The sequence below is a fragment of the Neobacillus vireti genome (genome assembly GCF_036962465.1).
Classification (GTDB): domain Bacteria; phylum Bacillota; class Bacilli; order Bacillales; family Cytobacillaceae; genus Neobacillus; species Neobacillus vireti_B.
On sequence record NZ_JBALNF010000071.1, the window covers coordinates 1 to 49,645 of the forward strand.

General features: G+C 35.6%; 47 protein-coding genes and 4 pseudogenes. 20 read left to right on the plus strand and 31 right to left on the minus strand.

What is annotated here, in order from left to right:
* Together V7077_RS24840 and V7077_RS24845 are read left to right on the plus strand one after the other, a co-directional pair.
* Complete coding sequence (locus tag V7077_RS24840) at window positions 1–438, plus strand: hypothetical protein (protein ID WP_335506931.1); 438 nt, start codon at window positions 1–3, stop codon at window positions 436–438.
* 55 nt (window positions 439–493) lie between these two features.
* Window positions 494–613, plus strand: a pseudogene (locus V7077_RS24845) (VOC family protein); the annotation flags it as partial.
* A gap of 162 nt (window positions 614–775) precedes the next feature.
* Here the strand turns inward: V7077_RS24845 and V7077_RS24850 are convergent.
* Window positions 776–1,411, minus strand: a complete 636-nt coding sequence (locus V7077_RS24850) for a chloramphenicol phosphotransferase CPT family protein (RefSeq protein ID WP_335506933.1) — start codon at window positions 1,409–1,411, stop codon at window positions 776–778.
* Window positions 1,412–1,576: 165 nt separating this feature from the next.
* On the opposite strand from V7077_RS24850, the gene V7077_RS24855 reads away from it, so the two are divergent.
* Entirely contained in the window at window positions 1,577–2,047 is a 471-nt protein-coding gene (locus V7077_RS24855; protein ID WP_335506935.1) for a DinB family protein, read from the plus strand.
* Window positions 2,048–2,349: 302 nt separating this feature from the next.
* On the opposite strand, the gene V7077_RS24860 is transcribed toward V7077_RS24855, so the two are convergent.
* From V7077_RS24860 to V7077_RS24875, 4 genes are all read right to left on the minus strand, one after another.
* Window positions 2,350–2,775, minus strand: a complete 426-nt coding sequence (locus V7077_RS24860; protein WP_335506937.1) for a MaoC family dehydratase — start codon at window positions 2,773–2,775, stop codon at window positions 2,350–2,352.
* 211 nt (window positions 2,776–2,986) lie between these two features.
* Complete coding sequence (fosM, locus tag V7077_RS24865; RefSeq protein WP_335506939.1) at window positions 2,987–3,406, minus strand: FosM family fosfomycin resistance protein; 420 nt, start codon at window positions 3,404–3,406, stop codon at window positions 2,987–2,989.
* 200 nt (window positions 3,407–3,606) lie between these two features.
* Window positions 3,607–4,605, minus strand: a complete 999-nt coding sequence (locus V7077_RS24870; protein WP_335506940.1) for an NADP-dependent oxidoreductase — start codon at window positions 4,603–4,605, stop codon at window positions 3,607–3,609.
* 41 nt (window positions 4,606–4,646) lie between these two features.
* The gene (locus V7077_RS24875) at window positions 4,647–4,982 is read right to left on the minus strand and encodes an ArsR/SmtB family transcription factor (protein ID WP_335506943.1); all 336 of its coding nucleotides are present in this window, start codon (window positions 4,980–4,982) and stop codon (window positions 4,647–4,649) included.
* Between the two features lie 539 nt (window positions 4,983–5,521).
* Here V7077_RS24875 and V7077_RS24880 point away from each other — a divergent pair.
* Window positions 5,522–5,713, plus strand: a pseudogene (locus tag V7077_RS24880) (AraC family transcriptional regulator); the annotation flags it as partial.
* Between the two features lie 428 nt (window positions 5,714–6,141).
* Here the strand turns inward: V7077_RS24880 and V7077_RS24885 are convergent.
* Complete coding sequence (locus tag V7077_RS24885) at window positions 6,142–6,882, minus strand: reverse transcriptase domain-containing protein (protein ID WP_335506945.1); 741 nt, start codon at window positions 6,880–6,882, stop codon at window positions 6,142–6,144.
* A 1,162-nt stretch (window positions 6,883–8,044) separates the two neighbouring features.
* On the opposite strand from V7077_RS24885, the pseudogene V7077_RS24890 reads away from it, so the two are divergent.
* Window positions 8,045–9,271, plus strand: a pseudogene (locus V7077_RS24890) (IS110 family transposase).
* A gap of 1,051 nt (window positions 9,272–10,322) precedes the next feature.
* Window positions 10,323–11,561 (plus strand): IS110 family transposase, encoded by a 1,239-nt coding sequence (locus V7077_RS24895; RefSeq protein WP_335506947.1) that lies wholly within the window; start codon window positions 10,323–10,325, stop codon window positions 11,559–11,561.
* 253 nt (window positions 11,562–11,814) lie between these two features.
* Here the strand turns inward: V7077_RS24895 and V7077_RS24900 are convergent, their stop codons facing one another.
* Both V7077_RS24900 and V7077_RS24905 read right to left on the minus strand, forming a co-directional pair.
* Complete coding sequence (locus V7077_RS24900) at window positions 11,815–12,399, minus strand: CBO0543 family protein (RefSeq protein ID WP_335506949.1); 585 nt, start codon at window positions 12,397–12,399, stop codon at window positions 11,815–11,817.
* 7 nt (window positions 12,400–12,406) lie between these two features.
* Window positions 12,407–12,565: a hypothetical protein gene (locus V7077_RS24905; protein WP_335506951.1), complete on the minus strand. Its 159-nt coding sequence runs from the start codon at window positions 12,563–12,565 to the stop codon at window positions 12,407–12,409.
* 390 nt (window positions 12,566–12,955) lie between these two features.
* Here V7077_RS24905 and V7077_RS24910 point away from each other — a divergent pair, with 390 nt between their 5' ends.
* The gene (locus V7077_RS24910) at window positions 12,956–14,191 is read left to right on the plus strand and encodes an IS110 family transposase (RefSeq protein ID WP_335506953.1); all 1,236 of its coding nucleotides are present in this window, start codon (window positions 12,956–12,958) and stop codon (window positions 14,189–14,191) included.
* Between the two features lie 555 nt (window positions 14,192–14,746).
* On the opposite strand, the gene V7077_RS24915 is transcribed toward V7077_RS24910, so the two are convergent.
* The 5 genes from V7077_RS24915 to V7077_RS24935 form a co-directional block, all read right to left on the minus strand.
* A complete protein-coding gene (locus tag V7077_RS24915) occupies window positions 14,747–16,156 on the minus strand; it encodes an MFS transporter (RefSeq protein WP_335506955.1) in 1,410 nt (469 codons plus the stop codon).
* Between the two features lie 300 nt (window positions 16,157–16,456).
* On the minus strand, window positions 16,457–18,886 hold the full coding sequence (locus V7077_RS24920) for a glycoside hydrolase family 2 TIM barrel-domain containing protein (RefSeq protein ID WP_335506957.1): 2,430 nt from the start codon (window positions 18,884–18,886) through the stop codon (window positions 16,457–16,459).
* 119 nt (window positions 18,887–19,005) lie between these two features.
* The gene (locus V7077_RS24925; RefSeq protein ID WP_335506959.1) at window positions 19,006–20,049 is read right to left on the minus strand and encodes an AraC family transcriptional regulator; all 1,044 of its coding nucleotides are present in this window, start codon (window positions 20,047–20,049) and stop codon (window positions 19,006–19,008) included.
* A 271-nt stretch (window positions 20,050–20,320) separates the two neighbouring features.
* Window positions 20,321–20,833, minus strand: a complete 513-nt coding sequence (locus V7077_RS24930; RefSeq protein ID WP_335506961.1) for a GNAT family N-acetyltransferase — start codon at window positions 20,831–20,833, stop codon at window positions 20,321–20,323.
* Between the two features lie 246 nt (window positions 20,834–21,079).
* Window positions 21,080–22,288, minus strand: coding sequence for an MFS transporter (locus tag V7077_RS24935; RefSeq protein WP_335506963.1), 1,209 nt, complete (start codon window positions 22,286–22,288; stop codon window positions 21,080–21,082).
* A gap of 713 nt (window positions 22,289–23,001) precedes the next feature.
* On the opposite strand from V7077_RS24935, the gene V7077_RS24940 reads away from it, so the two are divergent.
* Window positions 23,002–23,394, plus strand: a complete 393-nt coding sequence (locus V7077_RS24940; RefSeq protein ID WP_335506965.1) for a hypothetical protein — start codon at window positions 23,002–23,004, stop codon at window positions 23,392–23,394.
* 108 nt (window positions 23,395–23,502) lie between these two features.
* Here V7077_RS24940 and V7077_RS24945 read toward each other — a convergent pair whose 3' ends face one another.
* Entirely contained in the window at window positions 23,503–23,643 is a 141-nt protein-coding gene (locus tag V7077_RS24945; protein ID WP_335506967.1) for a hypothetical protein, read from the minus strand.
* Between the two features lie 163 nt (window positions 23,644–23,806).
* Between V7077_RS24945 and V7077_RS24950 the strand changes: the two genes are divergently transcribed.
* Entirely contained in the window at window positions 23,807–24,700 is an 894-nt protein-coding gene (locus V7077_RS24950) for a CPBP family intramembrane glutamic endopeptidase (RefSeq protein ID WP_335506969.1), read from the plus strand.
* Between the two features lie 74 nt (window positions 24,701–24,774).
* Here the strand turns inward: V7077_RS24950 and V7077_RS24955 are convergent, their stop codons facing one another.
* Window positions 24,775–25,224, minus strand: coding sequence for a hypothetical protein (locus tag V7077_RS24955; RefSeq protein ID WP_335506971.1), 450 nt, complete (start codon window positions 25,222–25,224; stop codon window positions 24,775–24,777).
* A gap of 193 nt (window positions 25,225–25,417) precedes the next feature.
* On the opposite strand from V7077_RS24955, the gene V7077_RS24960 reads away from it, so the two are divergent.
* Complete coding sequence (locus tag V7077_RS24960; RefSeq protein ID WP_335506973.1) at window positions 25,418–25,738, plus strand: hypothetical protein; 321 nt, start codon at window positions 25,418–25,420, stop codon at window positions 25,736–25,738.
* 631 nt (window positions 25,739–26,369) lie between these two features.
* Here the strand turns inward: V7077_RS24960 and V7077_RS24965 are convergent.
* From V7077_RS24965 to V7077_RS24975, 3 genes are read right to left on the minus strand one after another with little or no spacing between them, the layout of a single operon-like run.
* Window positions 26,370–27,455, minus strand: a complete 1,086-nt coding sequence (locus V7077_RS24965) for a GerAB/ArcD/ProY family transporter (protein ID WP_335506975.1) — start codon at window positions 27,453–27,455, stop codon at window positions 26,370–26,372.
* Window positions 27,456–27,496: 41 nt separating this feature from the next.
* Window positions 27,497–28,705 carry a Ger(x)C family spore germination protein gene (locus V7077_RS24970; RefSeq protein WP_335506977.1) on the minus strand — a complete coding sequence of 403 codons (1,209 nt, stop codon included), beginning with the start codon at window positions 28,703–28,705 and terminating at the stop codon, window positions 27,497–27,499.
* On the minus strand, window positions 28,692–30,179 hold the full coding sequence (locus tag V7077_RS24975) for a spore germination protein (protein WP_335506979.1): 1,488 nt from the start codon (window positions 30,177–30,179) through the stop codon (window positions 28,692–28,694). The genes V7077_RS24970 and V7077_RS24975 overlap by 14 nt, the downstream gene beginning before the upstream one ends.
* A 333-nt stretch (window positions 30,180–30,512) precedes the next feature.
* Here V7077_RS24975 and V7077_RS24980 point away from each other — a divergent pair, with 333 nt between their 5' ends.
* Both V7077_RS24980 and V7077_RS24985 read left to right on the plus strand, forming a co-directional pair.
* Window positions 30,513–31,262: a hypothetical protein gene (locus tag V7077_RS24980; RefSeq protein WP_335506980.1), complete on the plus strand. Its 750-nt coding sequence runs from the start codon at window positions 30,513–30,515 to the stop codon at window positions 31,260–31,262.
* A 253-nt stretch (window positions 31,263–31,515) separates the two neighbouring features.
* Window positions 31,516–32,229 (plus strand): AAA family ATPase, encoded by a 714-nt coding sequence (locus V7077_RS24985; protein ID WP_335506981.1) that lies wholly within the window; start codon window positions 31,516–31,518, stop codon window positions 32,227–32,229.
* Window positions 32,230–32,275: 46 nt separating this feature from the next.
* On the opposite strand, the gene V7077_RS24990 is transcribed toward V7077_RS24985, so the two are convergent.
* Window positions 32,276–33,109: a MerR family transcriptional regulator gene (locus V7077_RS24990; RefSeq protein WP_335506983.1), complete on the minus strand. Its 834-nt coding sequence runs from the start codon at window positions 33,107–33,109 to the stop codon at window positions 32,276–32,278.
* A 121-nt stretch (window positions 33,110–33,230) separates the two neighbouring features.
* Here V7077_RS24990 and norA point away from each other — a divergent pair, with 121 nt between their 5' ends.
* A complete protein-coding gene (norA, locus tag V7077_RS24995) occupies window positions 33,231–34,433 on the plus strand; it encodes a multidrug efflux MFS transporter NorA (RefSeq protein WP_335506986.1) in 1,203 nt (400 codons plus the stop codon).
* Window positions 34,434–34,754: 321 nt separating this feature from the next.
* Here norA and V7077_RS25000 read toward each other — a convergent pair whose 3' ends face one another.
* Window positions 34,755–35,522, minus strand: a complete 768-nt coding sequence (locus V7077_RS25000) for an SDR family oxidoreductase (protein WP_335506988.1) — start codon at window positions 35,520–35,522, stop codon at window positions 34,755–34,757.
* A 227-nt stretch (window positions 35,523–35,749) separates the two neighbouring features.
* On the opposite strand from V7077_RS25000, the gene V7077_RS25005 reads away from it, so the two are divergent.
* Window positions 35,750–36,064, plus strand: coding sequence for a DUF3243 domain-containing protein (locus V7077_RS25005; RefSeq protein WP_335506990.1), 315 nt, complete (start codon window positions 35,750–35,752; stop codon window positions 36,062–36,064).
* 330 nt (window positions 36,065–36,394) lie between these two features.
* Here V7077_RS25005 and V7077_RS25010 read toward each other — a convergent pair whose 3' ends face one another.
* Window positions 36,395–36,802, minus strand: a complete 408-nt coding sequence (locus tag V7077_RS25010; RefSeq protein ID WP_335506991.1) for a hypothetical protein — start codon at window positions 36,800–36,802, stop codon at window positions 36,395–36,397.
* Between the two features lie 430 nt (window positions 36,803–37,232).
* On the opposite strand from V7077_RS25010, the gene V7077_RS25015 reads away from it, so the two are divergent.
* A complete protein-coding gene (locus V7077_RS25015) occupies window positions 37,233–37,658 on the plus strand; it encodes a MarR family winged helix-turn-helix transcriptional regulator (RefSeq protein WP_335506993.1) in 426 nt (141 codons plus the stop codon).
* A 201-nt stretch (window positions 37,659–37,859) separates the two neighbouring features.
* On the opposite strand, the gene V7077_RS25020 is transcribed toward V7077_RS25015, so the two are convergent.
* The 3 genes from V7077_RS25020 to V7077_RS25030 all read right to left on the minus strand — a co-directional run bounded on the left by V7077_RS25020 (window position 37,860) and on the right by V7077_RS25030 (window position 40,755).
* Window positions 37,860–38,282, minus strand: coding sequence for a DUF2500 domain-containing protein (locus V7077_RS25020; protein WP_335506995.1), 423 nt, complete (start codon window positions 38,280–38,282; stop codon window positions 37,860–37,862).
* 241 nt (window positions 38,283–38,523) lie between these two features.
* Window positions 38,524–39,885, minus strand: a complete 1,362-nt coding sequence (locus V7077_RS25025; RefSeq protein WP_335506998.1) for an MATE family efflux transporter — start codon at window positions 39,883–39,885, stop codon at window positions 38,524–38,526.
* Window positions 39,886–40,137: 252 nt separating this feature from the next.
* A complete protein-coding gene (locus tag V7077_RS25030; RefSeq protein WP_335507000.1) occupies window positions 40,138–40,755 on the minus strand; it encodes a LysE/ArgO family amino acid transporter in 618 nt (205 codons plus the stop codon).
* A 132-nt stretch (window positions 40,756–40,887) separates the two neighbouring features.
* Between V7077_RS25030 and V7077_RS25035 the strand changes: the two genes are divergently transcribed.
* From V7077_RS25035 to V7077_RS25045, 3 genes are all read left to right on the plus strand, one after another.
* Window positions 40,888–42,345, plus strand: coding sequence for a PLP-dependent aminotransferase family protein (locus tag V7077_RS25035; RefSeq protein WP_335507002.1), 1,458 nt, complete (start codon window positions 40,888–40,890; stop codon window positions 42,343–42,345).
* Window positions 42,346–42,488: 143 nt separating this feature from the next.
* Window positions 42,489–42,824 carry a L,D-transpeptidase gene (locus V7077_RS25040; protein ID WP_335507004.1) on the plus strand — a complete coding sequence of 112 codons (336 nt, stop codon included), beginning with the start codon at window positions 42,489–42,491 and terminating at the stop codon, window positions 42,822–42,824.
* 224 nt (window positions 42,825–43,048) lie between these two features.
* Window positions 43,049–43,381 carry a helix-turn-helix domain-containing protein gene (locus tag V7077_RS25045; RefSeq protein WP_335507006.1) on the plus strand — a complete coding sequence of 111 codons (333 nt, stop codon included), beginning with the start codon at window positions 43,049–43,051 and terminating at the stop codon, window positions 43,379–43,381.
* Window positions 43,382–43,439: 58 nt separating this feature from the next.
* Here V7077_RS25045 and V7077_RS25050 read toward each other — a convergent pair whose 3' ends face one another.
* From V7077_RS25050 to V7077_RS25065, 4 genes and pseudogenes are all read right to left on the minus strand, one after another.
* Window positions 43,440–43,595 (minus strand): hypothetical protein, encoded by a 156-nt coding sequence (locus V7077_RS25050; RefSeq protein WP_335507008.1) that lies wholly within the window; start codon window positions 43,593–43,595, stop codon window positions 43,440–43,442.
* Between the two features lie 60 nt (window positions 43,596–43,655).
* On the minus strand, window positions 43,656–44,252 hold the full coding sequence (locus V7077_RS25055; RefSeq protein ID WP_335507010.1) for a hypothetical protein: 597 nt from the start codon (window positions 44,250–44,252) through the stop codon (window positions 43,656–43,658).
* An 83-nt stretch (window positions 44,253–44,335) separates the two neighbouring features.
* Window positions 44,336–44,476, minus strand: a pseudogene (locus V7077_RS25060) (IS1595 family transposase); the annotation flags it as partial.
* 111 nt (window positions 44,477–44,587) lie between these two features.
* Entirely contained in the window at window positions 44,588–45,433 is an 846-nt protein-coding gene (locus V7077_RS25065; protein ID WP_335507012.1) for an STAS domain-containing protein, read from the minus strand.
* Between the two features lie 877 nt (window positions 45,434–46,310).
* Between V7077_RS25065 and V7077_RS25070 the strand changes: the two genes are divergently transcribed.
* Complete coding sequence (locus tag V7077_RS25070; protein WP_335507014.1) at window positions 46,311–47,297, plus strand: alpha/beta hydrolase; 987 nt, start codon at window positions 46,311–46,313, stop codon at window positions 47,295–47,297.
* 443 nt (window positions 47,298–47,740) lie between these two features.
* Here the strand turns inward: V7077_RS25070 and V7077_RS25075 are convergent, their stop codons facing one another.
* On the minus strand, window positions 47,741–48,061 hold the full coding sequence (locus tag V7077_RS25075) for a hypothetical protein (RefSeq protein WP_335507016.1): 321 nt from the start codon (window positions 48,059–48,061) through the stop codon (window positions 47,741–47,743).
* Between the two features lie 260 nt (window positions 48,062–48,321).
* On the opposite strand from V7077_RS25075, the gene V7077_RS25080 reads away from it, so the two are divergent.
* Window positions 48,322–48,657 (plus strand): YciI family protein, encoded by a 336-nt coding sequence (locus V7077_RS25080; protein WP_335507018.1) that lies wholly within the window; start codon window positions 48,322–48,324, stop codon window positions 48,655–48,657.
* Between the two features lie 159 nt (window positions 48,658–48,816).
* On the opposite strand, the gene V7077_RS25085 is transcribed toward V7077_RS25080, so the two are convergent.
* Window positions 48,817–49,206, minus strand: a complete 390-nt coding sequence (locus V7077_RS25085; RefSeq protein ID WP_335507021.1) for a cupredoxin domain-containing protein — start codon at window positions 49,204–49,206, stop codon at window positions 48,817–48,819.
* Window positions 49,207–49,329: 123 nt separating this feature from the next.
* A complete protein-coding gene (locus V7077_RS25090) occupies window positions 49,330–49,587 on the minus strand; it encodes a hypothetical protein (RefSeq protein WP_335507023.1) in 258 nt (85 codons plus the stop codon).
* Window positions 49,588–49,645: the final 58 nt, after the last annotated feature.

Below are 49,645 nucleotides of genomic sequence, written 5' to 3' on the forward strand. Positions count from 1 at the left end.
GTGTTTATTTATTTTAATAATTTTGTTGCAAAGAATTTATTCAAAGAAAATCATAAAACGTATAAACTAAATAACCGTATTTTTAGTCTTTTAAAGTTGGTGAAATTTGCCCCCGTTATTGCCTTTCTCATCTTTTTAGTTTTAGTTTTATTTTATTTTCATACTAAAGCAGAGATTAGGCTATCACACGCCTGGTATGTTTCACAATTTTGGGCTTATTCTACTCTTCTCTATTTCTTCTATAGATTAACTAAGAACAAACTTAGTCTTATTTTTGCTGTACTATCAATTTTCATTGCCATTTATAATACACCATTATTTCATTATGAACATGTATTTATCGGTCACAGTGTTATTGTTTCTGACATTTTTGGAATTTTGATGTTTCTTTCTATGTGGTTTACAATTTCTAAAATTTCTACGAAATTACAGCTCTAAGGGAGCTTGGAGTTATTCAAGCCCTTTATTATATAAAAAGTTTACGAATGAAGGAGTATATTTTATTGACGAATCACATATTGTTGCAAAGATGGGCGGAACCGAAACTTGGATGACTTTCTTTAAGGATACCGAAGATAACACGCATGCATTTATAAGTGAAATAGAAGTTTAATAATAGATACTGAAAGGATACCAAAACACAATTATGGTATCCTTTTATATTTCATAACATAGTAGTCTCTCTATTGAGCTGAGCTACCGCTTGTTCCACAAAAAAGGAGGTTGCCGCAGCACCTCTTACTGTTCCACTGACGCTACCCATTAGTTTACGTATTCAGTCTGTCTCTTCATTTATCATATCTGCAAGACGCTTAAAAGCTGTATTTATGGGATTCTCTTCTAATCTTTTTCGAATCAAATTTGCACATTCTTCAGGACTTAGAACCGATGTATCTATCTCCAGATCATAGATGCCTGGAAAATGAACGGACTTCTGCCACAACATTATGGGTTTTGGTACAGACCCATCTTCAGCGTAACTATTATTCCAAGTCGCAATTCGTCGCTCCATTACAACATTTAGGGGGCATCGGATACCCACAAATAACACGGGAAAGTCCTTCAAAATACTAACACACTTATAAAGAATCCCCCTCCCAGTTGAATAGTTATCATGATGTCCTACATCAACAACAACGTTCAAACCTAATCGACTGTGTGCTGCAATAGATTCGTACATAGCCTGATACAAGGTAACGATTAATGCCTCTAAATCAGGGCGTTCGCCTCCAGGTCTTAATCCAATTCCAGGTTGATAGCGTTGAGGTGTCATACGAATAAAATTATCAACCCCTAAATTCATCCAAACCCCATCAAACGTATTTTGGACAATAGTTGCTATACTTGATTTTCCTGACCGAGGAGTTCCGTTCAGAATCACGATCTTACCTAATGGATTTGAACTTAGCACTCTGTTTCCTCCTCTTACCATAAATGTAACAGTTTTATTTGCTTACTTACCTGCTATGTTAGTCGAAAATCAATATAAAGTACAAATAAATATGCTAAGATATTCATAGGCACGAACGTTCATTCGTGTATAATTATAATATGCTTATCAAAGGGAGGAACTTTTATGAATTCAATAGAATTAATTATTTTAAACTTAAAAGAAGTTAGAAGAAGAAGCATAAAAGTCTGGAGATCTATTCCTGAAGAAAAACTAAGATGGAAGCCAGATAATGAAGCAATGAATTGTATAGAAATGGTCAGGCACATACTGGAAAGCGAACATTATTATCACCTAGCACTTAAAAATCAAGGAAGTTTATCCATTTTTAATTCTCCTTTTGAAAACAGACCTTATACTTCCGTAAATTCTGAATTGGAATTTGCAGAACCATATCGTAATCAATTCATAAATACAATCAGATCATTTTCTGAAGAAGACTTAACAAATATTAAGATTGATCGTTCTGATGCAGGATACATAAGAGATCTGGGGGACATGCTCCTACGCATTGCATATCATGAATCTGTTCATACTGGTCAGTTATTAGATTATTTAAGAACCGCAGGTGTTCCGAGAATCCGTATCTGGGATTAGCGCGTAATATAGGTGCTTTCACTGTTGTGTAGCACCTTTTTATTGCGTTTTGTTTTATTTAAGTGTTCCCTTCTTCAACTCCCTCAGTTTAATACAATTTTCTCCCGAATACTCGCTAACCTGAACGATATTTAATTACAACATCTCACAATAAAAAGGCGATCTTCTTCTTTAAGTATCGCTGCCCGGTAGTTTAAGGACAACATTTTCACAATCTTTTTTGTGCAAAAAGAAAAAGGCGACCCCCGTCTGGAAGAATCGCCCCATTACTTTAGCAAGAATCCAATGTTTTTAATTACCTTTCATCGCTTTATCAATACGGACAGGTCACCCTCAAAAACTTTTTCATCTCTATCATTAAAGGTAGATAAGGATACAGTAAGGACGCCTGTTTCATCTTTAGTTGCTTTCTTATCAATAACTTCAACATTGATATGCAATTCATCTTCAGGATACACAGGCTTTATAAATTTAATATTATTCATCCGTGTTCCAGCAATCACATCTTGACCGTAGAAACCTTCTTCAACCCAAAGCTTAAAAGTAATGGCTAACGTATGTATACCAGAAGCAATAATTCCATTAAACCTTCCCTGATTTGCTTTTTCCTCATCCAAATGCATATATTGAGGATCAAATTCACCTGCAAACCTCATAATATCTTCTTTTGTTAATTTTAATGATTTAGTTTGAAACACCTGTCCAATTGTAAACTCATCTAACTTCATTCTTACACCTCAACATTATTGTTATATTCATTGTTGTCCATGTTTATTTTAGCACCAGATACTCAACAAGTGGAAATTATAAAAGTCTTCTTAAGCTAAGAAGCACTCATGGTAGATTAATCCTTATTCTGATTGTTGCACTAACTTAAGTAGTGAATTCTTCACAATTTTTTTTGATAAACCTTTTTTATCTGAACAGTGAAACTATTAATTAATAAAACTCCATATGTGTTTTTTCCTTTTTATAATAATCCAGCCTGTCTTGTAAAGTACCTGTATGAAATTCAAACTTATGACCATCAGGGTCAGTAAAGTAAATGGATTTTTTATCTTTTTCATTTCTTAGACGACCTGAAAGGATGTGTACCTTCAATTCCTCAAGTTTAATGTACATATCATCAAACTCATCTTCTTCTATTGAAAATGCAATATGAGTGTATGACTGGCTGATTTCATTACGGGGAATATCTTTTTCTTCATTAAGGGCAAGCCATATACCATTCAAATCAAAATAGGCTGTGCTTCTGCCCTTGACTAACAACTTTGCATCAAACACATTTTTATAAAACTCTATCGATTTCTCTAAATTAGACACAGAAAATAAAAAATGATTAAGACCTTTTACGGACATAATTACACCTCAAAAGTATACTTTTTAATAATTCCACCATACAAAGGAAACAAATTTTATTGCAAAAAAATTACGATAAATTCAAAATAAGAGTCACAATTAAACAGAATTAGAAAGAAATTAGCGAGGTTAGTAAGGATAAAATAATAAAATCATATAAAAATGGAAAGATAGAACTTGTTTTTTGGCTCGTTTGATAACTATCTGATTTTTAAAATGATTTTCCCTTTAGCCCTTCCTGACTCCACATATTCCATCGCTTTTTGAGCATCCTCAAAAGGAAAAACTCTATCAATTATCGGTTTGATTTTACCAGTCTCAATAAAGTTTGCGATTTTAAGCAATTGCTCTCCACTTGGCTTCATAAACAAAAACGAATATTGAACATTATGCTTTTTTTCAAGCGCAGTAAGTTTATAACTTGCTGCTGAAAACAACAACGTTTTAAAAAATCCGGAACCATATTCTTTACCAAAACGAGCATTTGGTAATCCCGAAACGGAAACAATCTTTCCTCCGTCTTTTATCACTTTGAATGATTTTTCAAGTATCTCGCCACCAAGTGTATCAAATACGGCATCATAGTTTTCAAGTATCTCTTCAAATTTTTCTGTCTTGTAATTAATGATTTCATCTGCACCAAGAGATTTTACTAAATTCGAACCTGCTTCACTTGCGGTTGTTGCAACAGTGGCACCCATTAATTTTGCCAGTTGAATAGCAAAGGTACCGACACCACCAGCCCCAGCATGAATAAAAATCTTTTGTCCTATTTGTAATTGTAAAATGTCAATTAACGCTTGATAGGTGGTTAACCCAACCAGTGGGATTGATGCTGCTTCCTCAAAGTTCAAATTTTTAGGTTTTAAGGCGATGTCATCTTCATGAATGGAGATATATTCCGCAAACGTACCGATTTTACTCTTACGTGGACGTGCATATATTTCGTCACCAGCTTTAAAACGAGTCACTTTTGCGCCAACTTTTGCAACGACACCAGAAAAGTCATTCCCTAAGATAAGAGGCATTTTATAGTTAACTAACAATTTCACTTTCCCATCGCGTATTTTAAAATCAACAGGATTGATACTAGCTGCATGAATTTCTGCGAGTACCTCATATTCACCAATTTCAGGAGTGGGCATTTCTGCCAAACGCATTGGTACTTTCCCGTATTTATCAATCACCATTGCTTTCATAGCCTTTACCTCCAAATAATATATGTTAAAATTCCACCATTTCAATAAAAGTTCTGCATGAACTTATCAATATCAGACACAAGTGTTCTTAATAAACCTAATTCTGTACGGACATTAATATAATAAAAATTCATTGTCCCTTCTTTACGCATTAAAATTACTCCGGCATCTCGTAAAACCTTTAGATGATGAGACACAGCAGGTCGAGAAAGATGGGTTTGTTCTGTGATTTCACCCACACGTAATCCTGTTTGACAATCCGTTCCCATTAGAACTAACAAGATCGATTGACGTGTTTCATCACCAATCGCCAATAGTACCTTTTGACAATTAATAAAATCCTCTTTGATAATTTTTAGTTGGTCATGTTTATTCATGCAATTTAATACCTCCAGTGATCAGTTGAATCGTTTAATTTGACGAACCATATGATCGAATACCACTATATACTACGGTTGTATTCGGTGCAATATTGAGAAAGAAAATCAAGACGAATCACTTCTGGTCAATACCGTTTTTTCAAAACATGCCCCATACTTAATTACAACAGTATTCCTTAAGTTTGAAACATTTCTAAAACCAATTTTTCTGCAGAAACGATTGAATGTAGAAGGAGATACATTCAATCGTTTCTGCTGCAGTTTCTAATGAAAATCCCTTAATCTTATGGAGATTTACTAATAAGCTTTTTGCTATATGGTAGTTAACAACCTTATCAAGAGTATTATTTATGTATGTTAAAGATTATAAATCAATGTTTCCACATTTCCCACCTCGAGTGAATAATTCATAGTATTTTATCAAAATTGTCGATTCTCCAATTTTAAAAGTTTCTTTTCCAATAACCGCTTGATGTAAATCAAACCTTTGATTCATAAGAGAATGTGAATCTGCACGAATATGCCCAGCTTAGTGGATTCAGGTCTATATTCTTCATGCTAAAAGCACACAATATTTTTGGGAAGGTCAGGGGCAACTTTCAATAAAAACATTTTCTAATGGAAACACCTTTTACAAAACTAATCGAGGATATTTTTCCGTTGAAGAAAATAGGTTCCTTCTACTTTATCCAGGCTCCTATACAATTTCAATTGATGAAAAAAATGAAGATTTTCTCGTAATGTGCAGGAAATAATATTTCCACTTACATAATTTATCCCTGATTGGTAAAAATCTTAATACCAACATAAAAAGGAAAGAGGTATTATTATTGTTTTCATCTACCAAAAAGAAGCTCGATATAATTATAAAGATGGGTATTGGAGCTTGTATTCTTACAAGTATTTTCACTGGATCCCTTTTTTTATTTGCTCTTACAATCATTCGTAAACTTAATAAGATAAACCAAAAGCTTGGGAATTAGCCCTACCTTTTTTAGTACGCAAATGGGTCAAATCAAATAAGAGCTACCATGCAACTCTTACCTCAACTAGTCAAGTAGAAAGGGAGCCTTTCTACCTTGCGGTAAATTGTACTCCTCCCCCCTCACAGAACCGTGCTTGCGCTATTAACGCACACGGCTCATCCTAGTCATTTTTACAAAATATAGCTAATTTCTTTTCTTAAGTCGTATATATTAACCTTAACTCTTGCGTAAGGTAAAGGATATTTATTAAGAAAGAGTATGAATTTATCCCAAGTAAATGATTTCCTTTGACTTCTTCTATTGAGCCATTTAAACAGTAAGTACCCGATTTTGTCTCTGAATTTGTTTACACTTTGGGTATTATCTGTAATGCAATAGTAGTTGTAATAGCCTACTAGTGAGCGTTTAAATCTATCCATAATGGTATGAATGTCTTTGTTTCTGTTAATTTTCAACCATCCTTTAGTTTCTTTTAGTTTAGCTTGGACTTTCTTCCTGCTTGTTCTCCGTTTTACTCGAAATTTCCCTTGTTTACTCCTACCGCAATAGTGTGTAAATCCAAGGAAATCAAAAGTTGCCGGTTTACTTCTTCCCTGTTGATTTGCATTTTGCTCCGCAAACCGCCCGAAGGGTATGATTTTGGTTTTATCCTCAGCTATTTCTAGATTAAATTTCTTTAATCTCAACTTTAATGAATGGAAGAATTGCTCGGCTTCACATTTATATTGAAAACAACAAACAAAATCGTCTGCATATCTCACTATGTATGCTTGTCCCTTGCACTGTTTCCTAACCCTTTTCTCAAACCATAGGTCAAGGACATAATGGAGGTATACATTGGCTAATATCGGAGATATTACTCCACCTTGCGGTGTGCCTTTGTCTGTTTTATATTTCTTACCTTCTTCCAATGATTTTTAGTAGGTTAGGGTCAGCGATTCGCAGTTTTAAGAAATCCATCATCCATGTGTGGTCAACGTTGTCAAAGAATCCTTTAATATCTACATCTACTACATAATTTACTGTTCTCTTTTCAATATAGTGGTTCAGTATTTTCAAAGCATCGTGGCAGTTACGATTTGTTTTATCCTACTTGCCTTTAACGAAAGATAAAATGTAGCTTTCTGCTGTGCTTAAGGCATCAGCCCTCTCGATTTACTAACATTATGGAGCTCAATCCCTTCAACCATTTGGCTTTCGGCCCGCCATCTAACTGTCTACGATTAAAGACTAAAGTTACCTTTAGCCCTCCAAGACTCTCTACGAGCGAATGGCTAGTTCTTACTTGACGGGAATCCCACCAGCTATATGATACGACCTATGCTCGGCCGCACAAGCACCCCGTTAGTTGAACAAGCACCTTCTTTTCTATTGCATATAATCGTCGTACAATGCAGTAGTGTCAGCATATTGTTATAGAATGTTTATAATGTTTAATTATTATTAGTGTCTTTATTGACTTTTCTCCAGTCAGTAGCCCTTAAAAAATTATTTGATACTTTTATGCTACCTTTTGATTTCGCTTTTAACGAAACGAATCCATTAGATGCGTGTATAACAGAGTAACCCAAGGTTTCTGAAAACCATACATCACCTTGTACAGTTTGTTTAATCATCTCCCAAGTTTTCACTTAAATGTTTTCTTCCTTTCTGTTGAAGTCTCGCAAAAAAGGTTTCTTTAAAACTCCATTTAACCGATGAGTAAAAATTAATCTTTTATATACTTCCTATAGTCTGAATTACCCGTAATTTAAAGGTATGAAGAACTTATAAGTGCCATGTCTGGTAAATATCACCATATAAGAATTATAAAGATGGAATGAGATAATTGTAATAAATACAAAGATTGAAAGACATTCAAACAATAGTCCAATTGAATAATTGTTCTACTAAAACTAACTGCCCCGTTAGCTCAACAAGAAAATAGACCGCCGCAGCGATCATCAACTTTAGCTAATGCACCCGTTAGAATTCCTGTAGATAGCTATTTTTCGCGTTTGAAAAAAATAGAGCCCCTCATTAAGATGATTATACAAACAGAACACAAAATCATTCTTAGGAGGAAGCTCTAATATGAAGTTTAAAATGCAAGACAAACAAAATCACTAATTGAAAGAATTTCGATCAAACATCTTATTGTAGGAATAGATATAGCCCAACAGTTTCACGTTGCTCGTGCCGTAAACTTCCGTGGCATTGTTATTGGTGATCCTCTAACGTTCGAAAATAATGAAGATGGCTTTGCTAGATTAATACAATGGATTAATCGGTTGAAAGCTTTAAAGGGCTTAGATACTACGATTGTTGGTATGGAGCCAACCGGACACTACTGGGTTAACTTATCAAAATGGCTTTATGAAAGAAATATTGAAGTAGTGACAGTAAACCCCCACCTTGTAAAAAGAAATAAAGAAAATCGAGATAATACCCAATCTAAAAGTGATAAAAAAGATGCCTTAGTTATCGCTGATATGGTGAAGAATGGCTATTATTCATTTATTCGCCCTTCTTCAGAAATCTTTGAAAAACTACGAGTCAAATCAGATTAACCGCTGGGTATATATTGTTTTCCCAGAACTTCGGCAAGTTTTCAAAGATGTTAAAGGAAAAGGCGCAATCGCAACACTTCGCTTATTCCCTACCCCACTTGAAATTAGTTCAATGAAACCACAGGATATCGTGAATGGCTGGAAAACCTTAATGAAACGACAAGCTGGTTTAAGAAAAGCAAAACTACTTATTGAATTAGCTACCCATTCTGTTGGTACACCACAAGCACTTGATGCTTATAAATTACACTTGGAACAATTAATTGAAGAATTCGATCTAGCTACAGCCCAACTCGAAAGAGTTGAAAAGGAAGTCACTGAAGTTCTTAAAAAAATACCTTTCGCTAAAAAATTGCTTGCCATTAAAGGCATAAGCGAAATTGCACTTGCCGGTATTTTAGGAGAAGCCGGAGATCTCAGTGGTTTCGCTCATGGTAATTCTTTATTACGACATGCAGGGTTACATTTAGCAGAGGCTAGTTCAGGTAAATGGAAAGGACAAATTGTCCTTTCAAAACGAGGAAGGTCCCGCTTACGACGCTTTTTGTACCTAGCCACAATGAGCCTTGTCATGAACAACCCCGATTTTAAAGAATTACATTCTAATAATGTTAATGTGAAAAAGATGAAAAAAATGAAGTCCATCATGAAATTAATAAATAAATTTGCAAGAATTCTAGTAGGAATGGCAAGAAAAAATGAATCTTATCGTTCCGACAAAGTACAACCTTTAATTTCAATAGCTGCTTAATAAAATTTCCAACATATCTTCAATTACAAGTAAATTAATAAACTGATAGATAAATACATTTCGAATATTGGCTTATTCGTAGGATTTCAAAGAAAGTACGAAGGACCGGATTACTTAAGCATAAGGGCTCTGACCCGTTCCGTTAGAAAGACCGGCATCTACCACTTGGATAGGTATGACGAAGGAATGAAAGGGCATTAGACCCGTTGAGACATGGGAGCGAAAACCTCCAGGGGTGGCGTGGAGAAACGTACATTATATGGAAAATAATGGAGTTGTAAATACCTCCTTTATTTAAGTACGCCTTCATGTAGCCAAAATGCTAACAACACCTTTCATCAGTCCCCTAGTATTATTACAAGTGATTTGAAATCCTGCGAATAAGTGAGTATTTGAGAGATAATCGTATCTAACTGAGGGAGCTTAATAAGGAAAGTTTAATCCTTCAAAATTTGTCCTTTGTAATGCCATTCCAAATAAGTGTAAAAAGAAAAAACACAACGAAACAAACTACTAACTTAAATAATTGGTTAACAATCCAAAAATGGGATATTTCAAATCCCCTCATATTATCTAGAGTTACATATACTATAAAAATTGTAATTAAATTCTTTTTATCCATACTCCACACCCCAAAAAATCAGCTAATAATCTTCATTATTATCTTAAATTGATTGGTTGTATATGAATATAAGTAAATTAATCCAGACACAACAATATCCTTATTAAAATATCCTGCACCGTTATCTCAATAAGAAAAGGAGCTGTAACAACAACTCCTTTGTTCAACTCTTGCACCCGTTCGTAATATAAGGTTAACCAGATTTTTCTGGTTGACCATTTTTTATATGGTCTTATGATAACGGTAGTCGGGGTAGAACGTCGCACCCGTGGGAATTGGATCCCGTTAGCTAAACTGTTCACCCCCTACTTGTATAAACATGTTTCAGGCTGGTTGGGACCATGATCCCGTTTAACAAGCGAACCTATGACATTACAAGGAGCCTAAGGGGATACCGACTAATATTGTTTTTCTAGGAGGAGATAAAGTATGAATCCAGTCATTGGTCTGGATGTATCCAAAGGAGAAAGTCAGGTTCAAGCATTTTTAGATAAAGGCGAACCATATCGTAAGAGCTTTAGTATTGAACACGATCTTGAAGGATTGGGGAAATTATTAGTGTTCCTTCAAGAAGTTGAGAAAGCAGCTGGCGGTCATCAACCTTCGGTTGTTTTAGAATCAACTGGACACTATCATTTACCCGTTATTCAGTTCCTAGATGAACAAAAATATATTTATATTATCGTCAACCCTCTTATTTCACATAGAGCTAAAAGTTCAAGCCTACGAAAGGTAAAAACAGATGCAATTGATGCTTATCACCTGTGTGAACTGTTTTATAAAGAGGAGCTAGAGCCTTATAAAAAGCGTGGAATTCAACTCTTAAACCTTCGTAATCTAACAAGGCAACAAGAGAGTATTGCAGAAATATCAGCGAAAACAAAGTTACAGTTGCACTCTTTAATCGATAAGGTATTTCCTGAGTATCGAGGTGTATTTGGAAGCCTCTATTCAAAAGTATCATTGCTTACTTTACTAGCATTCCCTACTTCTGAAGCAGTATTAAGTGTAAGTGAGAGAGAATTAACAGATAAAATAGCATCGTTATGTATGAGTCGTTCAGAGCTTTGGGCAAAAGAAAAGGCACAGAAGTTAAGAGACGCAGCCCTTCGTAATCCTTTTCAGCACAATCGATACAAGAGTCATATATTTAACCTTGAGATCTTAGTCAAAATTGTTCTTCAATACCAAGAGCATCTATCACAGATTGCGAATGAAATAGATGCCCTCGCTAAAGAAATTGAAGAGTATAAGATCCTCCAATCTATCCCTGGTATTGGAGAAAAAATCGCTGCAACGATTATTTCTGAAATTGGAGAGATAGATCGGTTTAATGATGCCAAAAAGCTGGTTGCATTCGCTGGTATTGATCCAAGTGTGTACTCTTCAGGTAAGTTTACTGCATCCGTTAACCGAATTACAAAACGAGGGTCTTGTAGACTTCGCCATGCCCTATATATGGCTGTTCAAAGCGGAATTCGTGATGCACGTAAAAAGAAAACGACTGAAGAAATTATTCCACGCAATAAAAGGCTAAGAGAGTTCTACGATAAAAAACGTGAAGAAGGAAAACCCTTCAGAGTAGCAGTTATTGCATGTGTTAATAAGCTCTTACATTGGATTTTCGCCTTATTAAAAAGCGGAACTACTTTCCAAGATATAGCTTAAAAACTATATCTAACTAAATACAACAAAACCTTCCAATTATAAGATAGAGGAAGGTTATTTGGCATGAACATTTTTAGTATAGCATGGGTAATATAAGTTTTTTAGTGAAAAATATTGACAAACTATTAGCTGGTTTACTTTAAGTACGATACTTCACAAACTTACTCAACGAAAAAGGCAATGTCAATTAAACATCGCCCTGTTTGTTCTAATGGAAAATAGGTGGCACCTAAAATCCAATGGTTATAGGGCTTTACACGCCACGTTCAGTATTATCATCCGATTTGATTTTTTCGAAATTATTCATTGAACTTAACCAGTAGGAGGTTAAAAAAATGGAAGAATGAAGAAAGAAATCATATGTGTGAAGCCAATCTTTGGCATTATAAAAACAAATCTTTTCAAAAATCGGTTCTAAAACAAATGCGCCTAACACACCAAAAACAATTGCTTTTATAAAGGGATTAATATTGGGTTTCAATTGGATGAAAAACATGACTGCCACTGGTAGCATTGAAAGATCAAAAGGAAGAAACAACATGGGGGAAAATGGAACTACTTTAAAGGGATACGACCATTTCCCTAACGACATAGCAATGCTTTCTATAGCATAAGAGAGAAGCATAGAAGTAAAACCTGCTAGCAGTAAACGATTTGTACTTTCTTTTTTTCTAAACATAAACCAAAGTGTCCATGGAAGGATGATTAATGCAATACCAAGCCACCATCTCCATGTAAATAGAAATGCATTCTTTGTAGCGTCTGCCATCAAACTATTTGCTTCAACTATTTTTAGATACCCTTGCTCAGCTTGTCTCAATCCCTCTTCGATTGTCATTTTTTAATTATCTCCCTGTCCAATTGATTCGAATCCTCTGAAATTGTTGGCGTATTAATGTATCAACGATTTCTTTGATGGACTTTTTAGTTACATGTTTTATTTGGTTTACCATTTCTTTTACCTCTGGTTCAGCATTAATCACCAGTCGAGTATGAACTTTCAATTTTTTCAACCTCCGTCACTTAACGTTTGTATGTACGTATGTTGATGTTAATTTTCCCCATTAACTGTTACTACATTCAAAAGAAGATAAAATCGTGCTTCGATTGGATTGTTATTGCGCTAAACTGCCCGTCCGTATTATAAGGTTAACCAGAATGCTAAATATTTCTGGTTGACCTTATTTATTTTGGTCTTATTATATCAGTAGCCAGGGTAGATCGTAACTGCCCGTGGGGCTTTGACCCCGTCAGCTAAACGGTTCGCCCCCTACTTGTAGAAACATGATTGAGGCTGGTTGGGACTTAGATCTCGTATAACAAGCGAAGCTGTGACACTACATGGAGGAATTAGGGGTACTGGCAAATTACTAGTTTAGGAGGAGGATTTAGAAATGAATCCAGTCATTGGTCTGGATATTTCAAAAGGAGAAAGTCAGGTTCAAGCATTTTTAGATAAAGGCAAACCATATCGTAAAAGTTTTAAAGTTTCTCATACTCTAGAAGGTCTAAGTTTACTTGTAGATTTTCTTGAGGAAGTTAAAAGAGAAACAGGTAAGAAACCACCTGTTGTTTTAGAGGCAACAGGACATTATCACTCCTCTGTTGTTCAATACCTAGAGGACCGTGGATATTTAATGATAATCATTAATCCATTGATTTCTTATAAGGCTAAAAGTTCAAGTCTTCGGAAAGTAAAGACAGATGCGATAGATGCTTACCATCTCTGCGAGCTGTTTTATAAGGAGGATTTAGAGCCGTATAAGAAGCGTGGTATCCAGCTATTAAACCTTCGGAATCTTACAAGACAGCACGAAAATATTACTGGTGTATTGATTCAAACAAAGCTACAATTTCAAGCAATTCTGGATCAGGTCTTCCCTGAATACAGAGGTGTTTTTGGTGACTTATATTCGGTATTATCACTATTAACTCTTTCAGAGTTTCCCTCATCTGAAGATATTTTAGAGGCAAGTGAAGAAACAATTGCCGACAAAATCACTGAGTTATGTAAAAGTCGTTCCCATCGATGGGCTAAAGAAAAAGCTAATCAGCTCAAGGCTGCAGCCAATCGAAATCCGTTTGAAAAGACCTTATATCAGAGCCATATTTTAAGTTTAGGTATGTATATCAATATCATTCTTCAATACAAAGAGCACCTATCCAAGTTAGAGTCCGAGATAGATGCCCTCGCTAAAGGAGTTGAAGAATATAATATTATCAAATCTATCCCTGGTATCGGTGAAAAGATCTCGGCAACGATCATTTCAGAAATTGGAGAGATAGATCGATTTACTGATCCTAAAAAGCTCGTAGCTTTCGCTGGAGTTGATCCTAGTGTATTCGAATCTGGTAAGTTTACAGCCACCAAAAACCGAATCACCAAAAGAGGATCCAGTAGGCTTCGTCACGCCTTATATATGGCAGTTCGTTGTGCCATACGTGACTGTCGTAAAAAGAAAACAACTGATGAAATCATCCCACGAAACAAGAGAATGCGAGAGTTTTACGACAAGAAACGTGATGAAGGAAAGCCTTTTAAAGTAGCCGTAATAGCATGCGTAAATAAGCTCTTACATTGGATATTTGCCCTTTTAAAGAACAAAACTACTTTCCAAGATATAGCTTAGAACCTAAATCTAACTAAATAACACAAAACCTTCCAAAATTAGACTAATGGAGGGTTATTTGGCATGCATATTTTTAGTATAACATGAGATATTTTAAGTTTTTAATGAAAAATATTGACAAAATATTAGCTGGTTTAGTCCAAAAAAAAATGACCGCCCGCAGCGGTTGCATCATCCTGAATAAACGCAACCCTATACTTTAAGTGCAACTCTTCACAATCTTATTCAGAAATTGCAAATCACTTTAACTTCAAGATCAAAGTCATTTTATTAAAGGATTAAACAAAAAGAGTGGCTAACACCAAAAAAAATCGGAAGATACTTGGAAATTTTAGATCAAAATGTGTTGATATATATACCCAAATCTCGTTTGGAGGTCCAGAAAGGCGATAGCGCGAGACACGATCGACAATCCTTGCACAGCAAAAATTTATTAAGTCAATTTTCAAGACGTAAATTAAGCGTCAAGTAATCCCATATTAATAAAAAGAGGATTATTTGACGCTTTTGTTTTTTAATGTATGCTATTTAGAAGCAACCCTGGCGATATAGAACTCATTTACGGTTTTTTCCAACTTGACCTAAACTAATTTCTTCTCTGATTCTTGGCATTAGTTTTTCATGATTCAAAAAAACTACTGCGATAGCTGTGGCAACTGTACAAATTAATGGAAAGTATATATATAAGAATTTTATTCCGATTATAGCGCTATCTGGTTGAACATTTGCATTTGGAACATACTTGGTATAAGCAAGAATCCATCCTACCAATGCCGAAGCCAAACCTGTTCCAATTTTTAATCCAACACTAGTTAAACTAAATACTGCACCTTGAACTGGAACTCCAGATTTCCAGAATACTAAGTCTCCTACATCAGCAACAATTGCATATATACCGGCAGATAACGTAACACTTCCTATAGAAGCAATAACAGAACTCACAATGAACATGGTTAAATTTTCCGAGTAAATACCCATTGCTATAGTCCCGATTGCTACAATAATTTGTCCACCCAGTATGCTTTTTCTTAACCCAAACTTACCAACTATTTGGGATGCAAACATTAAACCAATAATAATTGGCAACATACCTGCAAGGGCAATGACTCCCATAAGGTCTGGTCTTTTAAAAATATACGTTACGTAATAAATTTGTACGGATGTCCGAGTTTGAGCTAGGTACATCAATAAAAACATAATAATTGCAATTAAGAAATATTTATTTGAAAATAATACTTTGATCGTTAACCATAAAGAAATGTTTTGAGCGTGCCCTGCATTGTCTGAAACATTACGTTCCTTTATAAACCACCCTGTAATCATCAATGGAATAGCACAAACAATTGAATAAATAGCTGCCGTAATTGTCCATCCACGTTGACCACTGCCAAAATCATGAACTAAAACAGTTGTAAATGATGATATTACTAAAACTGCTAAAATAGCCAAAATAAATCGATAACTACCTAAGGATACGCGATCTTTTGAATCCGTTGTCATAAATGAAGTTAACGCACCATATGCAACATTATTTGAAGTATAGAACACTGCAGCTACAAGAAAGTATAGAACAAACACATATACAATTTGCCCTGTCGAACCAAGTGAACTAGGAACATTAAAAAGTAAAAATGTAGCTATCGCTAGTGGAGGGGTTGTCCAAAACACCCACGGTTTTGCTTTACCCATTTTCGTATTTGTTTTATCGATAAGTGTCCCAATAAAAATATCGGCAATCCCATCAAAAACCCGGCAAATTAAAAATATTGTACCAAGTATTCCCGCTGATAGCCCTACAGTATCAGTTAAGTAAATGGTAGCAAACATAGCAATAAATGACCAACTAAAGTTTGAACCAAAATCACCGATACCAAAAGTCAGCTTTTCTCTGAACTTTAATTTTGGAATCGATTTTGGTTGCATTTTCACTTCTGGTTTTGCTTCTTTATGAATGACAGTTTCCATTTGTTATTCCCCCTTTGAAAGTTCCCCTTTTTCATTGACAAATTGTTACTTACCGTTCTTCAATCTAACTATTTATACCCTAAACCACTTTTACCAATAAAGAGATATCCCGATTAAACGTTTTCATTTTTGGTAATAGGCTTTATCATTTTTTTTTATTTAAATAAGTCTAAGGTGGTGAGTAACGATTTGAGTTGACAATCTTCAGTTTAATGGATTGATGGCTAATACAACAACCAATCTTTGATTTTATCAACTCAAATCTATTAACTATGAATGCAACCCATTCGGTACTACATACTAGTGAATTGGAATTTTATTACCAGCCTCTATTTGCACCGTTTGAGCAATACATCCTTCCGCTTCAACAGTCACATTAATGGTTCCCATTGCTGTAGGTCGAACAACTGCGAGCACTTGTCCATCAAATGTAGTATGCGTTGAATCAAAATAATTTTCTTCTGTCTTCGGGTTACCACTTCCGAGTCCTTGTAATATACCGGCACCCTCCACTTTTACTGACACCTTACGATCAGCGAGCGGTTTCAAAATCCCTTTTTCATCCACGAGGGAAATTTTAACAAATGCGAGATCGTTGTCATCAGCTTCAATCTTAACTCGGTCAACTTCTACCTGCAGATTTACATGACTAGCGGCAGAAATTAGCGAATAACGCCCTGTTTCATTGCCATTGGTGTATGCCACCGCCACAATTTCACCAGGTATATAAACTGTATCAAACTCTGCTTTAAAGACATGATCTTCGCCTGTACCGGCTTTCCCAACCACTTTACCATTCACCAGTAATTCTACTTCATCCGCATCTGAATACACCTCAACCTTTACTGGGTAACCTTCATACCCTTCCCAACTCCAGCTGGAAATGGAATCACTCCAGCTCCATGGTGTAGAAATAGGCTTCTTCCCGTAGTATGCAGGACGCTGCACAGCAATGTAAGGCTGTTTTCTTAAACCAAATACAATTTCCCGATAGTAGGATGCAGGGCGACGATTACCAATGAAGTCAATATCGCCACAATAAGCAGCAATCCATGGAAAAGTACCAAACATTCCCTCCCCATTACTGGTTTCTTCATATTCAATCTTACCAATACCAACTTCTCCTAGATAATCCCAACCAGTCCATGTAAAATCACCAATTACATGCCCATTTTCTTTTACTAATTTCCAATTGTTAGCTATATTCTTTGGAAATGTTTCGCTACCACAGATAACCCGGTTAGGAAAAAGTTCCTTATCTGTTAAATATCGATTGTCCGCGTAGTTATATCCTGCAATATCTACCACAGCAAAGGATTCCGCAGTAGAATTAGTTACAATTTCCATACTCTGGATGTTTTTCATCGTTTCACCGATATTTGCCATTAAAGTATTTATATCGCCAGTCATACTGTCTTGTGTTAACTTTTGCAATTGACTCATAACAGAGACCATACCATTAATGGAATTAATTACATATCTGTTACTATCCAAACTACGAATTTTCTCTGCTAGTTTTCTGCCCCAGGAGGCTCCATTAGCGCTGCCTGTTTCTGGAATTTCATTTCCGATTGAATACATAATTACACTAGGGTGGTTGAAATCTTTATCTACCATTGCCTGGATGTCATGCTCCCACCATGTAGGGAAATTCAATGAGTAATCATAATTTGATTTATTCTGAGTCCAAATATCGAAAGCTTCATCCATCACCAACATACCTAAACGATCACATGCTTTAAGCATGGCTTTACTCATAGGATGGTGAGCACTACGGATTGCATTGAATCCTGCTTCTTTTAAAATGTCAACTCTTCTCTCTTCAGCGCGTTCAATTGTAGCCGTACCAATTACACCATTATCATGATGTATACATGCCCCACGAAGTTTCACCACTTCCTCGTTGATTCGAAGACCATCTTCCGCATCAAGGGATAGTGAGCGGATTCCAAAGCTATTAGTTTCTTCATCAAGTACATTGTTTCCTTCCATTACCTTACTTCTACATGAATATAGATAAGGGTTGTCCACATTCCACAACTTAGGTTGTTTTATATATAGACGTTGATGAAGGGTAGCGCTTTCATTAACAAAAGAAGTTAATGGTACAATATTGGAGGCAACAATATTGCCCTCTGCATCCACAATTTCAGTGATAACCTGGGTGGATTGTGGATTCATGCCTTCATTTTCCACAACAGTTGCTACCGTAACAATGGCACGTTCACTTGAAATATCAGGGGTTGTAATTTTTACTCCATCAACTGCAATATGAACTGGATTTGCAACCATGATTTTAGTATTTCGGTAGATCCCTGTTCCAGTGTACCAACGGGAGTCATCGTAACTCCTTGCTACCACTTTAATTTCATTTTCTTCACCATATTTTAGGAAGCGATCTGCCTTTATATAAAAATTGCTGTAACCATATGGATGTTGTCCTGCAAAATCACCATTTATAAAAACCATGGCATTCATATAGACCCCTTCGAACTCAAAGGTGACTCTCTTACCTGTAAACTCTGTAGGTACAAAAAATTTCTTCACATATTCATAAGTTCCATCAGTAAAAAAACCTTTCTTGTGCCCTGTTACTGAATGTGCGTTTCTTTCCAGAGTAATTGCTGCATCATGTGGCAGTGTAACGGATTTAAGTTCACCTGGATTCATGTTAAAGAAACCGGTACTAGCCCCAACGGTCCATCCGTCATTGAATGAATTACGAATCATTTTTAATCAACCTTTCTATAGAAGATATGTATTACTACAACTAGGTTAACAAAAAAAAAGAAAGGGGGCATTGCCCCCTTTCGATTAAATTGATTATAAAATGTGTCCATTTTCGACTTTTACTTTTTGGAACTAATGTTTTGCCTGAACTGTTCAGGAGTCATTTTATGAATAGTATGAAAAATATTATAAAAATGATTCCGATTTTTGTAGCCAATGGAGTCTATTATTTGCGTAATGGTCATACGGGTGTTCAAAAGCAATTCCTCTGCTTTGGATATTCGGATTTTTCTTAGATACTCTGAAAATGTGAGCCCCGTATGCTTTTTAATAAACCTAGCAAAATAATCCTGCTGAAAGTGAAACCGGTTGGTAAGCTCTTTTAAAGAAGCATCTTGGTAGTTCTTTCTTAAATACTCTTCTACTTCGAGAAAAAGTAAATCATTCAGTTGTTTTTTCTGTGTTTCGGTTAGGTTTATGTCATAGTCCATTGTCAATAAATAAAATATTCGAACCATTAGTCCTTTTACAATATAATTTGCCCCTTTTTGATTACCACATTTCTCATCAAACACTTGTTCAATTAGAGGAAGTAAAACATCATGTTGTCCTCTTGGGGTAAATTGTAATAACTGTTTTAAACTTTTCTGATCCAGAAGGGCTTTTCTTATAAATAGCTGAACGTTGTTGTTTTCTATTTCCGAAAGAAATATCCCGTCAAAAAAATTCTCTTTCATGCATATAAAGATAACAAAATTATCCTGACCTTTGACATAATCGGCATGTTCGGTGTTTCTATCAATAATACATACGCTTCCTTGGGGGAAGGTAAGTGTTTGCCCACCAACGATCTGGCTGAATTCTCCTTTCACAACAAAAGCCATTTCAATATAATCATGGCGATGCATCTTTGTCATACCCGCACTCAACCTGTTTTCAACATATGTTAGTATAGGTTGGCTGAAATTTATTGAGGTTACTACTTTACCGTCCGATGTGCTTCTCCATAAAATGATAGCAAAGGAATCGACAAGACTGTGAATGTCTTCACCTTCAGGGTTTAGTATTACATTTAAAGGGTGATCCACCATTATATTTTTATCTAATTCTGATATTGAATCAGTTTTACTTAATACTTCATATTGTTCCAGCAATTTCATCATTCTCACACCCTTTGCTTCTATTTTGAGAATAGATGTTGTTCTAGTTAAAGAAGATTAACTAAATATCAACTTAATTAAAATCGCTCTTTATGAATTATTTTAAAAGTACCGTAGGAACTTGTAATGAAGATATTCCTACTGTTGTACCCCTCCTTTAAACTAGTCACTACCTAATTATCATACTATTTCTATATTCAAAAAAACTTCTTCTTAAACTATCCTGCCCCAATAGTTTAAGTACATTTCTTCACAAACTTTTTTAAAAAGCCAGCTATTTTCCAATTAAGTCAAAACGCCAATTATTGCACCTCATAAAGCTTTCTGGAGGATATTCAAATTCGCAATCAGAGATAAACTCAAAATCAAGCTTCCGACAAATCGCATTAGAGGCAGGATTATCAATCGATGGGAATGCGTGAATGTATTTATATTTGTTCTCACTAGATGCTTCTTCTATTGCTAACCTTACTGCTTTTGAAGCTATTCCTTTCCCTTGATACGAGGGTAGAACGCTCCATCCAGTTTCATATACACTTTCATTATTCCAAGTAGTTTGCCAATAACCCACAGAACCTACTGGTTCTAATTTTGGTAATAATAAAATGCTGAACATACGTCCTCTATTACCAAGCTCAAGATATCGTTTATGTCGTTTCAAAATCTGCTCTTTACTCTCTGGACCACCAAGATGCTGCATCATTTCTGGAGCGTTAATACGAAAAAGTAAATCAAGGTCATTATCCTCCCAAGGCTTTATCTGAATTATATAGTTACTTGCTTCCAACTCTTTTCATCCCTTCACTACTTTTTATTTACTTTTTCTTTAAAGAAGCTAAAAATCCTCTATTTAATGTATTGTTGTTCAACTAAACTATCAGATAGTTTAATTACAAATTTTCACATTCTTTCTTATGAAGAAAAGCGACCTTCTCCTTGAAGTATCGCACCTATATTGAAGTAGGAAATTTTAAATCTCACTTTACCAATTAGAAGGAAGGATTTCTTTAATTAAAAGTCCTTCCTTCCATTATTAGTTTCCTATAACACTTCTAACAAAAAGTTTCTTATTTTTATAAACGATCGCACTAATTAAGGCAAGCATTAGAGCAGAAAGAAAGAATACGATTCTAACTCCCAGCATGTCTGCCAATATCCCTACAAGCAACGAGCCAACTCCGAAGATTCCCGTTCCTATAGCACCTAATGATGTATATACAGTAGATAACCCTTCTTTTGAAACACTGGTCTGTATAACCGTTTGTTGAGGAATATGTTTTATTTGCCCAAAAATTCCTATAAAGGTCGATAAAAGTAAGGCTATGATGGGATTACTATTTAAACCAAACCAAATTGTTACTAAGAAACAAGTAAACGAACCGATGAAAATAAAGGTACCCAGTTTCTTTTCCACAAAAGAAGAGTAGTTAATACAATAGACACTTCCTAAAATCAATCCAAAAAAGTAGGCACCATTGATGAATCCCCACCATTTTTCATCAACGTGTAAAGCATCGTTGATAAAAACATATAAAATGGCCGCAATCCATACCGTCCCTGCGATCGTTTCCAAACTGTCTATCCAAGCGATTTTTCTCAGTACTGGAGTTTCAGATAAAACTCTCCATCCCTGTTTGAGTTGATCTAATTTCCCTTTAGTCTTCGTTGTTAAATCAGTTACATTCTCTAAAAGACATAGTAAAGTACTAGATATTGCAAACAAACATCCAACTATCCAAATAAGTTGCTCAGGACTTAAAATAAGCAAGAGCGAACTACCCACGAACCACATTGCTGCTTGAACGATTTGAGTCACTGTTTCAGTAATACCATTAGCTTTTATTAACTCTTCAGAAGTTACATAATGTGGAATCAATGTCTGTCTTATTGGATTCGCACATCCATCCAGAAGAGCGATCAATCCAATTAGTAAAAAGATTAAATAATAGTTGGATGCTGTTATACCAAGTACGATCAACCCTAGAATCACAAGCAAAATTGTCTTTCCGATTTGTGATCCAGCCATCAGCCATTTTAAATTTACTTTTCCAACCAAAAGAGGAGTTAACACACTAGAAACAAACATTGCTGAAGTAATTGTAAAAGGAACTATTGACGAAGCTGTTGCCGAACTTGTTAAATTAAATATCGTACTAATAACACTTACGACATATAAGACATCACCTATATTTGCAAGTGAATGGCCTAACAACAACAATGTAAAATTTTTATTCCATTTCATTCTTTATCCCCCATTATTCAGATTAAATCTTAGCTATTGGGAGATTTTAGATCGGACTGTTCATTTTAATGCCTTTCTCCTTTCAAAAAAGGATAAACCTGGGGGATGTAGGTTTACCTCGAATTTTTTTGTTATTAAATGATTATATGAATTTTAGCATAATTAAAATACTTACGATTACGATACTTTTTACAATCAAAATCCATCAATCTATAAAGAATATGAGTGTCAAAGTCGATGTAAAGAATGTAAGCAGGCTTCATATGCGATTATCGATGGTCAGTTTATTCTCAAAAGAAAGTTCAAGGGAATTATTAGAAGCTTTTCAACAATTCATTGAACATAAAAGGAAAGAATAAGCTAAAACTTAAATCTAGCTATTTTTTTGTCTTATTTTCTTTCTTCAGTTATTTATACAATACCACATTTTTTTAGTTGAATAAGAAAAGCCACCTGTTCATTGGCAACATTTTCTTTCCCTAAACCCGCGATTCCATTCCTGTTGATCATATTTTTTGATTTTTTTAAAAAAAGGGCTCCTAACTAAAATATGAGTCCACAGCTCTAACTCACAACTATAGGAGGAACCCTACTATGTAGTTAACCTGCCTAACTCTTACATGTTTAGTGAGACGAACAGCAAGCTATTTTACAATTTTTACTTGGTGTATAATAGATTGAAGAAATTGTATTTTAACGGGGTGGTAATGAAAATGAAGATTTTATTTGATGAAACTTACACTTCACCTGACGGAAAGCGATCAAGCAGAAATATTTGGTATGGAGATGCTGATATAACTGTTGATGGTGAATATGGAAAAAGCATTAATCTTAATGAAGATTTTATGGATCATTTATGCGAAATGATAAAAAATGACTTATCTAAAAATGCAGCAAATAAGCCTACTGAAACTAACTGGTATTTTTATGGAAGTGGTGTAACTCAGGACACGATTGGAGGCAATAGCATTCCAACAATTATGGTTCGTGAGAGGGCTAACGTGTTTATAACTAATTTTAATATCAGTGACCACGATTTTGCTGTAAATTTTGATGCTATTCTATTGTTTAAGGCGGCTTTTGAAAAACGTTTAACTAGTCAATGAGGAGTAATATCACCATAAGCATTTTCAAACTATTTGAGGAGATGATTTCATAATGAATCATTCTCCTTTTTCATCTGGTGGGAATCTTTTTGTGTGGAGGAATAGAGGTTAATAATACAGATTGTGAATAATTACAACTAAATTAAACTGCCCCATTCGTTCAACAAGATAAAGCTGGCCATGTGGTGCTAGCAGCAAGGTTTCTCCATAGATTTTTAGATCCATTACGTCTTTGAAGTCTAAAAGCAAAAGTCAACTTCCCCTCATATGGTTCCTCCCATTTTCTCAGTATTATATAAATAATTTATATGAAAAAGCATCCGGTAATAATGTAAGTAATTGACTAATATAATCAATATTGTAATCATTTGTACCATTTTCTAAATCTACTAGAATGTTGGTGTTAAAATAATTGGATTTTATAAGAGTACAAAAAGGCAAGAATAGCTGGAAGCGGTATTTATTTTCCCTGTTTCTCATTATTCTGTTTATCGTTGCCGGGGCGCTGCCTTATGCCATTATTAGTGAATGGATTGTGAATACAGATGGAAACCCCCATACCTATTACGATAGTGTTAAAGAGGATTATATGGGAATCAACCCATTATTATCTTTTGCCCTGATGAATTCACCATTTTTGTTTTGGCTTTTGGGTCTTTATGTCGCGATTCGTTTCATACATAAACGGAGATTTACCTCGCTCATTACGCCCAATCGAAAAATAGATTGGCAGAGAATAGGTTTTGGATTTATTACCTACTTTACCATCTTAGTTCTGACTACGATCATCGATTTCCTAATTAACCCGGGGGATTACTCATTCAACAATGTTAGAGTTTCTGATTTTTTGATTTTATTTGTGCTCGTGCTGGTTTTAACTCCCATTCAAACAACGTGTGAGGAATTATTTTTCAGAGGATATCTCATGCAATTGATCGGAAAATGGGTTCGCCTGCCTTTTCTATTATCACTTATCGCAGGTTCCATTTTTGGCGCGCTCCATTTTACCAATCCGGAAATGGGATACTCCCCTATTTTGGTTGGAGCGGACTATCTGGTAACTGGATTTATTTGGTGTTATATCACTGCAAAAACGAACAGTAGCGAATTATCGATTGGAGCGCACGCAGCAAATAATATGCTGTTGGGGTGGTTCCTCACAATGAATGATTCTACCTTTGGTAACCTTCCATCCTTATTTGTTGTTACCAATATTAATCCGGCTATCTCACTCCTTTGGACGATTATTTCTCTTGGCATTTTCTTATTTATTACGTTGAGAAAATACACATTTACGAGACTTTAAAAAAGATGCCACTACCTTGCTATTTTACAAGGTAGCTGACATCTTTTTTAAATGATACGAAATAGCAAAAGAAATCATGGAATGAGATGATTTTTACTTGTTACCACTAATTTTCGTGTTTTGACATCATATATTTCATAACTAATTTCAAACATATGGTCTTTTGTAACTGTCACCTCACAATAATAAGGGATTGACTTTCCATAAGCATCAAGTTTAGGAATATCCTTAAAGCTAAACATTTCATCTGTGTCTAGCATTTTAAAGTCCGCTTCAGATGAACGACCTGAGGCATCTATATCGATCACACATTTTCCACTTACGACATCATATTTTTTTAGCACTACATATTTCAGGCTAGGGAGCGTAAACCCTAAAAGTAAAACACCAATAAATAAGATTCCAAGACATTTCATTACATTTAAGAATCGAAAGTCTGTCGTACCATACATAACAATTAAAGCAATTACTGCACCTATTACAAATAAAGCTCCAAGTATGAGCATAAAATAATAAACAAACATTTTATCACTTCCTCTTACTATTCCTACTTCCCATTATACTTCCACGTTAAGAAAGAGCTACTACCAAAGCAACTCCATATAAAACTTATATAGAGATAATCTTCAGTAACCCAATTCCTGTGACAGGTAGTCCCACTTCTTCTTATAATAAAAAATGGGGAATTCCGATCAATAAACATGAAGGTGTGCTGATATGAGAATAAATTTGTCAGAAAAACAAATCGCGGAAATAAAACGAATCATTCAAAAAGAACTTTTAGTAAAAGGAATTGAACCAACAGATGAATATCTTTTTATCCACTGTTTTTCGAAAATACATAAAGAAACAGTTTATTATCATTTGTTTAAAGAAAATGATACTTTGATGATCCGCTGCTATGCACGCCTGTTTGATAACGTAGGTGTATGTGAGATAATCAGAGGCACAGCAAAAAATGTAATTGACTATGTAGAAAACCAAACCGGATTACAAAACACTATTTATATCGAAAACGGGATAGAAATTACCTTTTAGGCACTGCTTAATATAGATGTAAGCATAAGTTAAGGAAAAAATAATCCTCATCAGGAATCTGATAAATATTCTATTTGCTATACTGGGGGCTTAATTGCCGAACTGTAAGTCAATTTATGAGCGATAAGATAAATGACAAAAAAGAATGGAAATGAAATAATCGAGTTCCACCCTGGATATTTATAATAACCTAACCATAAGAATAAAGTGTTCAGCTAAAAATGCTGTCATGCCTGCAAAGATTAACCCTTTAATGATCGGACTTACACTAAGATTTAATTTGTAGTAAGAACATGATTGTAACTGGCATAAGGGCAAAATCCCATGAAATATAGTCTGGGTTTAACGGAATTAATTTGTTATACTAACTCCAAAGTCCTAAAGTTACCCCAACGTAATCCAACCACGAAGATATCAGCATTTCCCAAAACCCACCTAACATTTTATAAATCCCTCTATTCTTCTTAATTATTTGCCATTTGAACAGTTGGCAGCAGTTCAGTACCATTTATATAGGAACGGTTGTCTTTTTACCAATACACACAAGGGGGAAAAGAACTATTGTTTACTTCTTCAAAGATGATATCAAATGTTTTATTTTAGAAATAGGCAAGAGAACCGGCCATTTGTTTCACACGGTATATTTTTTTACCGCTAAAACGATGATTAAGATTACAGGTATTAGAAGTTGAAAGGGAATATGCATATAAAGCGGAACAATCTTTAATCCAATAAACAAGTGTTGGATAATATTTTTTGACAAAATAAATGTCGATAAAAACGTTATGGCCGCTGATATTACTAGTAGCCGATTTCTCTTGATCTTTGCAAATGAGTTTTCAAAGATCATTAGACCACTGTACATAAATACCGAAATTTTTATAAATCCCCCTATTAAATTGATAATGACAGCCAAAACCTCTATGTGTGGTAAAGTCTCTAATAAACTGGTTAGTTCTAACGCCTTTATAAATGGAAAGACATAAGATGTAACTGTTTCAGGACCTAACAAGCCGAGGATCATCTCACCTGCTAAAAAAAGAAGCACACCAGTGATACAAATGGAAATCCAGCCGTATTTTCGTAAGCCCTTTCTATCGTCTACAAACGGAAATAACATGGTAAATACGATAAGTTCACCATATGGAAAAGTTAATCCAGTTGGGAAAACAGCAGACACTACCTGCTTCAGACTTGTTCTGAAAACGGGTGTTAGACGGCTAATTTCAAAATAGGGAGAAATAAATCCTAATATAATCAGTACGAAAACAATCACACCAGTCATAGCAAATAGTATTAAAGAACTTCTTGCGATTGCTTCAATACCAAGATAACAACAATAGGACACCACAAACAAAAAAGTAGATGAAATAATCCAAAAAGAGACATTATTAAAGAGCACTGAACTTAGGAAGAAGGAGAAATCCTTTAACACTCTGCCTGCAATATATAAAAAGTAAAGACTATACAGTATTCCGACTATTTTGGACAGCCATTTTCCAAATCCTAATTCTAAAATCTCAATCAAATTACTCCATTTTCCCAAAGAATGAAGAAGGATATAGAGATAAAATAATCCTATTCCCATACCCAATGATAAAAAAATGGTGATCCAAACATCTTGTTTTGTATTAAAGTTCCATCCAACGACGATTGCACTTCCGAGCAAAAAGTTGACCATAAGAGTGAATAATTCGATCGATGCTATTTTGACCATTCATCTATCTCTTCCTTTCGCTTTCAAAAACTTATCTGCCATTACGATGAAATATCTCCCACATCCAACACTTTTATCCTTACATCTGTTTGAATTTTTACCGTAGAATAAATGGAATTCCAATTGTTTTTACTTCTGTTCCATCTATTTGGCTGTTTCCTATAGATGACTTCACCGAACCCATTTATATCGGTTTTTTTATTTTGCGTTTTAGTTATCAACTGTTTTATCTGTTGTTGAAGGTCATGTTCGGCCTCACGTTCCAAGGAAACAATGCTTTTCGTGTTGGAGGTATTGATCTTACACGAAACATCAGAAATCTTCCCTGTTAATTGAATTTGGAGAAGAAAGGAGGGAATTCCCATTTTGTCTTTTATTCGAATAAGAGGCTTACTTCTTACCTCCTGCCATGTTACATATCCTTTTTGTCGCTTGCATTTTGTTATAATGGAAGTTTTTTTAATTTTGGCATGAATTAAAGCATATAAATTACTTTCTTCCGAAGAAAGAAAATACGAGAGTTTTTGATCCTTAAAAACAGCTAATCCATCTAATGAAAGAATCGTCTCCGGAGTAGCCTTTTCAATATTTTGCTTAGATGTTCCTTTAGAAAAAGAACCATTCATCCGGATATATGGAATGGTCAATTCCGTTCGATTCTGAACCGCCTTTTCCTTTATATTATTAGATGTTATATCTGACAGCTTTCCCCAGGAAAGTCGTTTCCTTATTAGCATTTCTTCCAATCTGCTTCCAGAAATTTTTTGTACTGGGGTAAAGATCTGAAGCAGTTTATTTGCCGATACTCCCTTTGAAATAACAAACCTGATATTCGCAGGTAAATTGGATTCGCGCATAAAGTAGTCGGTAATAGAAGAAATGCCTTCAGTTTTAGCTAATTCTTCCCCTATTACTGCTACCTCCGTATTATCTAAGAAAATCGGCCGTGCTAATTTATTTTCAATACTCTCCATTGCTTCAGGGAGAGTTCTTCCTTTTCCACTGTATGTGTAAGCACCGGTTTCTGATGCTCCTTCTTTGCTATTGGAGGCGGGATTATATATTTGCAGACTGGCAATATACCCCGCCTTACTCTTATCAATCCCGATCGCGGAAACCACACTAAGTTTATTTAACAACGTGTCCTGGACCTGTTTGCTTACTAGTATAGATAGGATCATTCCGATTGCTAAAACCATATTAATATTTGACTTCATTTGCTTGCGCATGATCTTGTTATTCTTTTTCATTTGTCTCTTCCATCGTTTCTTCGGACATAAAATGAGACTCATCATTTGTCATTTCCACTAGTGATACTTGAATCGCACTGTCTTTTAGGTCATGTGCAACAAAAGGAGCAAAAGGCGATAAATAGGGCACTCCAAAGCTTCGCAGTGAGCATATATGAACCAATAATAATAGTGACAGGAGAGCAATACCATATAAGCCGAGGGCAGCACCTGCAACACTAAAGCAAAGAATGATATTTGCTCCTGTTATACGCAATTGGTAAATGGGAATAACACTTAATAAAATATACGTAAGGCACACAATCACTAAACTGGCAGGGGCAACTAATTGTGCTTCTATTGCGGACTGGCCTAAAATGATACCACCAAATATGGAAATGGTTACGGCAATGTTTTGCTGCAGCCTTGTAGAACTTTCATTTATAGCAATAAGTACAATAATTAATAGAGTTACTTCTAACGACGTTGGAAATGGGACCAACTCCCGCTGAGAAACAAATCCCACTAACAGTTTGACCGGCAAAAGGTTTGCGTGATAGGTCATAAAAGCTACATAGATACCCGGAATATGCAATGAGACAAGATATAAACAAAAACGAATTAACCTTGTATTAACGAAACCTGTATTACTAAAGTAATAGTCCTCAGGTGTTTGAAAAAATTGAATAAACACAGCAGGGGCAATAAGGACATATGGAGAACCGTCTACAAAGATGGCTATTTTGCCTTCCAGTATTTCTGCAGCGACTACATCAGGCCGATCAGTATTGAGCATGAGCGGAAAAAAAGACATAGACTCCCTAGTAAGCACCGACTCGATATAGTTTGCTTCCAGCACAGCATCCAAAGGAAGGCGTTCAAGGCGTTCATAGATGGTTTGAAGCACTTGTTTATCCACCACGTTTTCCAAATACATCACAGATATATCTGTATGGGTATTGGTTCCATATTGTTTCGTCGTTACTCTGACATTGGTATTTTTTATGATTTTTCGGACAAGAGAGATGTTCGTACTCCTATTTTCATTGAAACCTTGGTCAGGACCTTTTGCAACACGTTGGCCTTTTGGACTTTCGATGCTTCGACCGTTCCATTTGGTTGTATCTGTTGAAAGGAAAGTACTGCATCCTTCCATCATAAACAGAGTTTTTCCAGTTAGTAACTCTGATGAAGCAAGATTTATATTTTCTACTCGTTTAATATTTTTTGCTTGAATAACCGCTGTTTCTACAAAAGAAAGCAGTTTTTCATCCGATTGAAAAAAGGGAAATTGATATGTTAATAATGGTTCAATTATGTACTCTTGAATCCCATCCGAGTCTACAATCCCATCAATGTACAGCATAGCTGCTTTCTTATCTTGACCAATCAAGGTGATGTTCCTTATTTGTAAATCAGAACTCTCCCCGAGAATCTCTTTTAAGGCATTTATATTGCTATCTAAAAGACTTGAAGTGTCTTTGCTACCAGTCATTGTTCATCACCTGGGTTCAATTGGTATGGTATTGATAAGTTAGTATTTCTTTAAAGGAAAAAAAATATGCAGGACTCATGATTGAGAACAGAACCTCGCACCTTCCCCTTTAAATTCCTCGGGTCCTAATATTAAAATTAAGCTCTATTTTATGCATTACTCCACATATATATTTTTCTTCTAGCATTGATATGGCATTTATTGGTAATCCTATTGGTTGTTACTAGATTGTATAATGTTTCTTAAAAACGGGAATGTCAAAAGGAGTTTGTAGTAACTACTTCTATTAAAATAAGTTATAATGATAAAAAAATACTAGAGGTGAATATAAAATTGGATAAACATTCTGAGTCAGAACAACCATTTGATCAAGATAATGACCTAGAAAATGATACAAAAAAAGATACTGCTAGATTAGAAACTGTAAAGGAACTAGACGATAGAGAATCTAAAAAAAGGTTTAAGACTAGGAACTATACAGATAATGGGAGAAAAGGAAGAATAGGCGCACCATCATGGTTCCGGTCGTCAAAAAAGAAAAAGAAATTGGAGCTGTCTTGGGTAAAACTCCTTTTTAAAATCATTGTAATAGGAGTTGTCTGTTACAACTTGAAATATATTTTGGACTATGCGAAAAATCCGATTAGTGATTTTACGCATAACTTATATGTAGTTGGAATTCGTGCAGGAATAAATTTTCTTGCCGTTTGGATACTTTTTTACAAGAATCCGTTTTTACGATTTTATCTTTCCTTAATTGCCATTGTCGGATCATTTGCCTATTACGTCTATGTGAATTATCCGAACCTTACCTTTTTGGGGGAAAACCTCATCCCTTCGATTCTTGTTATTGTTTCAGTATTGATGGCCGTAAACCCTAAGCTTAATTACTATTTGAAAAGTATCATTTTACTATGGATCCCTATTGCAGGAATCTACTTTAGCGGTAATAAATATGCACTCGTGTGGACTCTCATGTTTAATGCAGGATTGATTCTTTTCTTTAGAGTGTCAAAATCGAAGAAATCCAAATCTAATAAAACGGAAGAACAAACAAGAAGAAATAAAAAGCAAACGGCTTAATAGCAGCTTATTTTTAGAAGAATGAACCATTGGTATTTTTTAAAAGTTTGAGGATGATCCCATCTTCCTCAAACTTTATTGTCTGATGATAAAACTGGAACAGCATTAAACCTAACTTTAATCATGATTTTTGCCTAACTTCATCAAACTTCTAAGCCAAATACGCTTCCTCCACTTGCTAATCGCTGATAATAAAATTAAAAAATAAGGTAGTTGATCGATTGTGATAGATTCCCCGTTTGTTAGAAGTGTCATGTTAAACCGAGAAGATGTGCCTACATTTTCTAACTTTCCATTTAATCTCCCAAGTATAAAAACTCTGACGCAGCTTACATTGCACCCTAAAGTTACCTACCTGGTCGGTGAGAACGGAATGGGAAAGTCCACCTTACTAGAGGCCATTGCGGTTTCCTTAGGTTTTAATCCAGAAGGAGGATCTTTTAACTTCAACTTCTCAACCTTTGATTCCCACTCTGTATTAAGAAACTATATTAAACTGGTTAGGGGTATTGATAAGCCAAGGGACGGTTTCTTCTTACGTGCTGAAAGCTTTTATAACGTGGCTTCCAATATTGAGGAATTGGACCAGGGTGGCGGGGCTCCGAAAATTATAAACTCTTTTGGCGGACAATCCCTTCATGAGCAATCACATGGAGAGGCCTTCTTCTCAACCTTCATTCACCGGTTTGGTGGAAATGGAATTTATATACTTGATGAACCTGAAGCTGCGCTTTCTCCCTTGCGCCAAATGTCAATGGTTACGAGAATACATGACTTAGTGAATCAACACTCCCAACTAATAATTGCTACCCATTCCCCTATTATTATGTCGTATCCAGATTCCTTCATATACGAATTAAGTGACGAAGGAATAAAAGAGAAAAAGCTTGAAGAAACCAATCATTTTCAGATTATGAAACAGTTTTTAAATGATCCAAAAAGAATGCTTCGTCATCTTCTGGAATAAGAGCTAGAATTTCCCCCTAGCTCCTCTTTACATGGATATTCCAGATTTAACGATCGATTGGTTCGACTTGTATCATAATTTTGGTGACATAATGTTCCTTATGATTCATTACCACCGTATCGTATATATATTCTTCAAAAACATAATCACTTAATGCTAAATGTAAACGTTCCATTTCTTTAAAAAGTCGCTTATACGTTTCACTAATTGTTTTCTCATCCCCAACATGATAGCCAATCAGAAAATCCCCCTTTACAGCTTGAAAATACGGATATCCTACCTTTGGGTTCGGTTGCTCAATGTATAAATAGCTATAATTAGAGAATTCTCCTTTTATTACTTGCTCCCGTTTGGTTATACCACCTATTGGATAGCCTGAATCCAATTGAGAAACGCTCAATTCATTAATAAAATCCGAAATGACCTCTACAAATTCTTCATCCGTTATATTTTCGATATTTCTACTTAAATAAAGTGTTGCTTCTGGTAGTTGTTCAAATGTAATTTGTTGAAAATCAAGGTGTGACGCTTCTTCCATTAAGGTGATTTTTGCCTTGATCATTTTTTCCTTCTGATCAATCTCCTGTCGCATTTTCACAATCTCTTCTTTTTTTTGATACATTAACGATAAAAAACTATCCGGAGATTTATTTCCCATGTATTGTTGAATATCATTCAGCGACATACCAAGTTCTTTTAATAAATCAATCACAAAGAAAAGCTCTATTTGATGAATGGAGTAATAGCGGTACCCCTTGTCATTTTTCAATTCCGGAGACAAAAGCCCAATTTGATCATAGTAAAAAAGTGTCTGTTTGTTTACTTTGCAAAGTTTAGCAAACTCACCTGTTGTTAAATATTTTTCATTTTTTTTATTCATTTTTACAACACCGCCCTTGACTATATAGTAACTATATACACTAGGATGAAAATTGTAAACAACTGATAAATTCCTTAGGTTTGTTTTCAATTTTTGTTTTTTGGTGAGGTGTATAAAAAAGATGAAGACTCGTAAGGTCACTTTAGGATTATTATTAATAAATTTATTCATTGCTTTTTTGGGAATTGGTCTCGTCATTCCAGTATTACCTACGTTGATGGATGAATTGGGTATCACTGGGGAAACAGTGGGTTATTTAACGGCAGCTTTTGCCCTCGCTCAATTGCTTGTATCACCAATTGCAGGCAAAGCAGCAGATCGAATCGGCAGGAAAATCATGATTGTCATTGGCTTATTTATTTTCGGCCTGTCAGAATTAATATTTGGGATCGGAAAAGGAATTGAAATGCTATTTATTTCCCGTATTTTGGGTGGAATTAGTGCTGCGTTCATCATGCCGGCTGTTACTGCCTTTATTGCTGATATTACTGATTTGGAATCGCGCCCAAAGGCACTCGGGTTTATGTCAGCTGCCATCAGTACAGGATTTATTATTGGCCCGGGCATTGGTGGATTTTTAGCGGAGTTTGGAACACGTATACCATTCTTCTTTGCAGGAGCACTTGGAACGATTGCGTCTATACTTTCTATTATTTTATTATCTGAGCCGAATCGTAACGACGATTATAATGAACAAGTCCCAAATGATAAGTTTGGCTTTAAGCGTATTTTTTCCCAAAAATATTTCCTAGCGTTTATTTTGATTTTTATCGCCTCATTTGGTTTAGCCGCTTTCGAATCTTTCTTCAGTCTATTTGTGGACCATAAATTTCAGTTTAAACCATCCGATATAGCGATTGTTATCACAGGCGGTGGCATTTTTGGCGCAGTTGCACAGGTCCTATTATTTGATCGGCTTACACGAATTTGGGGTGAAATTAAGTTGATTCGATATTGCTTAATTTTATCGGCCTTACTTGTCTTTTTAATGACGGTTGTTCATTCCTATTTCTCTATTTTACTTGTCACATTCATTGTTTTTGTGGGATTCGATTTATTCCGCCCAGCCGTAACATCCTATCTTTCCAATATCGCCGGGAACGAACAAGGTTTCGTTGGTGGGATGAACTCCATGTTTACAAGTTTAGCGAACATTAGCGGACCCATTCTAGGGGGAATATTATTTGATATAGATATTAATTACCCTTACTATTTTGCAACGGTGATCCTAACACTTGGAATCGCGATTACATTGTTTTGGAAGAAGCGAGCAAGTGATTCTTCTGTCAAAGTGAAGGCTAGTGTAGCTAATCAGTCAAATTAAACTAATAAAACAGTTTTAAAATGATCAGAAAACAAAAGGAAGCACACGTTCGATTAGGCCTTTTTCTTTGGAATACCCGCTACTATATAGCCATATATAAAGCAGTGCATTTCGCATATGAAATCGCACTGCTTTTTATTTGATATAACAAGGTTTCTTCACCTTTTTGGATTTAAATAGCGGGTATAAAAAGCATATTGTTAACACATACCATAATTTAAATTATGGTACTTGCGATTTTGTATAAATTTACTTTTCACTGTTTTTAAACTTAAGCTACCCATTTGTTTAAGTACATTCTTTCGCAAATTTTATTCACCCCTACCTTTCAGTCATCTTTTTTCTTAAATAGTCCTCAAATGTAACTGTCCCCACATTTTGAATTGGATTAGTGTTTTTACCCTTCAATAAAGCTTTATAAAGTCTTCCTGGAAACGAGAAGCTATAAACTCTATTAGGTTGATTATTTATTCTAATTTTCAAATCTGCCATTTCTCTTAGTGTCATTATTTTTGGACCTGCAAATTCATCAGTTTTTCCTTGAGGACCTTTATCCGTTAGTTTAATTAAATGATTGGCAAAATCACCTACATCCACGGTTTGAAACTTGATGTTCCCAGGAATAAAATACCCTTTAAAAACAGGTTTTGACAAAAACAAAGAATCAACAAAGCTATGAAACTGAGTTGCACGAACAACTGTATAAGGAATAAAACTTTGTTTTAGCACTTCTTCTGCTTCGTATTTATACTTGTAATATTTAAATGGTATATCTTCAATACCGACAATAGATGGATAAATAAAATGTTTTATGTGTGTGAGCTTACTTAAAAATTTTGAGAGCCCTAATACTTCGATTTCTTTGGTTTTTTTCATTGGGCTGGTTGCAGCGTGAATAACCACATCTATATCTTTTGCTGCCTCTTCTAATCCTTGACCTGTTAGCATATCGCTATAAATCCAGTCAAAGTTTTCTCCACATTTAGGTCTTCTTCTTGAAGTTATTTTGACACTACAATCACTATCTTTAAGTAGATTAACTACCGCTGAGCCTAGTTGCCCAGTTGAACCTGTTACTAATATCCTCAAAAATATATCCCTCCCTTTTTGTTTCTTCTATGTAGTATTCAAAAGGTTTAAACACTATGCACCTAACATGTTGGTTTAGCTCCATAAGGTGTTCAAAAGTGACCTGATTAAACGAGATTTTTTTACCATAAGATAACTAAAACTACATTTTTACACCGCTCTTTCAGTTTGACATTTCTCTATGGGGGTATAAATTAAGGGACTTAAACAAAATGGAGGGATATTACATGTTTAACAATAATGAAGCAAATCCTAACAAAGCTGAAGAAGCCGTAAAAAACATGGATAATAGCGAAATGTATAACAAGTTGGAAAATTTTAATGAGTTTAAATCATACCTACACAACAAAATATCAGTAGGGGAAAAACTGGGCATGAATGAAGAGCAATTGGCGAAAAGTGCTGAAAAGGTTGCCGACTATCTTGCTAAAAATACTGAACCTCAAAACCGTGAGGAAGTTCTCCTTCAGGAGCTCTGGAAGGTAGGCAACGAAGAGGAACAACACAAATTAGCTCATATGCTTGTAAAATTAGCAAAATAAAAATCTATAAGCTCTTTTGTTCCTTGAGGTTAACATACCTTCAGACCGAAAACAGAATCAATTTGACATCAACCAAACTCGGAAAAAATCGCTGCAACGATTATCTATAGAAAAAACAACCTAATTGTTTTTAATGATTAATTTTCCAGAAGAATTTATAAAGTTCATAAATTTAATCGTCGAAAGAGGGGTATTGAAAAGATGAAAAAGATGTTAATTGCTTATATACTATCCCTTCTTGCTAAAGATTTAAATAGAAAAGGAAGCACACGTTCGATGTGCTTCCTTTTCTATTATGGTTAAAATTTCTATGTTGCACGACCATCCTTACTAAATACAATTCGCGTCAACTACCTGGCCGGAAACCGACATCAGTTCATTTATGTTCACCCATCCTCCAATATTTTGAGATTGGTCAACACCTTCTATGGTAAAAGACAGACTAATATGGTTGGGAAGTGTCAACGTGGATCTTTTGCCTATGCAGTTCTGTGCTTTTTGCAGAGAATCCACCCTTACACCTTCACACAAAATTGTATACCTTTGGATTGGCAGGTAAATTAATACTCCTCTTAAAGGATCATAGGTCTTTATAAAACCTTCAACTGTGGTTCCATCTCGGAAAGATAATCTGATCCATCGCTTCTGTTGATAACAAGCAAGGATTTTTTGAAATAGTCCTTGTCTGTAGTCATAGTAATATGGATAGAAAGGCTGGTAAGGATCATTTGGGTACAATTCAGCCTCCCCCTTTCTTTCATCATTAAATCTTTTCATGTATATGAGAAAAAAAAGGGTTGGTGCTTGTCAACACCGGGTGTAGATAAGAAAAGCGAATAGTGCACAATATTCGCTTGAAATGTATGAAAATGAATGGTTTGCTTGAAAACTAGTAATCTCACGTCGTGTATGAATATACGTCCATAAAGAACCTCCAGTTTATGTATTTAATTCTTGAATTTGTAGACCTTTATGTTTAAAAAAATGACCCCGACAAATGAAATGCTATAAAACACAATGCCAGAAACCGTATTCGGTGATAAGTAATCAATTAATTCCATTTCATTCCCTCACTTTAAGTTTAATGATATATCGTATTAAGATATATTTATTGTAATAAAATTATATCGTGTTAAGATATAATTATCAATAGTAAAGGTGGACTTTTATGTCAGAAAATTTAAATAAAGAAACTTATGAATTATTGGCTGAATTCAGGTATCAATTGAAGAAGTTTCTTCATTTTAGTGATTCTGAGGCAGGAAAAGTGGGGATAACACCTCAACAGCACCAGCTTTTATTAGCCATTAAGGGGTTCCCTGGACGTGATTCAGCCACACCTCGTGAGCTTGCCGAACGCCTATTTATTACGCATAATGCCTGTGTAGGACTGATTGACCGATGTTCCCAGCTGGACCTTGTCACTAGGACGAGTAATCCTGATGATGGACGGAGTGTTTTGATTCAATTAACCTTACATGGGGAAGAAATTTTGCAAAAGTTGTCGGAGATTCATTTGGAAGAAATTATCAGGATAGGATTCTTGAAGGAAAAACGTGATGGGTTTCTACATCAACAGGATGATGTAACTTGAGGTTCATACCAAAGGAAAACAATACTGAAAAAGCCATTAGAAATGAAAAGGAATCCAGGGAATTTTCTGTAGGGCAGTCCTTCACAACTAACCTATCTAGAATAGGAGGAGATGCCGCAGCTCCTCCTATTGACCATATCTTCTACATTTATAAAACTAGTCATTTTTCATAATCCCTCTTATATCCGGTTTTCGTTTTACTTACATACTCTCATTCTTCAATATCTTCCTCTCAAAACCTAAAAACCGAGTCCCTTGAAAGGTTAATATTCCAATGTCATCTTCGGCTATTAAACCGTACTCATTACCTGACACATGAAACTCCGAACGGTCACCACTTTCAAACTCGAATGTAACAAAATAACTTGTATGTGAGCTTGAAGAATGTAAGTGATGGTTCTCTTGTTGATGATGATGCATATCTGTCGTTCTAGAAACATGGGCTCGTTTGGATTTAACTTTAGCTGGTACACTTAGTTTTGGGGATTGTTCATTTTTCCGCCATTGACCAACCCCTTTGAAAATAGAAAATAAAATACTGCCAATTACTATTACAAAAATTAGTCCAATAAAAATAGGGACAATTTGAAACATAAAATCACCCATAAAAAATGAATTTTCCATGCAAACACACCTTCCATGATCTCCTATGGTCATTTACGTATAAGAATATGAAAAGGATTCACTTATTAACATAGCAACATACCTTGATACCTTATTCAATTTACCATATTAAATACTATGCCTTTTTGGATGTTAAAAGGGCAGCAAATTAGCTGCCCATTTTATTTATTTTTCGTTATTCTGTTTTCTCCCCGTCAATCGAACCCATTAGTTCCCTGTGTTCTTTTTTTATGTTTCCATCTTAAACGACATGGTCCTGGTATTCATTATCAACCGATTTTAACTTAATCGAATCCCAATTTGTTCGATAAAAGCGAACCATTACACTAACTCCAAATACCGTCAGATAGGAGTATAAGGAGATCCATGCGCCCATACTGCCCCAATCAAGCATAAAAGTCAAAACATAACTGAGAGGAACAAAAAATAACCAACCTAATAGCAAAGAGATTTTTAATAAAAACGACGTGTCACCAATTCCTCTGAGACCACCCGCATAAAAATTTAATAGTCCGTCAAACAATTGCAAAAATGCCGAAATCATTACTAATTCTGCAGCTACCTTATACACATGGACATCGTGAGTATAAATCTTAGCAATCGGTTCTGCCCAGAAAAATTCAATGACACCTAACACCAATAGAAAAATACACCCTAAAATGGACGTGTTAGTGCCTGCTTTTCTTCCTAATCTGGGGTTCCCTCGCCCGACTTCTTGACCAACAAGAATGGTTGCTGTTGATCCGAATGCAAAGGCAGGCATGAATCCAAGACTCATGACACTAAGAGCCACTTCATTAGCGGCTAACGCATTTGTCCCTAATCTCGTAACAAATGCTGTAAAAACAAACATGGCCATGGCCATTGAAAATTCCTGTATCCCTAATTTAGCACTTTCTCCTAATATTAATTTTGCTTCTGCTCGGTCGAAGGCAATTCTTGTGCGTGTTTCATATTTTTGATGTAATTTTATAAAATAGAAATAAGCGCAAATAAGAAACGTGACCAATTCTCCTGCAAAAAAGGCCATTCCTGCCCCAATCAAACCTAATTTAGGAAGAGCAAAATGTCCATAGGTTAGCCCATAAGTAAGAAAAATCATCACGGCTCCACCTGCTATGGTACTAATCATAGGTGTTTTGGTATCCCCAATCCCGCGAAGAAATCCATGAATAACAAAGGTGAAGATCGAAAATACCATCGCAAAGAAACGAAATTGCAGGTAACTTTTCCCTTGTCTAATCATTTCAGCTGAACTTCCCAACAATTTAAAAATCGCTTCTGGAAATAGTAAACCAACCAATAAAACTAGTGTCGCAGCTGCTATACAAAGATAAAAGGCTATATAGGTACGTTCCACGCCTTTTTTCATGGTGTTGGATCCATAATTTTGAGCCACTAAATAATTGGTCGTATGTCCGATACCCGAAAATAATGCCCAGGCATTATACATAATAATGTTCGAAACACCGACGATCGCAATCGCCAGAGCACTTAATTGACCGACTAATATGAGATTGATGGTTCCTGTAAGTGTCGATGAAGCAAATGAAGCAATCGAAGGTATGGCGAGCAGTAATATCTTTTTCCATTCTTTCAACATGTTGTTAATCCCCTATGTTCCTTTTTTAGATGAAATATAAGATTTAGGAAACATCTAGCTCCATCCATATAAGCCACGATCCATTCCCTATATAATAGATATTCTATAATGTATCCATAATTCCTCCTCTATTTGCTGCCTGCCAACAGGAATCCATTCTAAATGTGCATAAGAAAAGCCATAGAGCACGTTTCCTGGCCCAAAGCCGATTGACCACTCCCTATGACTTACTTATTTGTCCATTACCTAATTCTATTTACTCAATAACGTGAATAAAAGATAGACTGCTGCCCCCCACATAACGAGGGCTGATATTTTGTTTAATAACAACAAAAAATTACCAGATGGATCAAGCTTTCCAGTTAATCGCCCCATTAGTGAAAGTCCAAAAAACCAAAGCCAGGAAACCAAAATACAAGCAAAAGCAAAGATTACTTTATCTTCCCCTTGATACCTTAATGAACTTGTTCCAATTACCCCGACCGTATCCATGATGGCATGAGGGTTCAGTAAGGAAACAGATGCTGCAAACAATACTTGTTTCTTTAATGAAAATTTATTCCTGCTTTCTTCTCTTTCATTACTTGGTTTACTATTCCAAGTGGTCCATCCCATGTAGAGTAAAAAAATACAACCTGCCCCAATTAAGATTATTTTGATCCAAAAAGAACCTAAAATAAGAAAGGAAACACCCAAAACAGATACCAAGATTAATAGAGTATCACACAAAGAAGCTGTAATAATGACGGGTAATGCATAAACAAAACGCGGCTGTAATGCCCCTTGATTAAAAACAAAAACATTTTGGACACCCAGAGGAAGAATCAGCCCCAGTGCAAGAATAAATCCATGAAAAAATGCTTCTAACATCTTCATTTCGCCCTTTCTTGTATAGATAAATGAGTCTTATTTTAGTCGGAAATGTTGCTTTTGTCTCCAACCATTTGGATGGAATTCAAACCAACCAAGTTATATAATAATACAAAAAAGGAGAATCATCTGATGTTTTATACCGATTGGAAGCCAAATAAATCATCGCCAATTCCATTACATAAGCAAATAACAGACTTTATGAAAGAGAAAATATCCAATGGTGAGTGGACGATCGGCTATAAGCTCCCTCCCCAGCGAACTTTAGCAAAAATATTAGAAGTAAATCGAAGCACCATTGTAACGGCATATGATGAATTAATAGCGGAAGGACTTATTGAGGGAAAAAGCGGCAGCGGTACAAGAGTCGTCAACAATACGTGGAACCTGTTAGCGACTGCCCCGCCTCCTGATTGGAATTCATATGTAACACGCGGTTCACACAAGCCGAACTTGCCAACCATTCAAGAAATAAATCAAGCTGAATTTACTCCTAACATTATTCGTTTAGGAACTGGGGAATTATCGCCAAATCTGCTTCCTCATCTTTCTATGAAAAAAATATTCCATCACTTGTCCAATCGGGACATTTCTTATGGATATGAAGAACCAAAGGGATTGCTCCCCTTAAGAGAACAAATCGCAACCTATTTAAAGACAATCGGAATTTCTGCTTCTCCTTCTTCGATTTTAATCGTGTCAGGTGCTTTACAAGCCTTACAGCTTATCAGTGTGGGTTTATTGCATAGGGGGTCAACCGTATTAACAGAAAAACCATCCTATCTTCATTCTTTAAATGTCTTTCAGTCAGCAGGTATGCGTTTAATGGGCATTCCTATGGATACAGAAGGAATTCAATCCAAGCTGATTTCAACATATAAAAAACAACAAAATGCAGCTTTACTTTATACTATTCCAACATTTCATAATCCTACGGGGACCTTAATGACTTTGGAAAGACGTAAACAATTGCTAAAAACCTGCCAACAAGAACAACTGCCTTTGATTGAAGATGATGTTTACCGAGAATTATGGTTGGAGGAAAATCCGCCTAAACCAATGAAGGCTTTTGACAAACATGGTCTTGTCCTTTATTTGGGCAGTTTATCGAAATCTTTAAGTCCTGGTCTTCGAATAGGTTGGATTGTTGGTCCAGAACCAGTTGTTGAGCATTTAGCAGATATTAAAATGCAAACTGACTACGCCTCTAGTTCTTTATCCCAATGGGCAGCTGCTGAATGGTTTTCGAGTGGACTTTACCATGAACATCTTCATGAAATAAGAAAACAATTGAAAATTCGTCGAGATTTTACGTTAGATATATTGAACATGTATTTTTCTGATCTTGCCGTATGGGAAAAACCCGCTGGAGGCTTCTATATTTGGCTGCGTTTGCTACCATCCCTCTCGATGAGAAAATTATTTGAAATGGCACTAGCAGAAGGGATTTTACTAAATCCAGGAAATGTTTATGACCATCAAGCTGAACAATATCTTCGCATTTCCTATTCATTTGCTCCACTGCCGAGAATTGAGGATGGTCTTAAACGCTTATTAAAAATAATAAAAACAATAGCAAAATCACTGTGAGGCTCTTGTTAGAAACTTTATTAATCATTGAAACTGACATACATAAATGGAAGTCAGATTAGCGGTCACACATCCCTCCATTTCATTTTAATTAACATCCCCCCGCTTTACTTCATACCATAATCAAAAACGGAGTTGAGCTCATGGCGAAATGGATTGATGTGTCAACATCAAAGCACCAATTAAAACTTTTTGATCGTAACAGGCTTTTAAAAACTTACCCCATTGCAGTCGGAAAAATATTATCACCTACACCTGCAGGAACCTACACGATTATCAATAAGGACCCTAATCCTGGCGGACCATTCGGAGTGCTTTGGATGGGATTGTCAAGACCTCATTACGGTATACACGGAACAAATAATCCATCTTCTATAGGCAAAAATGTCTCGCATGGTTGTATAAGAATGTTTAATCATGATGTTCTTGAATTATCATCTTTAGTTCCAATCGGTACGAATGTTTTTATTCATAAATGATTCTATTATCGCCAATTTACTTTTCAAGTTTAGGTCAAATTGAACATTAAGGGAATCGCTATAATCCATTAGGAGACTAGCTGCTGTCCCTCCGTTTGTTTTTGAAGATTTGAAAATCAAGTAATCCATTTTCCCCTATTAGTTGTTTGTTTCTGAAAATTAAAAAGGCAGAGTTTTTCCAAAAAGTTATATAATGGAAATATATACAAAAAGGGGGCTGGAGATTGAAACATAACCTAAATGCATTATCAATTTTTTGTTTAGCAATAAGCATCGTTATTGGAAGTTACCTAATATCAAATAGTTTAAGTAAGAACAGTCTGTCGGTTCCAACTCAAACTTCGTCACAATCAACAAATAAACTATTTACGGAACCTGAATTAGCATCCTATTTAGGGTTGAGCCTTGATGAGGTGAAGAAATTAGGTCCAATATCGGATTCACAAGGTGGTATTGAAGGTGTTCTCCCTTATTTAATAGTCGGAGGAAAGGTCTATTATTCCAAAGCAGCAATTGACAAATGGCTGCTCAATAACCAAGGCTATCGGGTGCAATAAGACCAAATTAAATTGGTCTTTTTTTATGCTCTTCTAAACTAAACTACATTTTTTGGACCTATTGAGCTTTCAAATTTTTATTAGTTTCAGCTAATTCTTTTCGTAGTTTTTTTATCTCTTCGGTTTGGTCTAAGATATTATTATTCACTTTTCTTAAAGCATCATAAACCGCAAAAATTCCTGCAAACGCTAAGAATCCAACTAGTAAATTCATTTCACACCCACTTTATTCAATATATATTAACTTCTAATAACCTAAAATTAAACAAGCGACCTATATCACCCTAACACCGTTAGGGTCAATGATATTGGATGATAATAAACCTTTAATTACAGCTTCTTTAATTGTAACTTCATCCCCAACCTCAGAAATTATATTATCAATTGGTTTATTAAATAAACTGGAGAGGTTCTTATCCAATCCCTGCAATTTAGTTACCAATTTTAACTTTTCTATTTTTGATTCATTATTCAAAGAATCTATTGCATCTATGTTGCCTTGGAGTTCTATTCTAAAATTATAAGGGGTCGTAATGAACGTTCTGCGGTCACCTCTATCTACAACCCAATTCATTTTTTCAGCATTTCCGCAAATTTCACTTATTTCTCCTTCGGTTACTAAAAAACCGATATGGTCAAACAATACCTTTTTTCCAGATCCAAAAGTAATATTTACTGCCCCTTTTCTAACCTCTATTATGCGAAATATAACATTTTTTTCACGGAAATCATCCCATATCAAAGGAGGATTAAACAGTTTAAATTCTCCATAGTGTTTTCCGAGGCGTTGAGATACACGAAAACCATTCTCTATATAGAATTTTTCTGTTTCTTCAACATAGGGGGTCCAAAAATGATAATGAAAAAGCATTAATTCCACCTCGTATTTAAAGTCTATGTATAAGTTTTCGATACGATAAAAGGGATTCCTTCTTCAAGTAACTTGAATTTGCACTATCCAGCGAATTTTGATAAGCGTAAGCGTTCATAAGTATCGGTCATTTCAAAACCAAAGCTGATAAAAAGGGAATCTTTAATATTGTGTTTTTTGCTTTCATTTCTATCGCTATCCAAAAATAAAAACCAGGCAAGGTATAGTTGCTGTACATTAAAATTGGTTTATCGATTGTGTAACCTTTAACACAGTCCATTTAAATAAAAAAGCTACCGTTTTGTGGTAGCTTCTCGACAAACAAAAAAACAATATTATCTTTTCATGATACCCATTGAACTCAGGGCTTGGCGTAAAGTGGAATAGGTGGAAACACCCTTAAATTCGAGTCCTAGCTGTACTGCTGTTTGTGCGATCTCAGGTCTAACTCCTGAAAGAGTAGATGTCACCCCCATTAATTCCAATCCTTTTATCAGTTGAAAAATTTGCTGTGCTACCATTGTATCAATCATGGGAACGCCGGATAAATCAATAACAAGAAAATTTACTCCCAGATTGGCACATTGATCCAATGTTTTTTCAAGCATTAAATTTGCCCGTCTTGTATCTATTTCACCGACAAGAGGAAGTAACGCGACCTCGTTGTTAAGTGTAATAACCGGAGAACTTAATTCCTGTATAAGTTCCCGCTGCGCTGATAGTTTTCCTTGTTGATAGTATTGATGCTCTTCGACAAAGCCTAACATAACTTTATCAAATGCTTTTAAAATCACTCGATTCCAGCTTTCTATCACCTCATTGGAAAACTCACCCATATGTAGAGCAACAAAATCTTTAATATAATCAAGGTACTGTTCCCGCACCCTGAAAAATTCTCTTAACATAAAATGGATTGGTGTGTTTAAATGCTGTGGATCTTGAGCAATCGAAATGATCCATTCTTGAAATTCTTCCAGGAACACTGTATCCTCTTTAATAAAAACCTCACAAAGATGTAAATGGAAATCAAAGTTTTGTTTTTTTAAAGTACTGATTACTATAGGGTCATCCGAGGCATATACTCCTGAAGGGTCATTTTTATCTAGAGAATTATACCATTCCTCTGTAAGATTTCTTGCCTTAGCTAATAGAAACGAGTGTAATTCTTTATTTATATGCAACTAAATACCCCTTCCATCCATTCAATATAATTGTAATTTTAACTTATCTTATCATTTAAGTCTTGCTGCATGCACCGATTTGTTGTACTTATCTGCTATGTTCGTATAAGATTTCTCTTTATATCACATCCAATCCATTTATGTTAAAATTTAGTAAAAAGGAGAAGGTTATGAAAAAGAATTTTTTTCCTATACTTTTAGTTCTATTTGGTGTAATCGTCGGGGCAATTGGTTATTATTTCTTTACACACGTATTTATACCCAATATGATGTAATATCCTACAGAATTTTTCTGAAGCTTTTTATATGAATCAAGTAATCTAGAGAAACTTGCCAACACGGTAAAGCTGCAGCTGAAATGGGCAAAATTATTTGGAATTGTTCCCATCACGGTAAAACTATAGCCGAAATGGGCAAAATTATTTGGAATTGTTCCCATCACGGTAAACCTACAGCCGGATTGGGCACAATTATTAGGAAATGTACCTCTCTGAATTAGTTGTGTTCTAGAGTCGTAAATTTTTTCTAAAACCAGTTTACAATTTCCTCCATATGTTTTATTATCATTATTAAGAATGATAATGATTAAGCAATAGGTAATCACATAAACAAAAAGGCAATTATATTCTTACATCCGGTTAGACTCACAGGAATTTATGAAGAGGACGAGTAAAGAATTTGTATGTGTACTAAGGAAATTACATGGTCAAGAAAACATAGATTTGATAAAGAAGAGAAATATTCCCCCCAGATGGATTTCCACATTTGAGTGACTAGAAATATAAGTTTGCCGGAGTGCTTGGAACTGTTTTACAACCGGTAAAAGGCCGATTGCAACAATTAAAATCCCGGTCGCGGGAAAAGGAGCGAAAAGATCATGGTATATAAATTCAAAGAAGAGAATGCTGTCATTCAAAGTGAAGTAAAACTTTCTGGTACGCTAACCGTACCGATTGGAACAGAGGAAGTTTATCCTGCTGTTCTGATTATCCCTGGAAGCGGTGGGAGTGACCGTGATGGCAACAGTCCAAAATTCAAAATGGGGATTTATAAAGATTTGGCTGAATATCTAACAGGACTCGGTTTTGTTACACTGCGCTATGACAAACGCGGCACCCATCAAAGTGAGGGTGATGCCTATACTCTAGGATTCCGGGACTTGGCAAACGATGCCACCGCTGCCCTCCGCTATCTTAAACAGCATTCAAAAGTAAATGAAAACCAAACCATTCTCCTTGGCCACAGCGAGGGTGCACAACTTTCACCCGCGGTTTATGCCCAGGAGTCGTCTGCCGGAGTGATTCTTTTATGTGGTGGCGCGATGCCCATGCAGGATATGATAAACTGGCAGCGCGAGCAGGCGTATGATGGCTTAAATCAGTTGGGTGGATTTAAGGGATGGCTGATTCGGACTTTACATGCAACAGAAAAAGCAAGAAAGACCAATGCTAAATTTGATAGAAAAATATTGAACAGCACTGCGGAGACCATGAGGATATTCGGAAAGAAGTTTCCCGCAAAATGGCTGCGAGAGTTTTACCAATATGATGTACTGGCAGACCTCCGCCAAATCACCTCTCCTGTTCTCGTTATAGCCGGTGAAAAGGATTGCCAGGTCCCACTTGCTGCCTCAGAACAAGTCATTCCTTCTGTGTCAGGTGAGGTGGAACTTCATGTCATCAAAGATATGACCCATATTTTAAAATGCTGGCCCGGCATCATGGACACCTCTAACCCTTTGAAAATCTATAAGCAGCTGCTCGAAGAACCTCTGCCAGAGGAGTTTAGGAACTGCTTGTCCGAATGGTTGGGAGAACATATTATTGGTAAAGATATTGACAGCAAGCAGATTGTTGGCAACTAGATAGAATCATTCCTATTTTGACAAAGACCTAATAAATCTATAAATCTTCCAATTCCTGATTCAATTTGATTTATAACATTGATTTATGATGTTATTTGAACTGTACAAAGGGTATGAACCTTTCATAACTGTCGGAGCTCCTCTTTCTTTGACTCTACAAGGGTTATAAACCTTTTACAACAGTCGGAGCTCTTCCTTCTTTGACTCTACAGGGGTTATAAACCTTTCATAACTGTCGGAGCTCCTCCTTCTTGTGCTCTAGAGGGGTTAACAACCCCTTATAACTGTCGAAGCTCTTCCTTCTTTCACTCTACAAGGGTTATAAACCTTTTATAACTGTCGGAGCTCTTCCTTCTTGTGCTGTAAAGGGATTATGAATTCTCATCCCCTGCTGTTAGTTTCTACAAAAAGAGGATAATGGCTTTACAATTTACCCATTCTATCTACTCTCTATTAGTGAATTGTTCTAATCGATCCAACTTCACTTCAAATCTATCAATCAATTCGTGTAATTCCTCAAACCCATACTTACATTCCTGTAGTAGAGTTTTCAATGCCCTTTCCCTTACTATTTTTCTTATGGCTTGACTAACTGTTTTCCCTTCTTGTCTGATCTGCTGGACTCTTTCAAGATCAGCAATATGGGTATCATTTAAATGTTCAAATTCCTTTATTAGACCATATTTTCTGTACTCCGCTCTAAGATCAGCTAATAATGATTTGCTGACACCAGTCATTTCCCTTACTATCTTATCGGGATACATTCAACCACTCCTTAATAGTTCTTTACTAGACTCTATTAAAGATAGTTGGGATTTATACCACCACAAACTATATCAACCCAAGAATGGCTTCAAATTATGTCCCCCCAAAAGGGGAAATTTTAGACGAAAAACCACAACATCACTCTTCTTCTTCTGGGAGTCCTTTAGTGGTTTGATTGTATCCGAATGGCATTTATGGAATAATTGTTGAGTGTCGTAACCTAGAAAACGATATTCAGATTGATGGGGGTTAATTAGAAATGTCGGACAATACTGTAGGTAAAGCTACAACTAAAATGCACTTTATGCTTAAGTCTACTCCACCAAGAACCACTTTTCATCAAGATATGACAGGAGAAGAACGAGACATTATGTTAAAACATATTGCCTATTGGACGGACAAGCAAAACCAGGGGATTGCTTTGGTCTTTGGTCCTGTTTTACATCCTTCCGCTCCGCAAGGAATTGCCATTATTGAAGTTGAAAATGAAGCTCAGGTTGCAAAGCTAATAGAAGAAGACCCAGCCGAAATTGCCGGCATAATGACAACTGAGTATTATCCAATGAAAGCAATGCTGCCGAAACAACACGCTTAACCCTGTTAACAGTGTTAGGAAAAAAAAGCTTGAATAGATAAAAGGAAATGGCTCAGTTTGCAACTGAGCCACCTGCTTTTTCAGTTAAATAGATACAAACCCAATTTTAATGATTGTGAAAGTAAAATAGCCAAAAGTAAGACCAAATGGCCCCGCTGTTTATTTGACGATTACTTTTCCAACCATCCCCTCTTGGTAATGGTACCGACATATCAAATCATATGTACCAGGATTTGTCGGGCTCACGGTAATGGTTTTTTCTTTTCCAGGCTGGATTTCTTCGTCAATTCTCAGCTTTTCCACAGTGAAAGTGTGCTCTTTCCTACCTTTGTTCTTCAATATCAACGTTGTCGTTTTTCCATTCGGAATGGTGATCACTTTCGGATTAAAGTAATCATCGTTCAACTCGACCTCAACCGCTTTTACTGGTTGAGCAGGCTGTGTTACGGCGTTGGATTCGGCTACTACATGAAGTGAGCTTGTAGTTGTCATTCCAACCATCATCGCGAATAAAACGACCAAGCCAGTTATCCACTTTTTCAAAAACATTATTATCCCTCCTTTCCTAAGACTATTTTCTTCTTATTTATAAAATATTATTAGAAAAGTTTGGGTTCAAAATAAAAACTGGCACCGGCAGGTATCTGAAACAACTTTACACAGTTTTTCTTGCTACCAAAAGATATCGTCCATCGATGGAATCGGTTGATTTTCGATTTCTTTTACTTCCTCCGTTATGTCAATTGATCCGTTCACCATTACCTCTTCAATAAATGTTCTACGATATCCCGTTTCATGTTTTATGCTTTGTATGTATTGATGGGCAACGGCTGGGATGTCTTGTTTCTTTCGTGCTGAAAATCTTCCTCTAGCAGTTAGCCCTGTTCCTTCAATTTTTAAATGTACTTCCAAGTTAAACTCCATATCCATATCCCTATCACCTCTTCACTTGTATATTATAGAACATACATTCTTATTTAGTCATAAT

Coding starts and splice junctions, on each gene's coding strand:
- V7077_RS24855 (WP_335506935.1), top strand. CDS start 1,577: ATGAATTCAATAGAATTAATTATTTTAAACTTAAAAGAAGTTAGAAGA.
- V7077_RS24860 (WP_335506937.1), bottom strand. CDS start 2,775: ATGAAGTTAGATGAGTTTACAATTGGACAGGTGTTTCAAACTAAATCA.
- fosM (WP_335506939.1), bottom strand. CDS start 3,406: ATGTCCGTAAAAGGTCTTAATCATTTTTTATTTTCTGTGTCTAATTTA.
- V7077_RS24870 (WP_335506940.1), bottom strand. CDS start 4,605: ATGAAAGCAATGGTGATTGATAAATACGGGAAAGTACCAATGCGTTTG.
- V7077_RS24875 (WP_335506943.1), bottom strand. CDS start 4,982: ATGAATAAACATGACCAACTAAAAATTATCAAAGAGGATTTTATTAAT.
- V7077_RS24895 (WP_335506947.1), top strand. CDS start 10,323: ATGAATCCAGTCATTGGTCTGGATGTATCCAAAGGAGAAAGTCAGGTT.
- V7077_RS24900 (WP_335506949.1), bottom strand. CDS start 12,399: ATGACAATCGAAGAGGGATTGAGACAAGCTGAGCAAGGGTATCTAAAA.
- V7077_RS24910 (WP_335506953.1), top strand. CDS start 12,956: ATGAATCCAGTCATTGGTCTGGATATTTCAAAAGGAGAAAGTCAGGTT.
- V7077_RS24915 (WP_335506955.1), bottom strand. CDS start 16,156: ATGGAAACTGTCATTCATAAAGAAGCAAAACCAGAAGTGAAAATGCAA.
- V7077_RS24920 (WP_335506957.1), bottom strand. CDS start 18,886: ATGATTCGTAATTCATTCAATGACGGATGGACCGTTGGGGCTAGTACC.
- V7077_RS24925 (WP_335506959.1), bottom strand. CDS start 20,049: ATGATGAAATTGCTGGAACAATATGAAGTATTAAGTAAAACTGATTCA.
- V7077_RS24935 (WP_335506963.1), bottom strand. CDS start 22,288: ATGAAATGGAATAAAAATTTTACATTGTTGTTGTTAGGCCATTCACTT.
- V7077_RS24940 (WP_335506965.1), top strand. CDS start 23,002: ATGAAGATTTTATTTGATGAAACTTACACTTCACCTGACGGAAAGCGA.
- V7077_RS24955 (WP_335506971.1), bottom strand. CDS start 25,224: ATGTTTGTTTATTATTTTATGCTCATACTTGGAGCTTTATTTGTAATA.
- V7077_RS24960 (WP_335506973.1), top strand. CDS start 25,418: ATGAGAATAAATTTGTCAGAAAAACAAATCGCGGAAATAAAACGAATC.
- V7077_RS24965 (WP_335506975.1), bottom strand. CDS start 27,455: ATGGTCAAAATAGCATCGATCGAATTATTCACTCTTATGGTCAACTTT.
- V7077_RS24970 (WP_335506977.1), bottom strand. CDS start 28,705: ATGAAAAAGAATAACAAGATCATGCGCAAGCAAATGAAGTCAAATATT.
- V7077_RS24975 (WP_335506979.1), bottom strand. CDS start 30,179: ATGACTGGTAGCAAAGACACTTCAAGTCTTTTAGATAGCAATATAAAT.
- V7077_RS24985 (WP_335506981.1), top strand. CDS start 31,516: ATGTTAAACCGAGAAGATGTGCCTACATTTTCTAACTTTCCATTTAAT.
- V7077_RS24990 (WP_335506983.1), bottom strand. CDS start 33,109: ATGAATAAAAAAAATGAAAAATATTTAACAACAGGTGAGTTTGCTAAA.
- norA (WP_335506986.1), top strand. CDS start 33,231: ATGAAGACTCGTAAGGTCACTTTAGGATTATTATTAATAAATTTATTC.
- V7077_RS25005 (WP_335506990.1), top strand. CDS start 35,750: ATGTTTAACAATAATGAAGCAAATCCTAACAAAGCTGAAGAAGCCGTA.
- V7077_RS25015 (WP_335506993.1), top strand. CDS start 37,233: ATGTCAGAAAATTTAAATAAAGAAACTTATGAATTATTGGCTGAATTC.
- V7077_RS25020 (WP_335506995.1), bottom strand. CDS start 38,282: ATGGAAAATTCATTTTTTATGGGTGATTTTATGTTTCAAATTGTCCCT.
- V7077_RS25025 (WP_335506998.1), bottom strand. CDS start 39,885: ATGTTGAAAGAATGGAAAAAGATATTACTGCTCGCCATACCTTCGATT.
- V7077_RS25030 (WP_335507000.1), bottom strand. CDS start 40,755: ATGTTAGAAGCATTTTTTCATGGATTTATTCTTGCACTGGGGCTGATT.
- V7077_RS25035 (WP_335507002.1), top strand. CDS start 40,888: ATGTTTTATACCGATTGGAAGCCAAATAAATCATCGCCAATTCCATTA.
- V7077_RS25040 (WP_335507004.1), top strand. CDS start 42,489: ATGGCGAAATGGATTGATGTGTCAACATCAAAGCACCAATTAAAACTT.
- V7077_RS25050 (WP_335507008.1), bottom strand. CDS start 43,595: ATGAATTTACTAGTTGGATTCTTAGCGTTTGCAGGAATTTTTGCGGTT.
- V7077_RS25055 (WP_335507010.1), bottom strand. CDS start 44,252: ATGCTTTTTCATTATCATTTTTGGACCCCCTATGTTGAAGAAACAGAA.
- V7077_RS25070 (WP_335507014.1), top strand. CDS start 46,311: ATGGTATATAAATTCAAAGAAGAGAATGCTGTCATTCAAAGTGAAGTA.
- V7077_RS25075 (WP_335507016.1), bottom strand. CDS start 48,061: ATGTATCCCGATAAGATAGTAAGGGAAATGACTGGTGTCAGCAAATCA.
- V7077_RS25080 (WP_335507018.1), top strand. CDS start 48,322: ATGTCGGACAATACTGTAGGTAAAGCTACAACTAAAATGCACTTTATG.
- V7077_RS25085 (WP_335507021.1), bottom strand. CDS start 49,206: ATGTTTTTGAAAAAGTGGATAACTGGCTTGGTCGTTTTATTCGCGATG.
- V7077_RS25090 (WP_335507023.1), bottom strand. CDS start 49,587: ATGGATATGGAGTTTAACTTGGAAGTACATTTAAAAATTGAAGGAACA.